The sequence below is a fragment of the bacterium genome (genome assembly GCA_013360195.1).
Lineage (GTDB): Bacteria > Electryoneota > RPQS01 > RPQS01 > RPQS01 > JABWCQ01.
In genome coordinates this window covers 57,672-99,737 of the sequence record JABWCQ010000014.1, presented here as the reverse complement: position 1 = coordinate 99,737, position 42,066 = coordinate 57,672, and the positions used below count along the sequence as shown (strand labels likewise).

At 54.3% G+C, this 42,066-nt stretch carries 46 protein-coding genes (1 of these 46 cut by a window edge); 24 read left to right on the top strand and 22 right to left on the bottom strand.

All coding sequences use genetic code 11. The annotated features are described in order from the left end of the window. The 3 genes from HUU59_10575 to HUU59_10565 all read left to right on the top strand — a co-directional run. On the top strand, nucleotides 1–463 hold a 463-nt coding region (locus HUU59_10575; GenBank protein NUO19883.1), incomplete at its 5' end, for a T9SS type A sorting domain-containing protein. 164 nt (nucleotides 464–627) lie between these two features. Then, nucleotides 628–1,062: a hypothetical protein gene (locus HUU59_10570; protein NUO19882.1), complete on the top strand. Its 435-nt coding sequence runs from the start codon at nucleotides 628–630 to the stop codon at nucleotides 1,060–1,062. Nucleotides 1,063–1,082: 20 nt separating this feature from the next. Next, complete coding sequence (locus HUU59_10565) at nucleotides 1,083–2,759, top strand: T9SS type A sorting domain-containing protein (protein NUO19881.1); 1,677 nt, start codon at nucleotides 1,083–1,085, stop codon at nucleotides 2,757–2,759. Nucleotides 2,760–2,879: 120 nt separating this feature from the next. Here HUU59_10565 and HUU59_10560 read toward each other — a convergent pair whose 3' ends face one another. The 4 genes from HUU59_10560 to HUU59_10545 all read right to left on the bottom strand — a co-directional run bounded on the left by HUU59_10560 (nucleotide 2,880) and on the right by HUU59_10545 (nucleotide 4,509). Then, nucleotides 2,880–3,209, bottom strand: a complete 330-nt coding sequence (locus tag HUU59_10560) for a hypothetical protein (GenBank protein NUO19880.1) — start codon at nucleotides 3,207–3,209, stop codon at nucleotides 2,880–2,882. A 69-nt stretch (nucleotides 3,210–3,278) separates the two neighbouring features. Beyond that, entirely contained in the window at nucleotides 3,279–3,611 is a 333-nt protein-coding gene (locus tag HUU59_10555; protein NUO19879.1) for a divalent-cation tolerance protein CutA, read from the bottom strand. A gap of 9 nt (nucleotides 3,612–3,620) precedes the next feature. Further along, complete coding sequence (locus tag HUU59_10550) at nucleotides 3,621–4,214, bottom strand: YceI family protein (GenBank protein NUO19878.1); 594 nt, start codon at nucleotides 4,212–4,214, stop codon at nucleotides 3,621–3,623. 22 nt (nucleotides 4,215–4,236) lie between these two features. Further along, nucleotides 4,237–4,509: an HU family DNA-binding protein gene (locus HUU59_10545; GenBank protein NUO19877.1), complete on the bottom strand. Its 273-nt coding sequence runs from the start codon at nucleotides 4,507–4,509 to the stop codon at nucleotides 4,237–4,239. Between the two features lie 38 nt (nucleotides 4,510–4,547). Between HUU59_10545 and HUU59_10540 the strand changes: the two genes are divergently transcribed. Both HUU59_10540 and HUU59_10535 read left to right on the top strand, forming a co-directional pair. Further along, a complete protein-coding gene (locus HUU59_10540) occupies nucleotides 4,548–4,781 on the top strand; it encodes a hypothetical protein (GenBank protein NUO19876.1) in 234 nt (77 codons plus the stop codon). A gap of 15 nt (nucleotides 4,782–4,796) precedes the next feature. Next, a complete protein-coding gene (locus HUU59_10535) occupies nucleotides 4,797–5,015 on the top strand; it encodes a zinc ribbon domain-containing protein (GenBank protein NUO19875.1) in 219 nt (72 codons plus the stop codon). Between the two features lie 50 nt (nucleotides 5,016–5,065). Here the strand turns inward: HUU59_10535 and HUU59_10530 are convergent, their stop codons facing one another. After that, nucleotides 5,066–5,338 (bottom strand): AbrB/MazE/SpoVT family DNA-binding domain-containing protein, encoded by a 273-nt coding sequence (locus HUU59_10530; GenBank protein ID NUO19874.1) that lies wholly within the window; start codon nucleotides 5,336–5,338, stop codon nucleotides 5,066–5,068. A 319-nt stretch (nucleotides 5,339–5,657) separates the two neighbouring features. On the opposite strand from HUU59_10530, the gene HUU59_10525 reads away from it, so the two are divergent. From HUU59_10525 to HUU59_10450, 16 genes are all read left to right on the top strand, one after another. Next, the gene (locus HUU59_10525) at nucleotides 5,658–6,635 is read left to right on the top strand and encodes a M23 family metallopeptidase (GenBank protein NUO19873.1); all 978 of its coding nucleotides are present in this window, start codon (nucleotides 5,658–5,660) and stop codon (nucleotides 6,633–6,635) included. A gap of 306 nt (nucleotides 6,636–6,941) precedes the next feature. Continuing rightward, nucleotides 6,942–7,562 carry a threonylcarbamoyl-AMP synthase gene (locus HUU59_10520; GenBank protein NUO19872.1) on the top strand — a complete coding sequence of 207 codons (621 nt, stop codon included), beginning with the start codon at nucleotides 6,942–6,944 and terminating at the stop codon, nucleotides 7,560–7,562. A 52-nt stretch (nucleotides 7,563–7,614) separates the two neighbouring features. Further along, complete coding sequence (locus HUU59_10515) at nucleotides 7,615–9,234, top strand: hypothetical protein (GenBank protein NUO19871.1); 1,620 nt, start codon at nucleotides 7,615–7,617, stop codon at nucleotides 9,232–9,234. Nucleotides 9,235–9,315: 81 nt separating this feature from the next. Further along, entirely contained in the window at nucleotides 9,316–10,065 is a 750-nt protein-coding gene (locus tag HUU59_10510) for an electron transfer flavoprotein subunit beta/FixA family protein (GenBank protein ID NUO19870.1), read from the top strand. Between the two features lie 14 nt (nucleotides 10,066–10,079). After that, nucleotides 10,080–11,072, top strand: coding sequence for a site-specific DNA-methyltransferase (locus HUU59_10505; GenBank protein NUO19869.1), 993 nt, complete (start codon nucleotides 10,080–10,082; stop codon nucleotides 11,070–11,072). A gap of 2 nt (nucleotides 11,073–11,074) precedes the next feature. Beyond that, nucleotides 11,075–11,728 (top strand): hypothetical protein, encoded by a 654-nt coding sequence (locus HUU59_10500; protein ID NUO19868.1) that lies wholly within the window; start codon nucleotides 11,075–11,077, stop codon nucleotides 11,726–11,728. Nucleotides 11,729–11,766: 38 nt separating this feature from the next. Further along, entirely contained in the window at nucleotides 11,767–12,357 is a 591-nt protein-coding gene (locus HUU59_10495; protein ID NUO19867.1) for a carbonic anhydrase, read from the top strand. 58 nt (nucleotides 12,358–12,415) lie between these two features. Next, complete coding sequence (locus tag HUU59_10490) at nucleotides 12,416–13,126, top strand: right-handed parallel beta-helix repeat-containing protein (protein NUO19866.1); 711 nt, start codon at nucleotides 12,416–12,418, stop codon at nucleotides 13,124–13,126. A gap of 56 nt (nucleotides 13,127–13,182) precedes the next feature. Next, entirely contained in the window at nucleotides 13,183–15,522 is a 2,340-nt protein-coding gene (locus HUU59_10485; GenBank protein NUO19865.1) for a serine/threonine-protein phosphatase, read from the top strand. A 24-nt stretch (nucleotides 15,523–15,546) separates the two neighbouring features. Beyond that, nucleotides 15,547–16,539, top strand: a complete 993-nt coding sequence (gmd, locus tag HUU59_10480; GenBank protein ID NUO19864.1) for a GDP-mannose 4,6-dehydratase — start codon at nucleotides 15,547–15,549, stop codon at nucleotides 16,537–16,539. 185 nt (nucleotides 16,540–16,724) lie between these two features. Continuing rightward, nucleotides 16,725–17,654: an electron transfer flavoprotein subunit alpha/FixB family protein gene (locus HUU59_10475; GenBank protein ID NUO19863.1), complete on the top strand. Its 930-nt coding sequence runs from the start codon at nucleotides 16,725–16,727 to the stop codon at nucleotides 17,652–17,654. A 133-nt stretch (nucleotides 17,655–17,787) separates the two neighbouring features. Then, nucleotides 17,788–19,869, top strand: a complete 2,082-nt coding sequence (locus HUU59_10470; GenBank protein NUO19862.1) for a T9SS type A sorting domain-containing protein — start codon at nucleotides 17,788–17,790, stop codon at nucleotides 19,867–19,869. Nucleotides 19,870–19,874: 5 nt separating this feature from the next. Next, complete coding sequence (locus tag HUU59_10465; protein NUO19861.1) at nucleotides 19,875–20,606, top strand: hypothetical protein; 732 nt, start codon at nucleotides 19,875–19,877, stop codon at nucleotides 20,604–20,606. Then, entirely contained in the window at nucleotides 20,603–21,742 is a 1,140-nt protein-coding gene (locus HUU59_10460; protein NUO19860.1) for a glycosyltransferase, read from the top strand. The genes HUU59_10465 and HUU59_10460 overlap by 4 nt, the downstream gene beginning before the upstream one ends. A 14-nt stretch (nucleotides 21,743–21,756) precedes the next feature. Next, the gene (locus HUU59_10455) at nucleotides 21,757–22,581 is read left to right on the top strand and encodes a class I SAM-dependent methyltransferase (protein NUO19859.1); all 825 of its coding nucleotides are present in this window, start codon (nucleotides 21,757–21,759) and stop codon (nucleotides 22,579–22,581) included. Nucleotides 22,582–22,894: 313 nt separating this feature from the next. Continuing rightward, complete coding sequence (locus tag HUU59_10450) at nucleotides 22,895–24,622, top strand: T9SS type A sorting domain-containing protein (GenBank protein ID NUO19858.1); 1,728 nt, start codon at nucleotides 22,895–22,897, stop codon at nucleotides 24,620–24,622. Nucleotides 24,623–24,782: 160 nt separating this feature from the next. On the opposite strand, the gene arsM is transcribed toward HUU59_10450, so the two are convergent. The 3 genes from arsM to HUU59_10435 form a co-directional block, all read right to left on the bottom strand. After that, on the bottom strand, nucleotides 24,783–25,601 hold the full coding sequence (gene arsM, locus HUU59_10445; protein ID NUO19857.1) for an arsenite methyltransferase: 819 nt from the start codon (nucleotides 25,599–25,601) through the stop codon (nucleotides 24,783–24,785). Nucleotides 25,602–25,890: 289 nt separating this feature from the next. Beyond that, complete coding sequence (locus HUU59_10440; GenBank protein ID NUO19856.1) at nucleotides 25,891–26,217, bottom strand: winged helix-turn-helix transcriptional regulator; 327 nt, start codon at nucleotides 26,215–26,217, stop codon at nucleotides 25,891–25,893. Nucleotides 26,218–26,304: 87 nt separating this feature from the next. Further along, nucleotides 26,305–26,697 (bottom strand): hypothetical protein, encoded by a 393-nt coding sequence (locus HUU59_10435; protein NUO19855.1) that lies wholly within the window; start codon nucleotides 26,695–26,697, stop codon nucleotides 26,305–26,307. Between the two features lie 132 nt (nucleotides 26,698–26,829). Between HUU59_10435 and HUU59_10430 the strand changes: the two genes are divergently transcribed. The 3 genes from HUU59_10430 (at nucleotide 26,830) to HUU59_10420 (ending at nucleotide 30,809) form a co-directional block, all read left to right on the top strand. Further along, entirely contained in the window at nucleotides 26,830–29,025 is a 2,196-nt protein-coding gene (locus HUU59_10430) for a M1 family metallopeptidase (protein ID NUO19854.1), read from the top strand. A 646-nt stretch (nucleotides 29,026–29,671) separates the two neighbouring features. Next, on the top strand, nucleotides 29,672–30,262 hold the full coding sequence (locus tag HUU59_10425; GenBank protein ID NUO19853.1) for a superoxide dismutase: 591 nt from the start codon (nucleotides 29,672–29,674) through the stop codon (nucleotides 30,260–30,262). Nucleotides 30,263–30,383: 121 nt separating this feature from the next. Continuing rightward, nucleotides 30,384–30,809 (top strand): DUF302 domain-containing protein, encoded by a 426-nt coding sequence (locus HUU59_10420; protein ID NUO19852.1) that lies wholly within the window; start codon nucleotides 30,384–30,386, stop codon nucleotides 30,807–30,809. Nucleotides 30,810–30,881: 72 nt separating this feature from the next. Here HUU59_10420 and HUU59_10415 read toward each other — a convergent pair whose 3' ends face one another. The 14 genes from HUU59_10415 to HUU59_10350 form a co-directional block, all read right to left on the bottom strand. Beyond that, the gene (locus HUU59_10415) at nucleotides 30,882–31,289 is read right to left on the bottom strand and encodes a hypothetical protein (protein NUO19851.1); all 408 of its coding nucleotides are present in this window, start codon (nucleotides 31,287–31,289) and stop codon (nucleotides 30,882–30,884) included. A gap of 4 nt (nucleotides 31,290–31,293) precedes the next feature. Then, nucleotides 31,294–32,076 (bottom strand): proprotein convertase P-domain-containing protein, encoded by a 783-nt coding sequence (locus HUU59_10410; protein NUO19850.1) that lies wholly within the window; start codon nucleotides 32,074–32,076, stop codon nucleotides 31,294–31,296. Nucleotides 32,077–32,160: 84 nt separating this feature from the next. After that, a complete protein-coding gene (locus tag HUU59_10405; protein NUO19849.1) occupies nucleotides 32,161–33,189 on the bottom strand; it encodes a T9SS type A sorting domain-containing protein in 1,029 nt (342 codons plus the stop codon). 29 nt (nucleotides 33,190–33,218) lie between these two features. Continuing rightward, a complete protein-coding gene (locus HUU59_10400; GenBank protein NUO19848.1) occupies nucleotides 33,219–34,343 on the bottom strand; it encodes a hypothetical protein in 1,125 nt (374 codons plus the stop codon). A 51-nt stretch (nucleotides 34,344–34,394) separates the two neighbouring features. Next, nucleotides 34,395–35,183 carry a dienelactone hydrolase family protein gene (locus HUU59_10395; GenBank protein NUO19847.1) on the bottom strand — a complete coding sequence of 263 codons (789 nt, stop codon included), beginning with the start codon at nucleotides 35,181–35,183 and terminating at the stop codon, nucleotides 34,395–34,397. A 5-nt stretch (nucleotides 35,184–35,188) separates the two neighbouring features. Then, nucleotides 35,189–35,770 carry an inorganic diphosphatase gene (locus tag HUU59_10390; protein ID NUO19846.1) on the bottom strand — a complete coding sequence of 194 codons (582 nt, stop codon included), beginning with the start codon at nucleotides 35,768–35,770 and terminating at the stop codon, nucleotides 35,189–35,191. A gap of 14 nt (nucleotides 35,771–35,784) precedes the next feature. Further along, a complete protein-coding gene (locus HUU59_10385; protein NUO19845.1) occupies nucleotides 35,785–36,654 on the bottom strand; it encodes an SDR family NAD(P)-dependent oxidoreductase in 870 nt (289 codons plus the stop codon). Beyond that, a complete protein-coding gene (locus tag HUU59_10380) occupies nucleotides 36,655–37,587 on the bottom strand; it encodes a TerC family protein (GenBank protein NUO19844.1) in 933 nt (310 codons plus the stop codon). Between the two features lie 42 nt (nucleotides 37,588–37,629). Next, complete coding sequence (locus tag HUU59_10375; protein ID NUO19843.1) at nucleotides 37,630–38,913, bottom strand: hypothetical protein; 1,284 nt, start codon at nucleotides 38,911–38,913, stop codon at nucleotides 37,630–37,632. A gap of 51 nt (nucleotides 38,914–38,964) precedes the next feature. Then, a complete protein-coding gene (locus HUU59_10370; GenBank protein ID NUO19842.1) occupies nucleotides 38,965–39,747 on the bottom strand; it encodes a class I SAM-dependent methyltransferase in 783 nt (260 codons plus the stop codon). Further along, the gene (locus HUU59_10365) at nucleotides 39,748–40,296 is read right to left on the bottom strand and encodes an META domain-containing protein (protein ID NUO19841.1); all 549 of its coding nucleotides are present in this window, start codon (nucleotides 40,294–40,296) and stop codon (nucleotides 39,748–39,750) included. It abuts the gene before it with no gap. Further along, entirely contained in the window at nucleotides 40,293–41,189 is an 897-nt protein-coding gene (locus tag HUU59_10360; protein ID NUO19840.1) for an NAD(P)H-binding protein, read from the bottom strand. Before HUU59_10360 ends, HUU59_10365 begins: the two co-directional genes overlap by 4 nt. A gap of 17 nt (nucleotides 41,190–41,206) precedes the next feature. Next, nucleotides 41,207–41,557, bottom strand: a complete 351-nt coding sequence (locus tag HUU59_10355; protein ID NUO19839.1) for a hypothetical protein — start codon at nucleotides 41,555–41,557, stop codon at nucleotides 41,207–41,209. Between the two features lie 49 nt (nucleotides 41,558–41,606). Further along, on the bottom strand, nucleotides 41,607–42,066 hold the 3' end of the coding sequence (locus tag HUU59_10350) for an aldo/keto reductase (GenBank protein NUO19838.1). The gene runs 539 nt beyond the window's last position; 460 of the gene's 999 nt are visible here — the last part of the coding sequence; its start codon lies beyond the right edge, outside the window; it ends in the stop codon at nucleotides 41,607–41,609.

Below are 42,066 nucleotides of genomic sequence, written 5' to 3'. Positions count from 1 at the left end.
GGGCGGTGGTCAAGCGCAAGGGTATGTGCAGAATAATTTCTGGGGACACGAGTCGGGCCCGTACGATTCCGTGAGAAATCCATTTGGCCAAGGAGATACTGTATCGTATCGACTCGTTTACGAACCGTGGGAAGTAGACACAAGCTTTTTCTCTGCGGCACCTGAGCCGCGCGAGCCGGTTGAGATTCCTGCAACCTTCATCGGCAACGCCTACCCCAATCCCTTCAACAGTACTGTCACGATTGAGTTTGTGCTGCTGCACGATCAGGAGATAACACTTGACATTTTTGATTTGACGGGTCGGCGCGTTGAAACGGTTTTTAGCGGCAGAATGAACAAAGGTGTGCACATTCGAGATTGGCAGCCAAAGTCTCAAGCGAGCGGCGTTCAAGGCATTCTGCAAAATACACACAAGGCGAGCCATTTGGCTCGCCTCAATTGTCCAGGAAGAGTGCGTAAATGAGTTCACACTTAAGAAACACTCAACTGTTTTTGCGCAACTTAGCGGGTCAAGAAAACTTTGTGATTATGCCACAAACCTCTTGACAAACGGACGAGGGGGCATATATTATATTGTTGTTACCCTTCGCGCACGACGCCGGAGGTAACAATTTGAGGAGCGCTGTTATGAAGTGGAGAATTAGAAAGTCGCAGTTTGCAGTAATGTTCGGGTTTGTTCTCGTTGTCACGAATGGTTTGACATTGGATGCTGTTGGTTGGGAATCCAAGCATGAGTACACACAGACAGGGGATTACAGTCCGGAGAGTATTCCCGGGACGTACAGCGGAGAACGATATCTGTATGCAAGCGCACCGACAATCGGTGGTGCATACGGTGAGATTAAGCAGGACGGTCGATTACGAGCAGTCGTTAGAGTAGAGCGCCCAACTGTTCACTATCCTGCATCCATGTGTGATACGGGATGGGTACAAGTTGGCGCGGGAGCAGCACAGTTTGATACTTGGGCGCAGGTCTCGGCCGGGACTGCCACAATCATCTGTTGGGACAACAGCAGCTCATACATGCAACAGGCGATATGCCCGCAAAACCAAGGACAGTGACTGACTTCCGAAGGTCTCGCATGGCTTTTCTCCTTCTGCTGCTGCTTCTGTGCGTGAAAGTGCACCGGGCTGCGATTATTGAGCTGAATCCGGGTGAATCCATCAGTGAGGCGATCCGGAGTTCCGCAGCAGGAGATACGTTGTTGCTCAACGATGGTGTGTACTTTGAAAGTGTGCGTGTACTCAATCACTCGGTTGTGCTTGCAAGTCGCTTCATTTTAGATGCCGACACGTCCCATATTTCCGGGACGGTCATCGACGCTCATGCCGCTGTTGCTGATACGCAAAGCTGCGTTGTTTCGTCACTGCCGACAACGGATAGTCTGTCATTGCTCGGGCTTACACTTCGAAACGGACACGGCACAATATGGCACACGGATGACGTTAACTACATTGCTGGCGGAGCGATTCATGTTACACAAGGAAGGATTTCGATAAGAAATTGTTGTATTGAAGCATCTGGGGCGGAATGGGGCGGAGGTGTCTTCTGTATCACGGAAAACCAATCTCCCGACGAAATTCAGATTGAACTGCGATATTCTCGTATTACCAATTGTCGCGCGGAATACTATGGAGGAGGAGCAGTTATCCGAACTGGTGCGGCATCGTTGGAATTCGTTACTTTCGAGGCGTGCACAAGCAATGGCACTGGTGGCGGTTTAACCAACCTCAGCACCTCAACAACTTTGCTTTCTTGTACCCTTCGCAGTTGTGCGGCGTCTCTTGCTGCTGTTGAAATCAGTGGAGTGAACTCGATTGTGCAGGGATGCGTTTTTGAGGGCAACGGGAATCATCGGAGTAGCGAGTTCTTTGGAACCTGTCACTTGATTTCCGCTGGAGCTGTTTATGTTCGCAACAACGTCTTCCGCAATAATACGACCAATGACCCTGCAATATGGATTCATGACTTTCGCCGGTTTGGTCAACCGTTTTTCACCGGAAACATTATCGAGTCCCATACGATGACTGACCGGATCGGCTCCGTCTATTTCTGGAATTGCGAAGGTGAGGTATGCTACAATATCGTGCGAGACTGCTACGGAGAACGTGGTGCACCGCTCTTTCCGCAAGGCTCCATTCGCTTTCATCACAATGTGTTTCGAGACAACCGAAAGGAAACCACCGACCCAAACTACGCGTCGGTTATTGATCTTACAAACGCGCAAGGTTCATCAGTACGCATGGACTCGAACTTGATCCAGGGAAACTCGAGCCCGGTGATTGCATACGATCCCTTTGTGCCCCTTCCGTCTACAGTCATCGCTCGACATAATTTTTGGGGACACGAAACCGGTCCGTATCATTACAATTTGAACCCGAATGGTCAAGGAGATACAATTTACATCAACAACATAGAGTTTGAGCCGTGGTTGACCTCGCCGCCTGACACAGCGCATTCCAATGTCCCTGACAATCCGGGACGACCTTCAATTCCTGCGACATGGCAGATATTGTCCGTCTATCCGAATCCATTCAATTCAACTTTGAGAATTGACTTAGCGGGGTTCGCTCGCGATGATTTCAAGATTGCATTGTTTGACTTGCTTGGACGTGAGTGCGCTGTGTTGCATGTTGGCTCCACGTCCGGTGGAAGTCTTTCGTTTCCCGCGCCGGCGACTTTGGCAAGCGGAATCTACTTCTTGATGACGCGCGACGCCCACTATTCCGTTGCAAACAAGGTTGTATTCCTTAAGTAGGCGGAGCTTCGAGCCGCACCTCAAATACACACAAGGCGAGCCATTTGGCTCGCCTCATTTATGATTAGAGTTCACCGCCGCGAACACTTCGTCCGCTACAGCGACTCGTGAGTGACAGTTCTACTGCGCTTCAGCGTGCGTCGCGCGCTCGCTTCTGAGTCGTGCAAGCTCATCCTGATAGTAGCGGACTCGCTGACTTAGCTGGCTCACCACCGGATGCTCCATCGTCACCGCTTCGCCGTTTGACAGCAGCGCGTGACACTTCGCACCCAAGGCCTCATGCGCGCCGCGGAGTCGCCGCTCCGTCTGCAACTCGTCCATACGAATCCGTCCCTGCCGCGCAAACTCGTCGCCGCGATCCTTCCAATCCTTCAAGCCTGCAAGTACCGTTTCGCGAACGTCATCCCACAGGTTTTTTCCCTGCGGCGGTGTGGTCGTTGTCTGTGGCATCTCTCACCTGCTTTCCTTTCGTTCCTGCGTACTCCTTGAACGCTCAAACGCTGACGGCCGTTCCCATCTCTACAAGCCGATCTCCTTCATCAGCCAGCCGCGATAGGCATCGCCGATATGGTCTATATCAAACACTAGCAATTCCGGGACCGTATAGGGATGCTCGTCCTCAAAATACTTTTCAATCTCCGCCAATCGTGAATGATGAGACTTTATCAGTAACACGAGTTCCGGATCATCGGTCAATTCGTTCGACTCCCAATGATAAAGAGAGTGTGCACCCGGCAATCTTGTCACACAGGCCGCAAGCCTTTTTTCCACAAGCCCTTTAATAAAATCCGTTGCCGTTTCCGTATGCGCAATTGTGGTGAGGATGAGGATTTCCCCATGACCCTTCGCCATCTGTTACTCCTATTTGCTTTTGCTGAATTCTAATTCGACTGTAATTTGCTGTGTCTCAGACAATTTCATGAATAAAAACTCCGGCCGGGGAATCTGGTGATCCTGCAGAAGCACGTTCCACTTGTACCGCCCCGTCAACTTTCCCGTCGCTGAATCGTAACTGATGGTTCCCAGCATCTCATACTGCTTCTTGACACCGTGCAATTCAAGCTCGCCGCGCAGCAGTGTGTGGGCTGTGCCGCCTCCCGAAATGTTCGAAGGCTCCGCGGAGACCACTGACGTCACGGTGAACACCGCTTGCGGATATTCATTTGTATGCAAATGATTTTCCCGCATATGCTGATTCCGCAGCGACAGCCCCGTATCCAACTCCCGCAAATCCACCCGGATAGTCCCCCCGGCACCGGTGGTCAGCGAACTTAAGTCCAAAGACAGCGACCCGCTGGCCGCCGACGTCCGCCCGACGATCTTCTCCAACGGCGCGTCGGAGATGAACTGCACAAGTTGCTTCCCCCCTGTTGTCTCAAGCTGGAAATTCGTATTTTCCGCTAAGCTGGAACCGATCAGCGTTAACAGAGTTGCAACCAATAGTCGTAGCTTCATCGTCCCTCCAGGAACCGCTGAGTTAGCGAACGAGTTCTTCAAAATTCGGGGCGGGAACAAACTTCGGGTACTTCCGGGCCGGGCGCACTGCCGGCATGTGCGGTTTCGGATTCTTGTAGGTCCGGGCTTTGCGCTCTGCGAGATAGAAAGTGCCGAAATTGGTCAGCATCACCTTGTCGCCGTCCCAGACGGCATCCTTTATGGTGTCCAGTATGACGGAAAGTACTTCGCGTGCTTCCGCCTCACTCAAAGCCGTCCGGGCAGAAATTGCGGCAAGCATTTCTCTATTGGTCATCCTCAATACAATTCCTTTATTATCATAAGGTAAACAAGATGCCTCTGTACGAATACAAGTGCGACACCTGTGGGAAAATTGTGGAAGTTCTGGAATCCCGTCACCAAAATCGGGCATCGGGTTTCTGCCCGAACTGCGAAGGTGACCGCAAATTCACGAAGCTCTTCTCCCTGACTGCCGTCCCCAACAAAGATCATTTCGAAAATGTTGGCATGTGCGGCGAACCCAAAGGCACCTGTCACGGCGGAGCTTGTGGCTGTTCAGGACATTAACAAACGGTCAGCAAAATGCCACTCTATGAATACAAGTGCGATGGCTGCGGCAAAGTCATCGAAATTCTACAATCGAATACCCAGACCTTAACTGAAGGTTTCTGCCCCACTTGCAACGCGGTCAAGCCGTTGTCCAAGCTGTTCTCGCTGACAGCAGCACCGCAAGGACATGGTTCTCAAGGATTTGTCGGAGCATCTGCAGGTCATTCCTGCGGCCACGGCGGCTTCAGCTGAGCGCACTAATCTGAGTCAGTTGACTCGAAGAAAGTTATCCACGCCTCTCGCTATTTCAACCGCTTCTTCAGTTCCTCGATAGCGGTTTTCACGCCCGGAAACTCCTGAGCATCGTGTAGAGGCGGTATCGGCTCTGCCGGAGTTTCCGCTTCAATCAGCCGTTTTGTTCGCAGCACTATTGTTCCCGGCCCCACTTGCTGAGCCGTTGCAACAATCTCAAAATCAAGAAAATCACCCTCTTTCAGACCCGTATGCTCGACAAGCCGCTGCGGTAAAGTGATTTGATTCTTGGATCGGATGCGTGCTGAAAGTCGCTTGGCCATGAAACTTCGATTGTGTGAATTTCCTACTTTCTGAAGATACATATTTGACCCGTGTCAATCAAGTTGCGGAGGGTCAACAGTTATGTTGCGAAATGTGGTCTCTGATTTGCAAGAAAATGCTTGACAAGGTGCTAATTTTTTGTTACTTTCGTCAAGCTTTGTGAGTAAATCCGCAAAGTTTTTAACCTGTTTCAAAACAATAAGATAATGTTTGTTCTTGCAGCGCGATGTGCTATGGCGTCCGCTGTGTGTCCGCAAGCGGTGGGGTTCTAAAAGCCCTTCTGAACCCAAGATGTTGTGGTGAAATTAACGAAGTTGAATGGCGAACCGTAAGTTTTCATTAATCCTACTCTCACACGACCTTAGCAAAAAGGTTGAGTTTACGTTCACCCGCGCAAAGGCCAAAGCGCTCCTTGCCGGGTTGGTCGCAAGCTTCCTGCTGTTTAACGGTGTGACCGGATTTCTCGCCACCCGCTTCGTCGGTGATTCCGACAAGGCTCAACTGGAAGCTGAAAATCAGGCCCTGCGCGAGCAGCTGGCCAACTTCGATACCAAAATCAAGTCCGTCGAGCAAAAGCTCTCCACCCTTGCCGAAACGGACAACATGCTCCGCCTCATGGCGGATTTACCGTTGCTGCCTGCCGATGTCCGTAAAGTCGGCGTCGGTGGTACCGTGGAAATCCTCCCGCCGGGACCGGTCGTTCCTGAAGCACAGGAGCTCAATGACATTCTGAACAAGCTGGACCGCGAAATTGAACTGCAGAAGACCAGCTTCCGTGAGATTCACTCCAAGCTTGACCAGAATGCGAAGCTACTCGAACACCTGCCAACTCTGAGACCCTGCGACACGGGCTATTATTCGTCCGGGTTCGGTGTCCGCCGTGATCCCTTTACCAAGAAAGCTACTCACCATGACGGCTTGGACATTTCCGCACCGCGCGGTACTCCCGTCATGAGTACTGCCGCCGGAACGGTTATCTATGCCGGCCGGTATTACAATTACGGACAATTCATTGTTGTCGATCACGGCGGCGGTTATCAAACCGCTTACGGGCACCTGCACAAAATCCTGGTTCGCAAAGGTCAAAAGGTTGGCAAGGGTACCGTCATCGGTCAAGTTGGCTCAACCGGCCGCTCAACCGCCCCGCATCTGCACTACGAAGTGCGTGTCAACGGCGTCGCCGTAAATCCCATGGACTATGTCTTCGAAGACACCGACAACTTCCCGGGCTTTGCAGTCGAGACGGACGCGACGGAATCGCACGAGCATGACCATTCTGAAGAGGTGGACGGCTAAGCCGCAATTGCTGATTTCCGGCCCGAAGCACCTTGCTTCGGGCTTTTTTTTGTTCTAAAGAGTTGCATAGGCGGGATTTGAGGGTTAAATTGTTTGTTGCCGCATTCGGATCCGCAATACGCACCTCTGTTTTCTTTCCTTTGTGCACAAACTTGAACACGGCGGCGGTTTGTCTTGCAGCATCTGCGCGGTCAATCCGGGCAATCCTGAAATAATAGTGAGAGTCGGTATCACCACCGGGAACCAACGGCTGCTTCCGAATGAGTTTTCAAACCACCATCAACGACGTTATTACGTGACCGGGACCTGCGAACCGTGATTTACGAAACTCATCCCGACAATCCCAATCCTCGCGCGATTCAGAAAGCCATTGAAGCTCTGGAACGCGGTGAGCTGATTGCCTATGCCACCGACACGGTCTACGGCCTGGGCTGCGATATTCACAGCAAGGCCGCCATGGAACGCGCCCTCACGCTCAAAGGATATTCAAAGTATCATTCGCTGTCATTCCTGTGTGCCGACCTGTCAGATATCAGCAACTACGCGAAAGTTGAAAACCGCGTCTACAAAATGATGAAGCGCTGCCTGCCGGGCCCGTACACATTCATTCTCCCCGCGAGTCGCGATGTTCCCAAACTTCTGCTCACAAAACAAAAGACCGTCGGGCTTCGCGTGCCCGACCATCCCGTCTGCCGTGACTTGCTTAAGGCCTTCGGACGTCCGATTCTCTCCACGTCCGTCACCGACCGCGATGGTGACCCGATGCTTGACCCGAGCGAAATTCTTCACCACTGGGGAGACACCATTTCCGTTATTCTCGACAGCGGAATTCTCGACAGCCAACCCTCCACCATCGTGGACTGCACCGACTCCGACGACTTTGTCATTCTGCGCGAAGGCAAAGGCGATATCAGTTTGATTTATTGACCGTCCCCGCGCCTGTCGCTGCACGAGTGCCGATAAACTTCACCTTCATCACTTGACCACTCCTGACTTCACTCAATTCACCCGCCGTGAACTCCGAAAGCGCGCGAAAAAATGGTATCCCGTGCTTGTGCGCTCCATGGCCATGCGCACGCTGCTGTTCACCCTCGTGCTGCTCGTCGTCGGAGTTAATTGCAAGCCGTGGAGCTGGGAGTGGCTTCGACCCGATGAAGCCGCCGCCATTGCCGAGCAGTTCCTTGACGCGCAAGGGGTCAAGCTCGATGAGTATAATCTGATTCAAGCGGCCGAATACAATTTCGACGGCGTCTGGAATGCGTCAAAGGACGAACACGGATTCGCCTTTGCTCCGGCCGTTGGATACGTCAACCGCTATTTCCACCGCGAACGACCCGAAGACAGCTGGACTATTCATGTGTCTCCCGCGGGCAATATCTATCAGATTCTGCACGATGTGGACGACTACGAACCCGGAGTCAAAATTGGCAAGACGGAAGCCTTCTTCGCCGTCATGGAGCAACTGGCGACCCGCCTCGGTATCGGCGCAGACCGGTTGACGATGCTTAAGGATTCGCTCGCCACGATGCCGCAGCGCACGGATTTCCACTACACGTTCCGGGATTCCCTGGGCGGACCCTACTCCAAACTTTTTGACGTTCGCCTGACCGGCAGGACGCTGACTTCCTTCATTACGCGCCCCTCGCCTGAAGCCGTGCCCATTATGGCACGGCCGCCCGGAGCACGTTTGCGGCTGCTTGCGTTCGCGCTCATCATCTTCGGCGTTTTTCAAATCATTCTTCATCACCGCCATCCAATATCGTGGAAGCGCGGCATGTGGTGGGGCTCGATTGCAATGCTGCTCGTCGTGGTCGCGCGCACGATGACCATTTCACAGGCGACGCTGCTCGTGCCCGGAGGGAGTCAGGCCGAAGACTTTGTGTTCCGAGTCGCTCTCGCTGCGAGCATTGACGCGCTGCAAACCGGAATTCTCGTCACGCTGATTGTCGCATCCGGAGAGTCCATCTCGCGCGACCTTATGCCGAACATCACAACGCTCACGCGTATCGCTCCGTCTCATCGCGGCTGGACAGGTGCATGGATTCAATCGGCTCGCTGGGCCTTGCCTGCCGCGTCTCTGTTCCTCCTCGTTGAAGCCTATCTCGGGTTGTGGGAGGAAGTCGGAGGACTTGCCGGAGAAAGTCTTAGACTGGTCGCCGATGTCACCGGTTCCCCCGTTCCCATGCTTGCAGCACCTGTGCTGGTGGCCAAGTCCATCGTCTGGGAAGAACTTGTTTTTCGCCTGTGGCTTTTCCCGCTGCTCATTTTTTGGGTGCGTGGTACCTTGACCGCTATGCTGCTGATGGCTGGAATCGCTTCCTATTTCGTCGGTTTTGATACACACAACTGGCTCTCGACCGGTGCGGCACATTGGGTCGCGTGGTCTATCATGGCCGGTTGGCTTTACATGCGAGTCGGGATTCTCGGTGCGCTGCTCTTCCACGGTCTTGTGCTCGGTGGCTATCTGGCACTCGCACTTATCTGGACCGGTTTTGCAATGCCCGCCGGAATTGCCCTGATTACCCTGATTGTCGGTACTCTCGCCACGGCAGCTATCCGGGCTGAGGTTCTTGTTGGCCGAAGTATCGAGAATACTTGAAATTCTGAGCAAAATTGGTTAGTTTGATAAATTGTCTATGTCCTTGAAAACCTCTCATTTTACTGAACTTACACCCCAATCGTGAATATTCTGCTACTCTTGAAAGCTGTCGCTGACAGCGAGGCCAGTATCAAACCCTCCATGGATGGCAAGTCCGTTCATCTCGATGGAGTCACCTTCGTCCTGAATCCGTTCGATGAATTTGCCATTGAAGAAGCTCTGAAACTCCGCGATGCTGCCGGTTCCGGAGAGGTCGTCGCCGTCAGTGTGGGCGGCGATGATGTTCCCAAAGTGCTGCGTACCGCGCTCGCCATGGGTGTGGACCGCGGCATTCACGTGAAAGGCGATGCGGGCTTTGACGCGCTCGCTACTGCTCGTGCTCTGGCCAATGTGGTCAAGGGGCAAACCTACGACCTGATTCTCTGCGGCAAATCCGCCATTGACCATGACAATCACGGTGTGGGCATGATGGTCGCCGAGCTGCTCGATCTGCCTTCAGTCAGTGTGGTGGTCAAGCTCGAACTGAAAGACGGCAAGCTGATTGCCGAGCGCGAAGTCGAAGGCGGCATCGTCGTTGTTGAAATGCCGACCCCCTGTGTCGTCGCCGCGCAAAAAGGCTTGAACGAGCCGCGGTATGCGTCGCTCAAAGGCATCATGGCCGCGAAGAAAAAGCCGATTGACGAAGTCACCGCCGACTTCGGAACAATTCAAGTCGAAACCATGCAGGTGCTGCCTAAACCCGACCGTCAGCCCGGCCAGATTCTCGGAAACGGTGTGGACGCGATTCCTGTTCTGATTCAAAAACTGCGCGAAGAAGCCAAAGTGCTGTAAAGGGTACACAAAAAATGGAACGCAAACACCGAGCGCCTCGAAATAGAACGATCACATTGACACAAGATGATGTCGATGTTTTGCGCTCGCGTTTGCGCAAGGTGAAAGAACCTGTTTTGAGCCTTGACGCCTTGCTTGATCAAACAATTAATCAAGACTTGTTTGAGGTCGTTGGATTGTTGCCTTCTGCGTTTGCGGATCTAATCGTTGTTGATCCTCCGTACAATTTAAGCAAAACGTTCAACACCACTTCGTTCAAGCAACGGTCATATTCTGATTATGTCGCATGGTTAGATTCGTGGCTTCCGGAAATGTACAGATTGATGAAGCCAACGGGTTCAATATACATTTGCGGCGACTGGGCATCTTCATCTGCTATTTCAACAGTAGCAGAGAAACACTTTATCGTCCGGAACAGAATTACTTGGGAACGGGAAAAAGGCAGGGGTGCGCTTGCGAACTGGAAAAACTGCTCGGAAGACATCTGGTTTTGCACCAAATCTGAAGAATACTATTTTAATGTCGATGCGGTTAAACTGAAACGTAAGGTAATCGCGCCCTACACAAATGAAGCCGGTGATCCCAAAGACTGGAACGAAACCGAACACGGCAGATTTAGATTGACTTCTCCTTCCAATTTGTGGACGGACCTTACAGTTCCATTTTGGTCAATGCCCGAGAATACGGACCATCCAACGCAGAAGCCCGAGAAACTTATCGCCAAAATTGTCCTGGCTAGCTCGCGACCCAACGAAATCGTATTTGATCCTTTCCTGGGATCTGGTACGACCTCTGTTGTGGCAAAGAAATTGGGAAGACACTTTGTCGGAATTGAAATTGACGAAGTGTTTGCTTGTTTGGCCGAGAAGAGACTTGAGATGGCTGGCTTCGACAACTCCATTCAAGGATATTCGGAGGGCGTGTTTTATGAGCGGAATACATTTATTGATTCTAAGAACTCAATGAAAAGTAACCCCTCAAGACCCAATGAAATTGCACTATTCTAAATATGAATAGCAAGATTTTTGCTGCGCCTATTCTCGAAAATATAGAAAAAGCTGTTCTTGCCTATCTACAAGGACAAAAGGAATTCCTATCTAAAGAAGCATCTAGTAGCCCCAGAGCGGTTGGTGACATAATCCAATCCATGATTGCAAGCCAGTTTAAGGCGATTCTTGGCAGGAATGCCGGAAAGTACTCAGATGATTTTGCACGTAGATCTATGGCGGACATTGCGTTTACTGACCTTGAAGAGTACTATGTACTTGTTGATGTCAAGACGCATAATCTCGATACCAAGTTCAACATGCCTAATTTGACGTCTGTTGAGCGACTATCAAGACTATATGAAGACGACAAGAACTATTTTTCCGTACTTTACATCTCGTACAAGATCGTAGACTCTGAGTTTGAGGTAAGCAATGTCCATTTCATGCCGATTGAGCACTTATCTTGGAGATGTTTGACTATTGGTGCCTTGGGGTGGGGCCAGATCCAAATTGTGAATTCAAACAACATAGATATCGACAGAGGAGTTTCGCGCAAGGACTGGATGATTCAGCTTTGTGATAATCTACTTGAATTCTACCCTCGTGAGATAGCAAAGATTAACGACCGCATTGCGCATTTCAAAAAGGTGCGGGAATACTGGATTGCTAAATAGTTGAAAAGTGTCCTGTCAACGTATCTTTTTTGTATCGCATGATCCTTTCTCCTACTGAAGCACTGACCGCCCTCCGCGACGGCAACCTCCGCTATGTCAACGGAACTCCGCAGCCGTGGAAAGCCAATGCCGAGTTGCGCATGAAACTCGCGCAAACTCAAGAGCCTTTCGCCTGCGTCGTCACCTGTTCGGATTCGCGTGTGTCACCGGAGATTCTCTTTGACCAGTCGCAAGGCGATTTGTTCGTCATTCGCGTTGCCGGAACTATTCTCACTCCTGAAGTCGTCGGCTCCGTCGAGTTCGCTGTTGAAGCGCTGAACGTGAAGCTTGTCGTCGTGATGGCGCATTCAGGCTGCGGCGCCATTAATGCCGCCGTTTCGGATTTGCCCATGCGCGGTGCCGTGTCCGCAGTCATCGCAAGACTCGGCACTATCGTTGTCGCTAAACGCAAAGAGGGATTCACCGGCGATGAACTTGCATCCGAAGTGTCGCGGCAAAACACCCGCAACCTCGTCGCACAGTTGCCGCAGCAGTCGCCTGCAATACTTGAAGCTCTCGAAGCAGGTTCCATTTCCATTTCACGTGCCTACTTCGATGTCGCTTCCGGACTCGTGCAGTGGGACGTTTGATATTTCCAAGACTTCTTTCTCGCTAAACAACTCTCCAGATTTCGACGAGGAACCATCTATGACCGTCGCTCGCACTGTTCACGTTGTCGCTCCTAATCGCGCCGGCGCTTTCCCGACTCTCGCCGAGGCTATCGTCGCCGCTCATGACGGTGACCTTATTCAGGTTCAACCCGGGAAGTATGTCGGTTCCCTGATTATTACCAAAAGTCTCGAAATCGTTGGCGTCGGAGCGCATGAAGACATTGAACTGTCCACTGAACGCGACGAACTTATCTCGTCAACCGCGCGAAATCTGATTCTTACCAATCTGTCCTTCAAAGGTAAAGTCCGCACGCAGCCGGTCATTCACGTCACCGCCGGAAACCTCGATATCAAGTATTCTGCCATTGAAGGCGGGAAATACAGCATCTGTGCTGAGTCCGGAACTCGCATCGCCGCCACAAGCTGCTATCTCGCGGACTCCGAACGCGGTGCAATCTGCGCCAAAGGCTCGCTTGATGTGCTGCTCGACAATTCCCTTATCGAACGCTGCGGCGGAAGCGGACTCATCTGCGAAAATTGCCAGGAAGTCCGCGTCACGCATTGCACCATCAACGACACGACTCCGCACGCCGTCGAATGCACCGGAAACGGTCTGTTCGAAGTCGTGGATACTGAATTCGCCTCCATTACACACGCGCAAATTCTCGACAACTTCAAACCCGTCAAGTTTCAGGGCGAAGAACGCTCGTGGTACACACGCAGACAACCCGCTGACGGCGAAGCCTGAACTCCCCGACACCAGTGACCGGAATTGCCCCATGACCGCGAACCCGTAACAATTCCATGACTCGAATTCTAATCATCCTCTTGCTCAGCTCGCTTGCCGCGTTTGCACAGACCCAACTGTCCGATACGCGGAAACAGTTGCTGGTGCCTGAAGATTCCGTCTCTATTGAGCTCTCCCTCCTCAAAGGCGACGTCCTCCACTGGTCACTCCTCCTCGAGCAGGGACAATTGGATGATGGTGAAACGCGGGTTAGCATCGTCTCCAATCTGACCGGCGAAATCTGGTCAAAAGTTTTCAACGCGCAATCGGAAGAGCTGCAGGAACAGCTCAAAATCTCCACCGACGGACTCTACCGCATCGTCGTCCGCAAATCCGGCAAACTCGCCCGGCCTATCGTGCTCGCTGCGTGGCCGCAATACGGAAAAGCCGGACGGACGCCGTTCCCCGTGCAGTCCATTCAAAAGGACGTCATCTCCATGGCGCCCGGAGACCGATTCTCCGTCGACTATGAGTTCATGCTGCCCGACACCACGCGCTTTGAAACCATTCTCGGACTCGAATTGCCTTCAGATCTCGTCCGCTTCTGGGCGGTTACACCCATGGGCGATTCCATCCCCGGAGAAGTGACCGTCAAGCGGTGGCTTGGAGAAGCCGGCACAATTTCCTTCCGTGACCGCGCCAAACGCGGCGGCTCTTTCACCCTGCGACTCGAGTGCGACATTCCTGAAGGCGGCGAAGTCATATTCCATCGCGCACCCGGCAAAACACCACCCGGCTGGCTGCCGCGCGAAGCACGCGTCGCGACGCAGGTCGAACACTCCCCGTGGCTCTGTATCACCGTGCCGCCGTTTTCTGTCTGGCGCGACGGTGAACTGCGCAAGGAAGTTCTGCCGCCCAAAGCCAAATATGCCGCTCAAGGCTTGCGTGTCAGCGGCGTTGATTCCGTCACCGTTGCAGCGCTAAGACAAGTCTATGAACAGCGCGATTCGCTCTACCTCTGGAGAAGAAATCGCTTGTCAACCGTGAGCGGATACGACTCCTCATTTCTGGAATTGACCAAAGCCTTCGAACCGCCCGCGCTGCACGTTGCCGCGACGACACCGCTCAGCGGCGAAGAAAATGCCAAAGCCGCGACAAAAGCCATCAGTTGGTACGTCGAAACTGGCTCAGGCAAACCCGTGGAGGGTACCCTCTTCGCGTGGCAATACGACGAAGCTATTCTGAGCTATCCCCAAGCGCCGCAAGACCGCTTCTGGTCCCGCGATGCGCTGCCGCTGTCAAAAAGCGTCCGCACTTTCTCCCCCACCAGCCGCGATTATCCGAACACAATTCCGCTGCCCGCCGCCTCGACACTCAAACCAAAACAAGCTGTCTTTGAAGGGCGCAACGTCAAAGACGACAGCAAGCGCGTTCTCGGTCTCTACTTCTACAACCCGTCACAGGAAAACGTCTATCTCGCCTATCGTGTCGCGCGTCCCATCGAGCGTACTGCTATCGGCATGTTCAAAAAATGGCCGAAAGCCGCGCGCTGGGCAATCGGCATTGCGCTTGTCAGTGCGCTGGTCGGCGGCTTTGCAATCTGGGAATTGCGCCAGCGTGACAAGCGCCGGAAGAAACAGGCTGAAGAATATGCGGCGGACCTTGAAAATGCGCGGCAGGTGCAGCAGAAACTTCTGCCCAAGGGCCCCATCGAAGTGCGCGGCCTGCAAGTCCTCGGTCTCCATCAAAGTATGCAGTCCGTCGGTGGTGACTACTACGACTTCTTCCCGCTCGAAGATGGCCGCGTGCTGATTTGTGTCGCGGACGTCGCAGGGCACGGCTTGCCCGCCGCGCTGCTCATGTCCAATCTGCAGGCAACGCTGCACGCCATCGCGCCGCAGCGCCGTCCTATCAATGAAATGGTTGCGCTGCTCAACAACGAAATGGTGCGCCGTACCTCGCCCGACCGGTTCGTAACCCTGATGCTTGCCGAAATCTCCGCCGACCGTTCCATGCTCACCATTTGCAATGCCGGGCACAATCCCGGTTACCTTGTGCGCAAACACGGTGCGATTGTCGAACTCGATGCCGGCGGTATCATGCTCGGCGTCATGGAGATGTTCCCCTTCATTCACATGGAATATTCGCTCGAACCGGGAGACCTGCTGGCCTTCTACACCGACGGCATTCCGGAAGCCGAAATCGGTTTCGAAGATATGTTCGGCTATGACCGACTGCAGTATTTTCTCTCCGAACATCGCGACCGCCCGCTGCCGGATATCGCTCAAGCCCTGTTCCAACGCGTCACCGGTGACAACAGCCTCGCGCTCGGTGATGACATGGCCGTCGTGCTCGTGCGTATTCCCTTCGGCAGCGGTGCCAAAAGCGAATCCTCGCGCAGCGCGGCCAATGCTTAGTCTTTCTGCAACTCTTCTGAACTAATTCTTAAAATGCGCGCATTAATTACCGGTGTTACCGGACAAGACGGAAGCTATCTCGCCGAACTGCTGCTCTCGAAGGGCTATGAAGTGTTCGGCATGGTGCGGAGAAGTTCGACGGACTATTTGGGCCGCATCGAGCATCTGCGCACGAAAGTAAATATTCTGCAAGGCGATTTGCTGGACACGCACTCCCTCGAGAAGGTCATCAAAGACTCGCGTCCGACCGAAGTCTATAATCTCGCCGCTCAGAGTTTCGTCCCCACCTCGTGGGAACAGCCGATTCTCACCAGCGAGTTCACTGCCCTCGGAGTCACCCGACTGCTTGAAGTCATCCGCCAGATTGACCCCAAAATTCGCTTCTATCAAGCGTCGTCCTCCGAAATGTTCGGCAAAGTCCGCGAAACTCCCCAGCGCGAAGAAACTCCCTTTCACCCGCGCAGCCCCTACGGTGTCGCCAAAGTGTACGGCCACTACATCACCATCAACGCGCGCGAAAGCTACGGCCTCTTCGCCGTCTCGGGAATTCTCTTCAATCACGAATCCCCGCGCCGCGGCAAGGAATTTGTCACAAGGAAAATTACCCGCGCCGCCGCCGCCATCAAACTCGGTCTCACCGACGTTCTCGAACTCGGCAATCTCGATGCCCGCCGCGATTGGGGATATGCGGGGGATTATGTCGAGATGATGTGGAGAATGCTTCAGCACGATGAGCCCGAGGATTTCGTCATTGCCACCGGTCACACGCACACCGTCCGCGAATTCTGCGAGCTGGCCTTCGGTGAACTGAATCTCGATTACAACAAGCATGTCCGCATCAACCCCAAATTCGTGCGCCCTGCCGAAGTGGACTTGCTGGTCGGCGATGCGAGCAAAGCCAAGAGACTCCTCGGCTGGGAACCGCAAGTGGATTTCCCCGGCCTCGTCAAAATGATGGTGCAGCACGACCTCGAAGACTTGAAAAACGGCAGCACTGACTATCCAAAGCCGGCGTAGCCTACGATCCGCCGTTGTGGGTCTCCAGACCCGCAATGGCTCTTGTTCGCCGAGCGGGGATTAAGCGAAGTGCTTGACAAGCACGAAGCGGTTCCCCGCCGGAATTTCCCTATTTTGATTTTCGATTTTCCATTTTCCATTTTTCTCTTATGATTCTCGTATTCTGCGATTCCCACAAAAACAAATTGAAACCCTCCGCGCGCGAAGCCGTCACGGGCGCGTATAAACTCGCACAAGCCCTCGGCACGGACGTTGTCGCGGTCACCTTCACCGAATGTTCCGACGCCGCGTCGCTTGGCGCGTTTGGTGCAAAGAAGGTCATTCAACTCACCAATCCCGAACTTAGTCACTACTCCTCCGAAGGCTACGCGCAAGCCGCCGCGGAAATCATCAAAGCAAATTCTCCGAAAGCCGTTGTGCTCAGCGCGTCGTCGCAAGGCAAGGATTTTGCTCCACGTGTAGCTGCGCGCGTCAATGCACCGCTGCTCACCGACTGCACCGATGTGAAGGCTGAAGGCAATGCAGTCTGTGCACTCCGTCCGATTTATGCAGGGAAAGTGCTTCTCTGGGCGAAAATCACCGGCCCGTTCGGAATTCTCTCTTTACGCCCCAAAGCGTTTCTTCCGGCGGAAGTTGGCGGCACTGCTGAAGTGAGTTCGCAAGCCGTCGCGCTCGATGCATCCAAAATTCGCGCGAAGATTGTCGAAGAGAAAATGCAGGAAGGCGGCATGCTCGACGTGACCGAAGCCGACGTCGTCGTCAGCGCGGGCCGCGGCATGAAAGGTCCTGAAAACTGGGGCATGATTGAAGACCTTGCCAGTGCACTCGGCGCAAGCATCGGCGCGTCACGCGCAGTCGTGGATGCCGGATGGCGCCCGCATCATGAGCAGGTCGGACAGACGGGCAAGGTTGTGGCTCCAAGTCTGTATTTCGCCGTCGGTATCAGCGGCGCGATTCAGCACCTCGCCGGCATGAGCACCAGCCGCACTATCGTTGCCATCAACAAGGACGCCGACGCGCCCATCTTCAAAGTCGCCACCTACGGCATCGTCGGCGACGCCTTCGAAATTCTGCCCAAACTCACCGAAGAAATCAAGAAAGTAAAGTCTGAATAATGTAGGGGCGGATGGCAATCCGCCCGCTATTTCGCCGAGCGGGGATTAAGCGAAGTGCTTGAAAAGCACGTAGCGGTTCCCCGCCGGAATCTGCATACGTCCGGATCACTCTCTAATCATTTCGGAGGTGGCCATGCGTTGGATGACTACTTGGATTGCTTGCTGCATGGTAGTGTGCGCACTTGAGACGTACGCGCAGGAATGGGAACGGCTTAATATTGTTTCTCCGTCTTCATCGCTTCGCGGTATTTCGGTTACTGAACGCTTTGTTTACGCAGTGGGCGCATACGGGACAATCGTCAAATCGGAAGATTTCGGTGAGACGTGGCTGCCGCTTCACTACAACAACCGAAATTGGCGGCGCGTCCGCTTTGCTCATGACAATGTGGGCTGGATTTGCGGAGATGATGGATACGCAGCACGGACAAATGACGCGGGCGCAACATGGTCTGAGCACTTTCTGTTTTCCGGTGATGTGCGTGATATCTGGTCATCAGACGGCATACGAGCTGTTGCGGTGGGTGACCGGGGAATCATCAGCATCACAAACGATTCCGGTCAAACGTGGGTGGACGTTCAGACAGGAACAGACATTTATGATGACTTGCTCGGTGTTGATTTCGCAAATGAGTTGCACGGTTGCGCGGTCGGCGGTTACAGCGCAACTCGAATGCCGCGAATCTTAATCACGCAAGACGGCGGCTTGAACTGGGACGCCGTGACCACTCCTTACCACGGCTGGCTTTCCAGCGTAAAGTACATCGACACGGAAACTCTCGTTGCCGTGGGAAAATACGGAACTGTTCTGCGATCTGAAGACGGTGGACTCTCGTGGGATTCCGTTTACGCATTACGATGGGAAGACGTCGCCCTTCGCGATGTGGACTTCTCTGATTCCCTGCACGGAAGTGCAATTGCGGATGATGGAACGACCATCGCCACAAGCGATGGCGGAATCACTTGGTTTCAACAGGACATTAGTTCGTATTCGCTTCAAGGACTTGACTTGCTTCCGGGTGGCGCTGGGATCGCGGTCGGCGGCTTCGGAGTCTCGTTTACGGGAAATTTCGGCGCAACATGGACAAACCCGGAACCAATACCGGGGGGAGATGTGCTAGCGGTCGAGTTCATTGAGAATCTGTCCGGCTGGTTGCTCGTGCAGAATAATTTCATCTATTCGACTTCAAACGGCGGCGAGTCTTGGCAAGTGAATCGGATTCCCGTTTCGGAAAGTGCAGCAAAACTTTGCGCGGTTTCTGATTCTGTCGCGGTTGTGGCATCTGACATTGCGGGAATTTTTCGAACATCCGATGGCGGAGCTTCGTGGAGTAATGTCAGCCAATTCAACAATATTTCAATTTCTGACCTCAGTTTCGCAAATGAGGATACTGGTTTCGCTTGCGGCAACGTCGGCGTTATTCTTGCATCATTTGATGGCGGCCTGACGTGGCAGATGCAGGACTCCGGTGGACCAGCGCTGACTTCGATACATGCGGTGGACGGCCAGCATGTTTGGGCGGTTGGCGCCAGCGGTGTTGTGAAGTTTTACTCTGGTTCCGATGGGTGGCGGGTGCACACTGAATTTCCGCTTTCAATTGACTTTGCCGGAGTCCATTTTACGGACAGTATGCACGGCGTGATAATCGGAAGTGATGGCGCTATTACTTATACAGAAGACGGCGGCGAAAACTGGCGCTGGGCTGCCCCGCAGCTTAATACTCTGACTGCCGTGGAATTCGCCGACAGAAATATTGGATGGATTTGCGGCACGAATTGGCACTTGACTCGGACGGATGACGGCGGACGAAATTGGACTGCTTTTAATGAACATTATAGTCCAAACTTCTTTGATATCGCTGTCACTTCATCACGTGTTTGGGTAGTCGGCTTGAATGGCACGGTATTGCGCGGAGAATATGTATCTGGCATCGAGAACGAACGCCATGCTCTCCCCGCGTCCTATTCCCTCTCCGCCTATCCCAACCCCTTCAACTCAAGCGCAACTCTGCACTTTGAGTTGCCGCGCGAAGCAAAAGTTGAAATCGTGCTCTATGATGTCTTGGGACGTGAAGCGCTCCGCCTCGCCGAAAATGTCTATACAGCCGGCACGCACCGCGCGCTCATTGACGCCACCCCGCTGGCAAGCGGAGTCTATTTCGCCGAGCTGCGCACGCCCGAGTATTCATCAACACTAAAACTCCTCCTGCTCCGGTAAATACATTGAAATTCAAGGTCCCCTTCATCATCTTCGCCTGCTTCCTGCTCTGCTCCGTCGCGGGTGCGCAGTCGCTTGACTCATTGCGCATTGCCGCACAGACAGCCGTGGACGAAGGCCGCTTTGAAGATGCCGAGCTGACGGCTCTGCGCGGACTCCGCGCCGCTGAAGCTGTGGACGATTTGGCCGAGATTCCTTTCCGCGTCGTGCTCGCCACAATCTACGTCGCGCGCGAACAGCAGGGCTTCGCGCTCTCCGAGTTCCGCCGCATCATCGCCATCAATCCCGCTTTCGAAATGGACCCTGTGCTCGTCTCGCCGAAAATCACTACCGTATTCGGTCAGGCCAAACGCGAGTATGTCGAGCAAGTGCTGTCCCAGCCCGAAGCCTATCGTCTGCCTGAGGCCGACGCGAAACTCTCCGCGTCATGGCGCAGCGCCGTGCTCCCCGGCTGGGGACAGGCCTATAAACAGCAAAAAGTCAAAGCTACCGTCTTCGCCGTCCTTCAGGCCGCCACTCTCGCTGCTTTCGTCGCCTACATCTTTGAGGCCGATGCCCGCAAAGACGACTACCTCGCCATCACCGAACACGGCAATCCCCTCATCGAAGACCGCTACGCCGATTACCGCAAAGCCTACCGCACCCGTAACATCCTCGGCTATCTGTCACTCGGCGTCTATCTTGCAAACTACTACGACGCGCTCTACGCGCCGGTGAGAACAAACACCAACCGGTGAAAATCGTCTTAGTCGGCCCCGCGTTCCCCTATCGAGGCGGCATTGCCGAAACCACCAACTCGCTTTACTCAGTGTTGACAAAGCGCGGTCACGACGTCGTCATTGTCGGCTTCAAAAAGCAATTTCCCAAACTGCTGTTCCCCGGCAAAACACAATTCGACACCTCGCGCACGGACAACATCCCCTCAACTCGTTTGCTCGTCCCCTGGAATCCTCTCTCCTGGTATCGCACAGCAAAGTTCATCAACAAGCAAAACGCAGACTTAGTCTGCTACAAATGGTGGATGCCGTTCTTTGGTGCGTGCTATTGGGGTGTGTCGAAACTGCTGGATATGCAGAGCCGCGCGCGCGTCGCCTTCGTCTGTCACAACGTGATTCCGCACGAGACACGCATCGGTGACAAGACGCTCTCGAAAATGGCGCTCGGTCAATCAAAGTTCTTCTTGACCTTCAGCCGCAACGAAGCGCACGAGCTTGAGCATCTGTTTCCAAAGATTGAAAAAAAGCACATTCGCCACACCGCACTGCCGCTGTTCGACCGCTACGATGAGTTCAAACAAGGCCAAGCCGCCGCACGCGCAAAGCTCAAAATAGACGCGAAGAAGCTGCTCTTGTTCATGGGACTGATTCGCCAGTACAAAGGCTTGGACATTCTCCTCCGCGCGATGCCCGAAATCATCAAGCAGGACAGCGACATCAAGCTGGTCATCGCCGGCGAATTCTACGAAGAGCAAGCCAAATACGACAAGCTGATTGACGAACTCGGCATCCGCAATCACGTCATCGTCAGACCGGGTTACGTTCCCGCCGATGAAATCGGAGTCTATCTCGCTGCCGCTGATGTAAACGTGCTCCCCTATCGCAGCGCCACGCAATCCGCAATTCTCGTCTTGGCCTATGCGCACGGCTGCCCGGTTATCACCACCAATGTCGGCGGACTGGCCGAAGTGGTTGAAGCCGGCAAAACAGGCTTTGTCGTCGAACCGGAAGATTCATCCGCCATCGCATCCGCCGTTCACAACTTCTACTCAACCGGCGGCCGCACAGTTTTCGAACCCCATGTCCGCACAACCGCCGAAAAATTCTCCTGGGATAGACCCTGCGAAATCCTCGAAGAGTTTGCGCAATCAAATTAACGAAATAGATTCCTTTGGCTGATCACGCAATAGATTACGATCCGATTAAGGCCTCGCTCGGTCGAGTTGTCGCACGGCAACCAATTCTGCGCCGCCTGTTCTATACCATGCTCGGCGCGCTGTTCCTGCGCAACTGGTACATTCGCCGCGAACTTGCGCGCGTCCGCAATCGCAAACAGAAGTGGGACATCTTCGATGCCGGTTCCGGTTTCGGTCAATTTTCCTACAAGATGGCCAAGACCTTCCCCAATGCGAATGTCTATTCAATCGACGTGAAGCCCGAGCAGATTGAAGACTGCACGTGGTTTTCCAAAGCTGTGGGTCAGAACAACGTCAAGTTTGAACTTGGCGACCTGACCATCTATCGCAAGCCCGACAGCTACGATTTGATTCTGAACACCGACGTTCTCGAGCACATCCTCGAGGATGAAAAAGTCTGGGCGAACTTCTTCGCCTCGCTCCGCAAAGACGGCTACTTGGTTGTCACGACTCCGTCCTCAAGCGAAGGCGAACGCGAATACGCCGAAGGCGACATCTCCGTCATCGGCGAGCACGTCCGCGAAGGCTACACCAAGCAGGAGTTCATCGACAAAGCCACCCGCGCCGGTTTCCAAATCGAGAGACTCGATTACACCTACGGCCCGTTCTGGGGTCCGCTCGCCTGGAAAATTCTCCAACGCATTCCGATGCAGATGCTCTCCGTCTCCAAACTCTTCTTCATCATCGTCGTCCCGTGGATTGCCATTCTCTATCCCGTCGCGGCCTTTGCCATGTGGATGGACATGAACTCCGACAACAAGAAGGGCGGCGGCTGGATTTTCGTCGGCAAAAAGCCGTAACAGAATTACGGCACCTGAACCAGCTTTTTGCGCGGTGGTTTTCTTAAACCACCGCGTTTTGTTTTCTTCAACTGCTGTTGCTTCGAAACCCGCCAAACGCAAATTGCCCGTGTGGTTGCTATCACACAACATCAGGCAACTATCGGTGGATAACACACCACGTCCCCTCACCGGGTCGCTAATCTAAACTCACATTCCTCCAAACCTTCGCTGTCTCCGTTGCACTCTTTTGAGGTGGCCCCTGGCTTGCCAAAAGCATATCCGACAGATGGAAACACATGTATGCACGATTAGGTGCGGAGGAAAAAAAGATATGAAACACGGATTGATGATCCTGACCCTATGCGCAATGCTCAGCAGCGCGGCCTACGCGATGTCCTTCAGTGACATCTCCAGCCCCGATTTTCAGGGAAGCAGCTACTCAGTCGTAGCGTGGGGTGACGTGAACGCCGACGGATTCGCCGACCTCTTCATGGGCACCGTCGCGCACGGCGAAAGCCGACTCTTCCTGAGTAATGGCTCCGATTGGACGAATGCGAGCGATGAATACGAAGTCAACACAATCAGCCATGTTCGCAACGCGCGCTTCGTCGACTTCAATCAGGACGGCCGTCTCGACCTGTTCTGCTTGACCGATAATGAAGAAAGCGCCGAACTTTATCGCCAAACCGAAAACCACCGCTTCCAGCGCGTTGACCTGAACCTCGAAGATGTCCTCAACATTCGCTCCGCCACGTGGTGCGATGCCGACAACGACGGCGCTCTCGACCTGCTCTTAAGCAATCGCTCCGAACTCGCGGATGAAAGCGTTCTGCTCGTCCCCTCAACGGATGAATTCGTCGAGGCTCGCGGCGCAACCGGGCCATTCACCGAAACGCTCGTCAGTCAGGTCAGCCCCATTGACTACGACCAGGATGGCGACATGGACTACTTCATGAGCAAGATTGACGGCTCGACCAGCCTCTGGGTTTACGAAGGCGGGATGTACCGCGACTACGGTCAAGCAATGAATTTCCCGACCAAGCTCGCGCAAACCGGAATCACGTGGGCGGACTTTAACCGCGACGGCAATCTTGACTTCTTTGCCTGCGGTTCCGTTGACAACAACTGTCTCTTCTATCAATTCGACAGCGACGAACAGCCGTGCAGCTTTGAAAACATGACCGATACCTACGGTCTGCGCGAATCCACCAAGGGCGCCACCAGCGCGCACGCCGTGGATGCCGACGGCGACGGCCGTATGGACATCTTCCTTGTGCGCCCCGAAGGAAACGTCCTCCTGATGAATCGCACCTCCTACTGGCAGCCGCTCGAACGCGCCACCGGTTTGCTGCTGCCCGATATGAATACGCAGTCCTGCGCGTGGGGAGACTATGACAATGACGGGGACCTCGATGTGGCCATGGCCTGCGAGCGCAACGGCATTCGTATGTTCCGCAATGACACCGAAAATACCAACGAATTCGTCGGACTGAAACTCTGCGGCCCGGACAACTGTATGACTCCGGTGCTGAACTGTCTCATCTCCGTCGAGTTCCCCTACGGCAAGCAGTGGGCGGCGACGTCCATGTATGCCGGAACCGTCGGCAATGACCTCAATGTCAAGACGATTTATAATCCGTCCTGGTATCACTCCGAAGAGTGGACCGTCAATATCCTCTGGCCGAACGGTATGGTCAGCACGCTGACTCAGATGGATATTCCGTTGAACGGATACATGGAGCTGCATATGCCGCAGGCCCCGAACCCCGGCAATGATGACTTCACTCAAACTCCGGTCATTGCACCGGAAGTTGTGAACTATCCGAACCCGTTCAACCCGGCAACGAATATCGAGTTCACGCTCTCCGCAGCGGCGAACATCAACTTGTCAATCTACAACCTGCTTGGTCAGCAGGTAGCAACTCTGGCCAGCGGTGCGTTCGAAGCAGGTCTGCACTCCCTGACGTTCGATGCGTCCGCTTTGCCCTCCGGTCTCTACTTGGCGCGCTTGGACACGCCCAACGGATCGGTCGTGCACAGAATGCTCCTCACTAAGTAGGAACGGGCCTTGAGCAAGCCCGTGGTCGCAAAGAGCACCTCCCTCTCTTTGCCCCCAAGAGTAAGCCCCGCGTCTCCGCGGGGCTTTCTTTATTCTGACTCTGTGCTCCCCCGAATCTTCTGGAGGAATGTGCGGCCTCACTCCCTTCGGAGACCGCTGATTACTGACAACACCCGTCCGCGCAGCCGCATTCGCGGGCCTTCGGCTTGTAGGCTCTCACCTTCACCGATGCCACTGCCTCCAATGCTTCGTTGCGCAACTCCTCGCCGATTGAATCCAATCCGACATCATAACGAATCTCGTTCACGATCTCGACATCCGTCAACCCGGCTTCGTGAGCGTACTTCAAATACTCTTCCTTCAGCGAGGCTCCCGCCACACAGCCGACATAGGCCTCCACGTTGTTCTTCAAAGCCGGTGACAGCGGACGATTCAGCACAAGGTCCGACACAAGCATTCGTCCACCCGGCCGCAGCACTCGCGCAATCTCCTTGAACACTTGCGGTTTGTCCGTCGAAAGATTGATGACGCAATTGGAAATCACCAAGTCAACCGAACTGTCTTTGAGCGGCAAGTCTTCAATGATGCCTTCGCGAAACTCGACGTTCTTCGTCTTAAGGGATTCCGCATTCGCGCGCGCCTTGGCGAGCATATCCGGAGTCATATCCACTCCAATCACACGGCCCAGCGGTCCCACTTTCCGTGAAGCCAGGAATGCGTCAAACCCTGCACCGCTGCCCAAATCGAGCACCGTCTCGCCCGGCTTCACATCGGCAAACTCAAGCGGATTCCCGCAGCCAAGTCCGAGATTCGCACCGTCCGGAACATTCTTCAAGTCTTCATCCGAGTAGCCGATGGCCGCCGCGATATCTTCCACATTCGTTGCGCCGCAGCACCCCGATGTTCCGCAGCAGCTCTCCCCGCGTGCCGCCTGTCCGTATTTTTCGCGCACCACCTCGCGAATATTCAAAGTTTCCATTCTATTTTCTCCGTTTGTGTTTTTCCAATTTATTGTAGGGGCGGATGGCAATCCGCCCGTTTGTGTTTTTCCAATTTATTGTAGGGGCGGATGGCAATCCGCCCGTTTTAAGCACCACTTAAACCTCAACGCTTCGCGGCGGCATGTGTCTTCACATGCCCCGCTTACCGAGATGTAAATCACCTTGTCATCCCGGAAGGATCTTGTTAAACGACCCAATAACCCAATGCGTAAACCACAATCCCCCGTCTCCATCGCGCCTGCGCATTGGGTCCAGCGTCCACGCCGGCTAACAGCACGGCTCCGTCAGCAAATCGAAAATCTTCTTGAACCTCTGCACCGAAAGCGGCTCGATGCAATAACAGATTTTCGGCCCGTCAATCTCGCCGCGAATCCAGCCTGCTTCTTTCAACTTCCTCAAATGCTGCGACACCGTGGACGGCGCGACCGGCAATTGCTCAACAATATCCCCCACAATACAGCCGGGACTATTGAGCAAAAACCGAATGATCGCCACACGATGCGGATGACCGAGTGCGCGAGCAAGTTTCGCCATGTCCATGTCTTCCAGACTCGTGTCCGGCGGGTGGGTCGTGAATTCTGGTGCGTTCTGCATAGCCTCTCTCGATTTCTGTATTCGTTGTTCGTAAAAATACGAATTAAGAACGTAAAAGTCAAGCGGCTGGTTCCAGCCGCCTGAAAATTAATGCACAACTGTCTGTTTTTTCGTCACATGCTCAATTGAAAACCGGTTCCCCTCCGGGTCCTCACCCTCGCAAATCCAAATATTCGGAGCAACTTTGCGCGGCTCTCCCATCGGAACTCCACGCTCCGTCAACTCATCCCGGGCTATCTCCATATCCGCCACCTGAAAAACAAAAGACGGAGCATCCTTTCCCAGCCGCCGCCGTCCGCCCGAATGGAGGCACAAACTGCAAGAGCCCGTCTCAAATACCACCCACTCCTCCTTGCGGAAATCTGACAAGTGCGGTGGGTATTTAATCCTGAGTCCCATCGCGTCACGATAGAACTCCACCATTTCCTGCATATTTTCAACATACAGAATAACTTCGGCAAGTCCTTCAAGACATCCCATGGGTCTATCTCCCGCGAATTATGTGATCTGGTTCCGTAATATAATACGGAAGAAGTTTTTCAGCAAATAGTATCCGCTTGCCTTCGGTCACATATCGCGGTAAATTGTAGCTTCACTATGAGAAGACTAACGATGAACCGCCTCACTCCAATTCTGACCCTGCTCTGTCTTTGGCTTGCCTCACCCGCACTTGCTCAGATAGATGAAACTCCGCCAACTTCCCCGTCCGACTTTCACTCCCGCGAAGCGGCCCGCTGGCAAAAAGTGTTTGATTCGCGTGAAGCATTGCGGCTTGATGAAACTCAAGCGGATTATGATGTCGTTTATTACGAGTTGTGGATAGATCTGCGCAATTTCGCCGGACAACAAATAACCGGACGAACCGATATTCACGGCCGCTCGCTCCTGGAGGGATTCAATGAAGTCGTCCTCGACTTCTGTGACACTCTCACAGTAGATTCCGTTCGCGGAGCCATGAACGAAGTCTTGAGCTACACCCGCGGCGGTCAGCAGATGATCGTCACGCTCGAGCGGGATTACGCGCTTGACGAAGAGTTCCTGCTGTCAATCTACTATCGCGGACGTCCCTGTTTAGGCGGCGGAATCTCCACCTTTGACTGGTGGAACCGCACCGTCGGAAGCTACTCCGTGCCGTCCATTGCCACGCTCTCCGAGCCGTTCGGCGCGCGCGATTGGTGGCCCTGCAAGGATGCTCCGCATGACAAAGCGGACAGCGCCAGAATTCACCTCACCGTGGTGGACAGCTTGACCGCGACGTCGAACGGATTGCTGGAAAGCATCACGCCCGTGCCAGCCGGCTCGCGGCAATTCAATTGGTTTGAAAGATATCCGATTGCGACCTATCTTATCTGCGCGAACGCAACCAACTATGCATCGTTCACCGACTGGTATGTCGGCCTGAACGGTGACAGCATGCCGCTCGAATATTTTGTCTATCCGGAGAAGCTCGCGCAGTCGCAGGTTGACTTTAATATCATGGCCGACGCGATTGCCGCGATGGCAGAACTCTTCGGCGAGTATCCGTTCATCGAAGAGAAATACGGTCACTCGATGTTCCGATGGGGCGGAGCAATGGAGCATCAGTGCAACACCTCCTATGGCCGCGGTCTGGTCAACGGTGCACACTCCTACGATTATATTCTTGTGCACGAGCTGGGACATCAGTGGTGGGGAGACATGGTGACGCTCGGAAGCTGGCCGGATATCTGGCTCAACGAAGGTTTCGCCAGTTATACCGAGGCTTTGTGGTACGAACATCTGAACGGCCCGGCAGCCTACAGGAACTACATGAATACAGGATTGCCGGTCAGCGATCCGTCGGGACCGGTGTATGATCCCTCGGATTTATTCAGCGGTAACACGGTGTATCACAAAGGCGGATGGATTCTGCACACGCTGCGCGGAGCGATTCGCAATGACTCGCTGTTTTTCGCCGGCATGCGCGAATACCGCGCGCGCTTTGAGGGCGGATCCGCCTTGACGACGGATTTTATTGACGCGATGAACGATGTCGTCGGTTATGACATTGAGCCGTTTATTCACGCTTATTTATACGAAGTCAACCGTCCGACCTATCGTGTGTCCTATGGAACCGGCACGGTGGACGGTGTGCTGGCGACCGCAGTCAGGCTGCGGCAGATTCACTCGACTCCGGCGGAGCCGTTCGTCAATCGAGTGGATTTACGTTTCGGCGGCACGCAGACGGTGACACAAACAGTTGTGTGCGACCGCTACCGCCAGAAATATTTGTTCGAGATGGGTTATACACCGAATTCGATTACATTCGATCCGGATACGTGGTTTCTGAAAACGGTGCTGACCGAACCGCTGCAGCCGATTTTCCTGAACGGTTCGCTGGCCGTCGGTCAGGAGGGTTCAGGTTATGCGGATACGCTGGTGGCGATCGGAAGTGGAACGGGATATACATACAGTCTAATTGGCGGCAGTTTGCCGAATGGAATTGTGCTGGGGACGAATGGAATTTTCTCCGGAACTCCGACACAATCGGGAAGTTTTCCGCTCGACTTGCGGGTGCAGAACAGCACGAATCAAGCCGACACGACGGAGCTTGTGCTCACGGTGACTCCGCTGCTTGATGCGCCGCAGCATTTGACGGTTGCCGTTGCAGCCGGCGATTCCGTCAGATTGAGGTGGCACAGCGTGGTTGGAGCCGGAAGTTACGAGATATTTGCCGCGTCGCAGGGAGATTATTCGGATTTGACTTCGCTTGCGACGGTGACCGACACGTTCTTTGTGGATGTGATGAGCACGCAACAAAAATTTTATTTTGTGCGCGCGAACGAGTAGCGGAATTTCAAGCCACTCTGAAGGCGGCCTTGACGAAAGTCGGGGCCGCTTTTTTTTGCCGTTTGATTCGGCGGTGTCTGCTGCTGTTGTAGTGATCTCTTTCCCCGTGGGGCCGTCGTGGCCACCCACCACTAGTAAGCGGGGGGTCAGTCGGGCTTTGGTCGGTTAGCTGTGCATAATATACATATGGATTGAACGTTTGTCAAGTGTTTGTGGTAAAAAATACAATTTTCTATAAACATTTGTTCAGTATTGGATTAGGGAGAATTGGCATTGGACTTACGAGCCGGAGAGGGAAAGTTCGAGAGGCATGGGGGGAGGCGGGAAATTAGAAATTAGAAATGAGAGATTAGAAACTGGAAAGGAGATGACGTGCGGGGGCGGGGGTGTTGGCCGAGGGCGCGTGCTCAGGATGACAGAAGAAGAAAGCGGGACGCGAGCGGTGAAGGAGCGCATAAAAGAAGAAGGATGGGGGATGACAGAGAGGTTCGGATGACAAAAGGGAAAACAGGAGTGCTTGCTTTTTTTGAAATTGTCGAACTTTCTGCAAGTTGAAAAAGTCGCAATTAAATCATATACTTTAGGTGATCGAAGTGCGACTGACCTTGTATATTTCAAGAGAATTCTAACATAAAGAGGACAGACCATGGCTTTTGCAGCAAAAGACTTCGGAACGAAGATCTTCGAATTGGAGGGAATTTCGAAGAGGACATGTGAAGAGCATCTGAAGCTTTACAACGGATATGTGAACAAGACGAATGAGGTGCTGGAGAAGCTGGCGGCTCACGACGGCGCGGGAGCAAACCAGGTCTATTCAGAGATTCGCGGGTTGAAGGTGGATATGAGTTTCGCGATTGCGGGAATGCAGAATCACGAAATCTACTTCGCTCATCTGACACCGGGCGGCTCAGCACTGTCAGGTGATTTGAAGAAGCAGATTGAGAAGGACTTCGGCAGCTACGACAAATACATCGCCGATTTGAAGGCGTCAGGCATGGCGGCGCGCGGCTGGGTGTGGCTGGTGTGGTGGGAAGACGGCAAGCGTCTGCTCAATTGGATTGGTGACGCGCAAAACTCGTATCTGGGCTGGAATCTGAAACCGATTATGGCGATGGACGTGTATGAACACGCGTACTTCATTGACTTCGGCGCCGCGCGACCGGGTTATATTGACGCGTTCATCAAGAATCTCTGCTGGGAGACGGTGGCAAAGAACTATGACGCCGCGCGCAGATAAACGCGAAGCCCGGACGAACGACCAGTTTGAGTTATAGAGCGGGGCGCACGGAGACGTGCGCCCTGTTTATTGTGTCAATTGAACCGCAAGGAATAATATGAAGTTGATCATTTCAATTCTGATGGGAGTCCTACTGATGACGACGGCGGATGCGCAAATAAAGTACGGCTGGGTGAAGGAGATGCCGCAGACGAGCTACGAGGACGCGATTGTGCGGGTGACGGAGCTCTTGAAGGAGGAGGGATTCGGCGTGCTGACGGAGATTGACGTCAAGGCGACGATGAAGAAGAAAATTGATTTGGAATTTCGGAAGTACGTGATTCTCGGAGCGTGCAATCCGCATCTTGCCTCGCGGGCGCTGGCGGCGGAGCCGCAAATCGGGCTGATGCTGCCCTGCAATGTTGTGGTGCAGGAGCGCGACGGCGGCGGAGCGACGGTCTCTATCATTGACCCGAAAGCAATGTTTCTGTTTATCGAAAATGATTCGCTGAAACCCGTGGCGGCGGAGGCGGAAGAGAAACTGCAGAAAGTACTGAGCAAACTCTGAGCTATTCGCAGAGAGAAAAAGAGCGGGACGCACGATTGTGCGTCCCGCTTTGTATTTGTCAAAACCTGTGCACTACTTTTCAGCGCGGAAATAAACTTCGAAGTCAATGTTGTTGCGATGATAGGTCACGCGCAGGGGCCACTCGGTTGTGTCGGGGAGAATGCGGAACTTGCGCGAGTAGTTGTAGGCGGTGCGGAGGCCGTTTGCCTCAATGACGGAGAAGTGAATCGTGTCGCTGCGCAATGAGTAGCGTCCGCCTTCGGTGTAGTCCTGTCCGGTTTCAAAGGGCGGTACGGGCGCGCTGCGGTAGTAGTAGCGATAGGTCGAGTCGGTGCGAAAGTCGAGCGCGAGCCGCTCGAGATTCAGATAATCAATGGAGGCGGGATTGGCAAACCACTGACCAGCAAGCGGCGGGGTTTGCACCTGTTTAGCGCAGGAGATGAGCAGAATTGCGATGACGCTCGAGAGCAGTTTGTTCATAACCTCACTTCAGCAGCAGCATGCGGACGGATTTGCGATGACTTCCGGCGGCAACTTCGGCAAGGTAGGTGCCGCTGCTCCATGCGGAGCCGTCAATGGGTATGTTATGCAGTCCGGCGGAAAGTGTCATCAGGCTGTGCCGGACGGTGCGGCCGTCGAGAGCATAGATTGTCAGTCCGATGTGAGCAGGGTAGGCCAACTGAAGCGGCAAAACCGTGGCGGCATTGAAAGGATTCGGATAGTTCTGTCCAAGCGTGAAGACCGACACCTGCGGCGGAAGGTTCGCATTGACTGTCGTGTCCACCGTCATTTCGAGGCTCCATGACTGCAAGGTCCCAACATCGAGAGCGGCATCGTCGGCGACACGCAGAATCCACGTGCCGTTGTTGCGGCGGCCGTCGAATGGAGTCAGCGGATGGTTGGGGCGAAAGGTTCCTGTGTAAGGCGGCCCTCCGGCGCAAATGGCCATCGAGGCTTCGTCGTCGAAATGTGTGTCGGTCAGATTCTCGCCTGAAGCGCTGCAATGAAAGTAAAGTCTGACGACGTCTTCATCCGGTGCTTCGACGTAAATTGCCAAATCGAACACGAAGGTGTGCGTAATGGTTAGAATAACGTTGACGTCGGTAATCGGATAGTAGTCGTTGATGGTCAGCAGTGATTCGACACTTCTGCCCGGACCGTCGGGAATTGCGAGCGGCACGTCAGACGATTCATAGGTAAGAACGAGTTGTGCGATAGCGGTTTCAATACAGACGAACGCAGATAACAAGCATAATAAGACGCGCATTCTGCCCTCCATTGCATCATGCACCTGAGCGAGTATAAAAGAAAACGGGCGGCATGTCGCTCGCATGCCGCCCGTTTCAATTGCTTACTTGACGAGAGTCATGCGAGTGGCTTGGACTTCGTTTCCGGCCATAACTTTGGCGAAGTAGCTGCCGCTGCTCCACGCGCTGCCGTCAATGGGAAGACTGTGCTGTCCGGCAGTCAAATTGTGCGACTGCTGAAGCACCACTTGTCCCACTTCATTGTAGATGGTTACTTCCACGGTGGCGGACTTGGCAAGCTCAATCGGCAGCGTCGTGCTCGGGTTGAACGGATTGGGATAGTTCTGCGAAACACGGAAACTCTCGGCAACGGGGCCGCGCACGGGGTCGGCGTCGGAAGTGCCTTCAGACGTGTATCCGACTTCTCCGGTGGTGAAATTGGGTCCGGTGGCATCAATGTTGGTGTAGGATGCGCCGCGATTGCCGTCCTGCGTAAACCAGGCATAGTCCCAAGTCTCCGACGTCTCGCCGATGGGCATACCGTTCATATACTGTGACAGATAACCGTGCGAAGATGCGCGCAATGCGGCGGCACTCCACGCGGGGGTCGTCAGTGTACCCCAGCCGTCCACCGTATACAGCGAGCTGTCCACTGTCGTCGTGACGAAGCCGGGAATAATCTCGAAGGAAATACGCATGACGGAGGTCCAGTTCGTTCCCATTGTGCAGGGGAATGGAATCAACAAGACGTCGTCATCGGGATTCTGAATGATTTCCATCGTGTCCGCAAGCGCAACGAAACCGAGGAAGTAGATTCCGTTTGTTGCGACGCGGTAGTAGGTCCACGTGTTGTCGCCCGCAGTCACGCAATGAGTCGCGGTCGGGAACGTGTCTTCATACGGTGTTGTGGAAGGCTGCACATAGGTGCCGCCGCCGTCAATTTCGTAACCAAAGCTGCTGATATCCCAAGTTTGATTCGCACCGGAGCCGGGCGAGAAGCTCACTTCTGCGGTCGTGCCATAGCTAATCATTGACGAGCCCATGGCGGGCGCGTTGCTCTGTGTCAGCGTGATTTGTGCAAACACTGTGCTCGCGCACAATGCCGCAAGCAGTAAAACGAACATCCTTTTCATTTCGGTACTCCCAGTTCCTTTTTTATGGTTTATGCTTCAATCTTTTCGATGTTTGCGCGCGGAAGGGTCACAATTTCGTTTGAGCCGTCGAGTGTAACTTTGAGGACGCGCACTTTCGCTTCCGTGTCAAGTGCGGTGAGTTCGGGCGGAAGCTCGGAAACTTTGCCGATTTTGCCGAACCAAGGTTCACGGATAATGCGCACCACATCTCCCAGCTCAAGGCCGGAGGGCTCGTGGTCCTTTTCTTCGTGGTGAGTAACATCCTTGCGGGCAATGATAATTTCAGGCCGCATGACACCCGCGCGGATTTGGGTGGCTCCGCTGACAGAGGCCATGTGGCCTTCGTTCTTTTTCAGAAGGTCAAAGGTGCGGCGCGCCATGCCGATTTTGCCGAAGCCTTCCGTCAACACAAGCGTGATACCGATTTGCTCACCGCCCGTAATAGCGACACCCTGTTCATAGCCAAGGAGTTTCTTGAGGTCAAGGCTGTCGAAGCCGCCTACGACCAATGCTGCGGCACCGCCCGCGATTGCTTTATTTACTGCATCATACGTCGCGAAAGAGCCACCGACTAATATCTGGTGCCTACAGTCAGACGGGATTTTCGCCTCACTTGTTTCATCTTCCGGAGAATCGACGATAACCTTAATCTTTCCATGTGTTTCGCCGCCGATGCCGAAGATGCCCTGAATAAAAGAGCCGACGGCTTGCAGTTCCACACCTTCATGCGGAAAAATCTGCGTCACCCGGCCTTCGATGTAAGATTCGATTTCAACGGGAATCGGAGGGTCCCGGAATATCAACTGACCGGTCACATCGGACACGGATTCGAGTGAGCCTGTGATAGGCGATTTCAACTTGTTCTTGAACAGGCCGAAGAAGGATTTCGATTCGGCAATCACTTGATCCTTTTCAACCTTGTCTCCTTCCTTGATCAGCAAGGCGCCGCGCACGTCGCCGGGCAATACTCCGAGAAGATTGGCGGCATTGAGCGGTACGACATTGCCCGGCAAATTGGTGCTGGCGACGACCTGTTCCGCCGAAAGGTGCTCGCCGATGTGCACGACGACTTCGCCTTTCAACGGCAAGATGCGGTCCTTGGTAATCAAAGCTTTCTCAGCTACTCGCAGTCCCGGTGTGAATGATGTGGCCATGTAGTTCCTGTATGTGTTGCAATGAAATGTTGTGTTGAAAGGTGGCTGAAACTATTCCTGCTTGCCGGCAAAAATCTCGCGGAAGAAGGCGCGCATTTCCTCCATCGAAGCTTTCTCCGCCGCCTCGTTGTATTCCACACCGTCCAAACCCGCCTTGCCCGCATTCGGATTCGTGAAGGCGTGCTTCGCGCCGGGATAGCTCACCACTTTGTATTTGGCGCCGGCCTCAGTCATGGATTTCTCGAATCCTTCGAGGTAGGCCGGCTCATCAAACGGGTCTGCATCCCCGCGCAGCACCAGCACGGGGCATTTGATGTTCTTGGCCTTTTCCGGAGTCGGCGTACCCAGTCCGCCGTGAAAGGTGATGCAACCCTTCAGGTCTGCACCGCTGCGAGCAAGTTCGAGTGCGGCTGTTCCGCCAAAACAAAAGCCGATGGCCGCCGTCTTCGCGCTGTCAACATGCTCCTGTTTCAGCAGCTGCTCGAAGGCCGCGTTGGTCATGGTCTCAAATTTCGAAAAATCCTGATAGAATGCTCCGGCAAGCTGCCTCGCCGAATCAGCCAGTGTCGTCACGACTCCCTTGCCGTACATATCGGCCACAAAGGCAACATACCCTAAGCCCGCCAATTCGCGTGCCCGGCTCTTGACATAGTCGTTAACTCCCCACCATTCAGGAAAGACGACGACTGCCGGTCGTAGACCCTTTTGCTCCGGATTGTAGGCCAGATAGCCCTGATACTCCTTGCCGTTCACGGTGTAATCAACATACACACCCTTGACGGAAGCACTTGCGGCAATTGCACAGCACATGATTGTTATCCAAAGCAGAATTGTTCTCATTTTCCTCACCGTTTGCTCTTTTTCTTGACACTCTTTTTGACTGCCGGCTTCTTCTTCTTCGCGGACGCTGTGCCGGACTTTGCTCTCTTGATACACTCCTTTATGGTCTGTTCCGCTTCCCAGCGGTCTTTCCAACCCATCGACGTGACGTGTTTGCCTTCCAGCTCCTTATAAACACGGAAGAAGTGATCCATCTCGCGCAGGAAGTGCGGCGGAACGTCGGAAAGGCTGTGATACGTTTCAAAGGAGGGGTCGGTCGCCGGAACGGCGAGAATCTTCTCGTCACCGCCCTTTTCATCCTGCATCATCAGCACTCCCAACGGCCGCGCGGCCACGACACAGCCGGGAAAAGTCGGGGTCTTGACCATCACCAGCACGTCGAGCGGGTCGCCGTCGTCCGCCAGTGTGCCGGGAATAAATCCGTAATCTCCGGGATAGTGAACAGGCGAGAACAGCGGCCGGTCGAGCACGATGGCTCCGAGGTCGCTGTCGTATTCATACTTGTTGCGATGGCCATAGGGCACTTCAACAACAACAAAAATCTCATTCGGGATGCGCCGCCCGGGCGGCAACTCATGCAGCTTCAAGGCAATTTCTTTCTTTATAATTGTGGTCGTTTAACAGTCCGGTGTTCCAGATTCAGGCCGCGCAACAGCGCTCCCTGCACCTCACCGCATATTTGATTTATCATTTTAAGTCCCCCGGCGTCCTTCCGCAGCGCAACCCGCAGCGGCCGCTCTCCGGGAGCAAGGGATAACACGTGTAACATGGCATTCGTTATGTCCCGCGGGTCAGGCGCCATCTCACTGTGCAGCATCTCGACGATGTTGGCGTGAATTTTTTCCGCTTCGGCCTGCTCTACAGGATACTGCGCAAGGACTTTCCCGTCGTCCGGACGCTCGACGTTCTGACGGTACTTGGACGGATAGGCACCCGGCTCAAGTATCACACTGTCAATGTCAAAGGTGCGAAGCTCATACGCGAGCGCTTCGGCGTAGGCTTCAAGCGCAAATTTGCTCGCGCAATACACTGAGGAGTACGGAAATACCGTCCGCCCCGAGCCGCTTGAAAGGTAAATCAGCAGTCCGGACCTGCGGGAACGAAGATGCGGCAAGAACGCCCGGTTCAGCCGGTGAACGCCAAGCAGATTCACCTCCAGCACGCGCGAAAACTGCTCCGGCGTGCTGCCTTCCGCGACACCGTACACACCGAATCCAGCGTTGTGCACAATCACGTCGAGTGCGGACTGTGCGAGAATCTCCTCCGCACACGCGGCGACGGACTCCTCGTTCGTGACGTCAAGTTCGTGCACAGTGACATTCTCAAGTCGGGATAGCTCCTCCGCAATCCCCTGATTTCTGCCGTCAGTGCCGCGCATGGTGGCGAATACACGATGCCCGGTGCGCGAGAACTCGCGCGCCGCCAGCTCTCCGAATCCAGACGAACAGCCGGTAATCAGAATCCCCGCCATTTAGTGCGACTCCTTCGCTTCCTTTTCGGGAATCAGTAGAGACAGCATGACGGAAAGTGCGAGCACTCCTGCCACAACACTCAAGGACCAGCCGATAGGTATGGCATAGGCCGTGTGCCCGAGCAGCATCTTCACACCCACAAACGAGAGGACGACCGACAGACCATACTTCAGGAAACGGAACTTATGCATGACTCCCGACAGCGCGAAGTAGAGCGAGCGCAGTCCCAGAATCGCGAACACATTCGAGGTAAACACGACAAAGGGGTCACGAGTGACGGCGAAGACCGCCGGAATGGAATCCACGGCGAAGATGACGTCCGATACTTCAACCACCAGCAAGGCAACAAACAGCGGAGTGGCGTGCCGCCTGCCGTGCTCGACGATGAAGAACTTCTTGTCATGGTATCGGGTCGTCACCGGCATGAACTTCTTCAGCAGCTTCACCGCTCCATTCTTCTCCGGGTCAACGCCGTGTTCGTCCGTGACGGCCATGCGGATTCCCGTGAAAATCAGGAACACGCCGAAGACGTAGATAATCCACTCAAAATTCTGAATCAGCGCGGTACCGACACCTATCATGATGCCGCGCATGATGAGCGCTCCCAAAATTCCCCAAAACAGCACCCGGTGCTGATAGACGGCCGGAACCTTGAAATAGGAGAATATGAGAATAAACACAAATATATTATCAACAGATAAGGACGCCTCGATAATATATCCGGTCAAAAACTCAATGGCGGTGCGCTCACCTTTCCACCACCATACAAACCCGCAGTAGCTCATGGCGAGGAGGAACCAGAAGACCACCCAGCCCATCGCCTCTTTGTGACCGACCGCGTGCGGCCGTTTGTGGAAGACTCCAAGGTCGAGGAGCAGCAGTCCCAAAATGCCGACCGTGAATATAATCCACTTAATTGTTTCGAATTCCAATGTCGTGTGTCGTTATAATAAAGTTCATCGCTGCATCTTCAATCAATCCGTGCTGCACATTCCCGATTGTCCGGGACACATGAAGCGTGTGGGGCCGTAATCCGAGTTCTCGTCCTCGAGATTAAGCCAGCGGTCGCCCAAGTCCCCCTCTTTGCCGTCGTCGTCGTAATCCTCGTCTGCGGCTTCCGCCCAATCCTCCGTGCCCGAATCGGTTGTGCCAAGTCCGGACGGAGTGCCGTTGGCGGCATCGCAGGTGGTGACCAGCGTGAAGCCGCAATCTCCGCGGCGATTGCATTGACCTTCCAAATCATCGCGCGCGTTGCCCGCCTCACAAATGTCCAGCATCACGTTTATCTTCACGCATGGCGGAAAGTCATTCAGCCACGTGTTGAGATTCTCATATTTGAACCATGCAAAGCCGTCCTTGCCCGGTTCATAGATGGAAATGATATCATCATCGCCGTGGGCGCAGATATAAAGGAAAAACTCGTGACAGCCGGGATCGCCGTCGCACGGACACTCAAACTGCGACGCGAGATTGCGAAGCGTATTGCGAAGCTGGTCCCCCAAATCGCCGTTGGTCGTGAAATAGCCCGGCAGCGTGTTGCCTTTGTATTGGCTGATGCGCGTGGTCGTGAAGCCGTTGTCCGTCAGGAACGTGTTGACCAGATTCGCGTTTTCGGCCATGGCACCGGCGGAGAATCCCTCCTTGCCCCAAAAATCGCTCCATTCGCCGCCGTCGAAGACGAGCGCAAGCTTTTTGCACGGCGCGTCCAGTGCGCGGCCTTTCCGTGCATCCGGCGAGCGCAGAGTATCCGCTTCCGGCTTTGTGCTGTTCACATCATCATGAAAACTTCCGCCGCCCGAACCGTAACGAAAACGCGCGCCGTCAATCCGTTCCTCGGCTATCTGACTGAACGGAGCGACTTCACCATCCGGACGGTCCACAAACATCGGCCATTGCGCCGCCACCTGACCGACTTCCCGCGAGCCGGGAACAACATAGGCGTAACGAACCGCGTGCGACCAGTTCAGATGACTGTGGTCGTTGATAAAGAACGCGTAAATCGCTCCGCTTTGATTCGGCAGAGTCAGCGTCGCCGCCGTGTCCGCGCTATCCGGAACGAATTCCCGCAGCACGGTTCCCGCCGGAAGAGGCCCTACCACGAATATCTCCGCGGTCGTGTCGATTACGAGGCTGTCCAGCAGAATCTCAGCCGCGCGCCGCGCTTCCGTCGGAAGTCCTTGCGGCACTGTCTCCTTGTCGTCTTCACATGACAGCGCCGCCAGCAGCAGCGCGCACACCAACCCGATAACTCTTACCATAATCTCTCCCTCTTACGATTTGAGTTTACTTCCCGCATTATTGATATTCGTCTATTGCTTGGCCGCAATTACCGCATGAAATCTGTTCCGCAGCGTTATTTTCCCCTGTGAATCCGTAAATTGCGCGATGACGCCGGCGATGGTGTCGCGCACAAGCTCTTCACCCAATTCGCGCACGGCATAGCGCGTCGCCCCCGTTCCCGCCTGTCCGTGCCAATACTCCTCGAAGCTTTCGAACTCGCGCTCCATGTCAAAATCCCCGGTTTCGAGAATCTTCAGTCCGGCCTGTTGAATTACACCGTGCAGCTTTGAAGGAGGAGAGAGCGAGAACGGGCCTTCAAAATTCGGCGGAGTCTTGAACAGCTTTCGCACCGCAGCGCCGATAGTGGCAAAGTCCGCATGCGCCGTGTCTCCAAACATGGCAATACCGATTTTAGCGTTTGGCTTGCTGACACGCTTGAACTCGTGCAGCGCGTTCAGCGGCGTCTCGGTGAATTGAAGCGAGTGCATCGCCATCACCGAATCGAATGTATTGTCCGCAAAGGGCAGAGCCTCGGAATCGGCGACGTAGAAATTCGCCTGCGGTACGCGCTGCCTGGCAATTTCCAGCATTTCCGGTGTCACGTCGGTGGCTGTCACACGCGCACCGCGCTTCACCGCCATCGCGACAGTTGCTCCTGCTCCGCAGCCCGCGTCGAGAATGTGCGCCCCATTGCCCTCATAAATCCGGTCAAGCACCCAGTCCACGATGTTGAGCGCGTATGACTCGTGTTTCTCAGACCAGAGTTTCGCTCCCGGCCCCCAAAGCTCCGCTTGTCGTTGTCCGCTTCCCATTTAGTTCAGATACAGTGCTTCAAATTTCATAACTTTTCTTGCTCCCCGTTTCAGCCACATCGCGTCACCGACAACTTCGTAACCGTCCACCGTCGCAAGCTCCCGCAAAAAAGGCTCTTCAACACTCATCGCGCCTTCGCAATACATCTTGGTCATCGCCAATTCGCTGATGGAGATGCTGTTATCATTCACGTCGTAGGTTCCGCCGAAGCGATTGCAGCCGCCGCTGCCGCGCACTTTGTTGGTCATGAGCGAGAACGTCACATACGGGTCACTCTTGAATTCATCGGTCACTTCAATCCTTGTTCCCGCCAATTCAACCAGTTTCCAGCGCTTGTTCTTCAGAGGATGCTCGCTCGCTTTCGGCTTGCGCATTTCCGGTGCAACCGGCTGTGCGGTTTCGCCGGGTGAGGACGGACTCTCTGTGGTGAGTGTATCCTGAACCGTCGGAGTGGCCTGCTCTGCGGACTTGGGGGCCTTGTTATCATCCGCCTTTTTTCCGCAGCCATACAGCAGCAGGCCGCATAAAATAATCACCGCGAGTCTCAATCCATCTGCTCCCGGCACCACTCTTCAAGAGTAATCATCGGCTCATCAAGGAGCGCCTGGGCTTCGGCGGGGTTTCCTGTTTCCCCAAACGTCTCAAACGGCGCCATGAAATCCGCGAAGTGCTCGAGCCAGCCGTACTCTTCATCTTCCTGCGCGAATTTCCTTGTCTCTTCAATGGATAATTGCTCTACCGGCAGACCCGGCCGCAGCAGTTCGCAGTAGTGCTTCAGCGCGTCAAACATCTTGAATCCCTGAGGACCGTGAACGGTGAACCGTTTGCTTGCCGCGAAATCTTCGTTGCTCATCACCGCCGATACCATTTTCGCATAGTCCGAGGCGGCGACAAAATGCCAGGTCAACGGCTGCAACCCCACCATCAGCGCGCGGTCGGGAAGCACGAAATAATCCAGACTCTCATAGAACCATGTGCAGCCCCATAGAAATGTCGGAATACCGCACGCTTCGAGAGCAAGCAGACCCTTTGAGAATTCGGCGCGCCGAGACCACGAATGATTCGGGTCGGGTGTCCAATCCCCCGCAATGACGGACAATCTCTGCACCCCGCACGCTTTGGCCGCTTCCGCGATGTTCAAGAGACCTTGATGCAGCACGTCCGCAGGTTCCGCGTCCTGATCCGGATTCAAGTTGATGTGCACCGCATAGCAATCCTCGAACGCATGCACGAGCGAATCAACATCCGTCACATCGGCGAAAGTGTACTCTGGCCGCGTGCCGAAGCGTTCCTTCGCGCCAATCGGATTGCGGCTTAACACGCGCACCTGAAAATTATCCTCCAGCAGCCGTTCGACCACCGGTGCGCCGAGCATTCCCGTCGCGCCGACGACCGCAATCAGCTTCTCTTCATTTCCTGTGTCCCAAAGATGTGCTGCCATAAATTTTTATATTTTGACTAAAATTGTGAGCCGCAGCTCGTGTCGGGGCGCATTTGAGTTATCTCTTCAATCACCACTGCAGGCCGCGTGACGCCGTCAACGATTTCTTCGTCCAGCCGCCCGCGAAATTCGATATACACCGGCTCACCGTGCTGCCGCATGTTCACATATGCCCGTTCCACCTCCAGCCAATCCCCTTTGAACGGCACAGGGTACCGGCTCAAGGTTCTGCAATCCGTGAACGTCGCCGCGTCCGCCATATATGTAAGCATGCCGTACATCGGAAGAGCTTCCGCCCTGTGCTGCTTTTTCAGCTCCCGCGCTTCGCGGGCCTCCTTGCATCCGAAAACAAGAAGACTGATACTCATTATGAGAAGTAGTCGCATGTCGGTTCGTTTTTCCGCAATCGAATAAATGCTATGCGCTTTCAACCATCGTCGCTTTGATGCTGTACTCCGGATAGCGCTCGCCTGCGATCTTGCCCGGATCCGCAATCCTGTCCAGCTCGGCCAGGTCTTGCGGCGGGAGTTTGACGTTCAACGCCGCAAGATTCTCTTCCAGACGTGAAATCTTCTTTGTGCCCGGAATCGGAATCATGTCTTCACCTTTCGCAAGCACCCATGCGAGCGCAAGCTGTGCCGGAGTGCAATGATGCTTCGCGGCCTGAACCTCAATGTTGGTCAGCCACGTCCGGTTCTTGGCCAGATTCTCTGTTTTGAAGCGCGGGAAATTTCCACGCGCATCGCCCGTTGCCGTAATGGCCGAGGTGTCGGCATACTGCCCCGTCAGGAATCCGCGGCCGAGCGGGCTGTAGGGCACAACTCCGATTCCCAATTCGCGGCAAACCGGAATGATTTCGTTTTCAACATCACGTGTC

Bases quoted from the DNA above. Each gene is read 5' to 3' on its own strand.
- HUU59_10570 (NUO19882.1), top strand. From the start codon at position 628: ATGAAGTGGAGAATTAGAAAGTCGCAGTTTGCAGTAATGTTCGGGTTT.
- HUU59_10565 (NUO19881.1), top strand. From the start codon at position 1,083: ATGGCTTTTCTCCTTCTGCTGCTGCTTCTGTGCGTGAAAGTGCACCGG.
- HUU59_10560 (NUO19880.1), bottom strand. From the start codon at position 3,209: ATGCCACAGACAACGACCACACCGCCGCAGGGAAAAAACCTGTGGGAT.
- HUU59_10555 (NUO19879.1), bottom strand. From the start codon at position 3,611: ATGGCGAAGGGTCATGGGGAAATCCTCATCCTCACCACAATTGCGCAT.
- HUU59_10550 (NUO19878.1), bottom strand. From the start codon at position 4,214: ATGAAGCTACGACTATTGGTTGCAACTCTGTTAACGCTGATCGGTTCC.
- HUU59_10545 (NUO19877.1), bottom strand. From the start codon at position 4,509: ATGACCAATAGAGAAATGCTTGCCGCAATTTCTGCCCGGACGGCTTTG.
- HUU59_10540 (NUO19876.1), top strand. From the start codon at position 4,548: ATGCCTCTGTACGAATACAAGTGCGACACCTGTGGGAAAATTGTGGAA.
- HUU59_10535 (NUO19875.1), top strand. From the start codon at position 4,797: ATGCCACTCTATGAATACAAGTGCGATGGCTGCGGCAAAGTCATCGAA.
- HUU59_10530 (NUO19874.1), bottom strand. From the start codon at position 5,338: ATGGCCAAGCGACTTTCAGCACGCATCCGATCCAAGAATCAAATCACT.
- HUU59_10525 (NUO19873.1), top strand. From the start codon at position 5,658: ATGGCGAACCGTAAGTTTTCATTAATCCTACTCTCACACGACCTTAGC.
- HUU59_10505 (NUO19869.1), top strand. From the start codon at position 10,080: ATGGAACGCAAACACCGAGCGCCTCGAAATAGAACGATCACATTGACA.
- HUU59_10500 (NUO19868.1), top strand. From the start codon at position 11,075: ATGAATAGCAAGATTTTTGCTGCGCCTATTCTCGAAAATATAGAAAAA.
- HUU59_10495 (NUO19867.1), top strand. From the start codon at position 11,767: ATGATCCTTTCTCCTACTGAAGCACTGACCGCCCTCCGCGACGGCAAC.
- HUU59_10490 (NUO19866.1), top strand. From the start codon at position 12,416: ATGACCGTCGCTCGCACTGTTCACGTTGTCGCTCCTAATCGCGCCGGC.
- HUU59_10485 (NUO19865.1), top strand. From the start codon at position 13,183: ATGACTCGAATTCTAATCATCCTCTTGCTCAGCTCGCTTGCCGCGTTT.
- HUU59_10470 (NUO19862.1), top strand. From the start codon at position 17,788: ATGCGTTGGATGACTACTTGGATTGCTTGCTGCATGGTAGTGTGCGCA.
- HUU59_10450 (NUO19858.1), top strand. From the start codon at position 22,895: ATGAAACACGGATTGATGATCCTGACCCTATGCGCAATGCTCAGCAGC.
- arsM (NUO19857.1), bottom strand. From the start codon at position 25,601: ATGGAAACTTTGAATATTCGCGAGGTGGTGCGCGAAAAATACGGACAG.
- HUU59_10440 (NUO19856.1), bottom strand. From the start codon at position 26,217: ATGCAGAACGCACCAGAATTCACGACCCACCCGCCGGACACGAGTCTG.
- HUU59_10435 (NUO19855.1), bottom strand. From the start codon at position 26,697: ATGGGATGTCTTGAAGGACTTGCCGAAGTTATTCTGTATGTTGAAAAT.
- HUU59_10430 (NUO19854.1), top strand. From the start codon at position 26,830: ATGAACCGCCTCACTCCAATTCTGACCCTGCTCTGTCTTTGGCTTGCC.
- HUU59_10425 (NUO19853.1), top strand. From the start codon at position 29,672: ATGGCTTTTGCAGCAAAAGACTTCGGAACGAAGATCTTCGAATTGGAG.
- HUU59_10420 (NUO19852.1), top strand. From the start codon at position 30,384: ATGGGAGTCCTACTGATGACGACGGCGGATGCGCAAATAAAGTACGGC.
- HUU59_10415 (NUO19851.1), bottom strand. From the start codon at position 31,289: ATGAACAAACTGCTCTCGAGCGTCATCGCAATTCTGCTCATCTCCTGC.
- HUU59_10410 (NUO19850.1), bottom strand. From the start codon at position 32,076: ATGCGCGTCTTATTATGCTTGTTATCTGCGTTCGTCTGTATTGAAACC.
- HUU59_10405 (NUO19849.1), bottom strand. From the start codon at position 33,189: ATGAAAAGGATGTTCGTTTTACTGCTTGCGGCATTGTGCGCGAGCACA.
- HUU59_10400 (NUO19848.1), bottom strand. From the start codon at position 34,343: ATGGCCACATCATTCACACCGGGACTGCGAGTAGCTGAGAAAGCTTTG.
- HUU59_10395 (NUO19847.1), bottom strand. From the start codon at position 35,183: ATGAGAACAATTCTGCTTTGGATAACAATCATGTGCTGTGCAATTGCC.
- HUU59_10385 (NUO19845.1), bottom strand. From the start codon at position 36,654: ATGGCGGGGATTCTGATTACCGGCTGTTCGTCTGGATTCGGAGAGCTG.
- HUU59_10375 (NUO19843.1), bottom strand. From the start codon at position 38,913: ATGGTAAGAGTTATCGGGTTGGTGTGCGCGCTGCTGCTGGCGGCGCTG.
- HUU59_10370 (NUO19842.1), bottom strand. From the start codon at position 39,747: ATGGGAAGCGGACAACGACAAGCGGAGCTTTGGGGGCCGGGAGCGAAA.
- HUU59_10360 (NUO19840.1), bottom strand. From the start codon at position 41,189: ATGGCAGCACATCTTTGGGACACAGGAAATGAAGAGAAGCTGATTGCG.
- HUU59_10355 (NUO19839.1), bottom strand. From the start codon at position 41,557: ATGAGTATCAGTCTTCTTGTTTTCGGATGCAAGGAGGCCCGCGAAGCG.